Below are 57,671 nucleotides of genomic sequence, written 5' to 3'. Positions count from 1 at the left end.
TAAATTTGAAACAGTTTTTGTATTGTTTAAAGATTTTATATTATTTAAAATTTTTAATTGCAGTAGTTAAGTTAGGTACTAATTGTTTCTTTCTAGATACAACACCTGGAGCAAATGTTCCTTGAACTCCTTCAATACCAAATGCATCAGCAATTAATCTATCTTCTGCTTTGTAAATTAAATAAGAACCTTCTTTTATTATATCTGTAACTGCAAGAACTAATTTGTCATAATCAGTTGAATTTATATAAGATAAAAATTCATCCTTCTTAGCAAATATAGAGTCTGTGTCTAAAGTAAATACTTGTCCTATACCAACTCTATGTCCACTCATGTTAAACTCTTTAAAGTCCATATTTACTATTTGTTCTATAGTAAACTCATCTAAAGAAGTACCACATTTAAACATATCCATAGCATATTTTTCCATGTCTACTTTTGCTATTTTACTTAATTCTTCACAAGCTTTCTTATCCATATCAGTAGTTGTTGGAGATTTAAATAATAATGTATCAGATAATATAGCAGATAAAAGAAGACCAGCTATTTCATAAGGTATCTCAACATTATTTTCTTTATACATTTGATAAATTATAGTACTATTGCATCCAACAGGCATAACTCTAAAAGACATAGGAACATCAGTAGAAATACCACCAAGTTTATGATGGTCAACTATTTCAACTATATTTGCTTGTTCAATTCCATCAGCACTTTGAGCATATTCATTATGGTCAACTAAAACAACATTCTTTTTAGATGGATTTAATAGATGCCCTTTTGAAATTAATCCTAAAAACTTATTGTCATCATCTAATATAGGATAAGATCTAAAATTTGTTTCTAACATAATTTCTTTTATTTCATCCATATAGTCATCTTCTTTAAATGTAATCAAATTATCTGTGGCTTCTATAGAATCTAAGAAACTACATTGATTTATGACATTAGAAGTTTTGTAGTTGTCACTTTCAACAGAAACAACAGACACTCCATTTATTTTAGCAAGAGCTAGTAAGTCTTTTGAAATTTTTGTATGATTAGTAAGTATTAAAAGCTTAACTTTTGTATCAATTGCGTATTCAATACTATCATATCTATCGCCAACAATAGCTATATCCCCTTCTTTTAAAGTCTCTATCAGGGTTTCCATACCAAATGATAAAGTAACAACTCTACCTTTTACATCTTCACCACAATCTACAAGGATATTACCATTAAGGTTTTTGCAGATATTTGATAGTGATGTGTGTATAGTTGTAAAATGTTGATGAAGAAGGTTTTTAGCTATTTCTTTCATGGTAATAATACCAGCAAAAGTTCCATCCTCATAAGTTACAGGTAATGTTTTAACATTTTTTTCATCCATAAGATTATAGGCTTCTAATATAGAAGAAGTTGGAGTTAAAGGTACTACCTTATCATAATTTAAATCTCTAACTTGTATTCTAACGTTATCTAAGATTTCAGGTGCATCTACCTTAAAGTAATCTAAGGCGTATTTAGCTTCCTTTCTGATGTCTCCTAAAGCATAAGCTGTTGCTTCTATCCCTAATTTGTTTTTTAAATGTGCTAATGAAATTGCAGAACATATTGAATCTGTATCTGGATTTTTATGTCCGAAAACTAATAAACTCATTTTAATACTCCTTTCAAAACCTGAATATAATAACTGATAAAAATATTATATCAAAAGGTAGTAAGTATTTGTTGTAAAAGAAAAAATTTAATGAAAAAATATTATAGGAAATTTTATCTCTTATATAAGTACTACAAATTTAATATAAAATTTTTTATGATATCTACTTTTACCCAATTAAATTAATTTTTATTCACAATTAATTGATTGGATATACCTGAGAAAAAATTAATTAATATGATAATAAACTAAGAATTTATAAATAATTTTGTGCTGTAAAATTTTTTGTATACATATTGTAAGTAAAAAATTAACGAGGTTGATATAAAAATTGTTTATCTACATGAAAAATATTATTTTAAGATATTGACTTAAAAATAACTTATAGAAACTAAAATATTTTTAATTTATATATTTTTAAAAATTACATAGTCATTATCAAAAGAAAAAATGCATATAAATCAAAAATAAGTGTTATTTTATGAAAATATGACAAAAATATTATGTCTTACTTGTAAAAATAACATATAAAATTTAATAAATAAAAAAAGTGAAAGATATAAATTATCATTTTAGTAGTTTATTTAGTCAAAGTAAATTATTCAAATGAAATATATCTTATTTAAATAAAAAAATTTAATAAAAGTAAAAAAAATAATATATTTGTTAAAAAATAAATTGACAAAATATTCAGAAAAAAACTTCTTGACCTAAGGGCATAAAATAAATAAAATCTAAAGTATAGATATGAAATCTATAAAATTATTTTAAGTATAGGTTAAAAATATAATAGATGATGCATTTAAGATTTATAAAAATAGGAGATGCATAATTATTTAGGGAGGTTTTTAGTTATGGAGAAAAAAGAAAAGGTTGTAGAAACAGTAGCTGTTGAAGTATGTAGCCCTGAGATTGTCAATAGTGTTGAGACATTAAGAATGAGGCTAGAGGAAATTAGATTAGCACAAAAAGAATTTGCAACATTTACACAAGAGCAAGTAGATAAAATTTTCTTAGCTGCTTCAACTGCAGCAAATCAACAAAGAATTCCCCTAGCAAAAATGGCAGTTGAAGAGACTGGTATGGGTATTGTTGAAGATAAAGTTATAAAAAACCATTTCGCTTCAGAGTATATCTATAATGCTTATAAAGACACTAAAACTTGTGGTGTTATAGAAAAAGATGAGGCATTTGGATTTACAAAGATTGCTGAACCAGTAGGTGTATTATCAGCAGTTATACCAACAACTAACCCTACATCAACTGCAATATTCAAGTCCCTAATAGCACTAAAAACTAGAAATGGTATAATTTTCTCCCCTCATCCAAGAGCTAAAAACTGTACTATAGAAGCGGCTAGAGTTGTACATGATGCAGCAGTTAAGGCAGGAGCACCAAAAGGTCTTATAGGTTGGGTAGATGTGCCTTCAATTGAATTGACTAATGTTGTTATGGCAGAAGCAGATCTTATATTAGCTACTGGCGGACCTGGAATGGTTAAATCTGCATATTCTTCAGGTAAACCAGCTGTTGGAGTTGGACCTGGAAATGTACCAGCAATAATAGATGAGAGTGCAGATATAAAAATGGCTGTAAGTTCAATATTAGTATCAAAATCATTTGATAATGGTATGATATGTGCTTCTGAGCAAGCAGTAATAGTACCAGAAAAAATATATGAAGAAGTTAAAAAAGAATTTAAATATCGTGGAGCACATTTCTTAAATAAAGAAGAAACAGAAAAGGTAGGTAAAGTAGTAATAATTGATGGAACTTTAAATGCTAAAATAGTTGGACAACCAGCTCATGTAATAGCAAAAATGGCAGATGTAGAAGTGCCAAAAACAGCTAGGATAATAATTGGCGAAGTTGAATCTGTTGAAGTAGAGGAACCTTTTGCACATGAAAAACTTTCTCCTGTCCTTGCAATGTACAAGTCTAAGAGTTTTGAAGATGCAGTTGCTAAGGCTGAAAAATTAGTTGCTGATGGTGGGTATGGTCATACTTCATCATTGTATGCAGACTCTATCAATCAACCAGAGAGAGTAGAGAAGTTTGTAAATGCTATGAAGACTTGTAGAGTATTAGTTAATACTCCATCATCACAAGGTGGTATAGGTGATTTATATAACTTTAAATTAGCTCCATCTCTTACTCTTGGTTGCGGTTCTTGGGGTGGAAACTCAGTATCAGAAAACGTAGGAGTTAAGCATTTACTTAATATCAAGACAGTAGCTGAAAGGAGAGAGAATATGCTTTGGTTTAGAGCCCCACAAAAAGTTTATTTCAAAAAAGGATGTTTAGGTGTAGCAGCAAGAGAATTTAAAGATGTCATGAATAAAAAGAAAGCTTTTATAGTAACAGACTCTTTCCTTTACAATAATGGTTATACTAAAAAACTAACTGATTTATTGGATGAAATGGGAATTAAGCATACTACATTCTTTGATGTTGCTCCAGACCCAACACTAGCTTGTGCAAGAGAAGGGGCTAAGGCTATGTCCGATTTCCAACCAGACTTAATAATATCTGTAGGTGGAGGTAGTGCAATGGATGCTGGTAAGATAATGTGGGTAATGTATGAGCATCCAGAAGTAGATTTCCAAGATTTAGCAATGAGATTTATGGATATAAGAAAAAGAGTATATGCATTCCCTAAGATGGGTGAAAAAGCATACTTTGCAGCTATTCCTACTTCAGCAGGAACTGGTTCAGAAGTAACTCCATTTGCAGTTATAACTGACCAAGATTCAGGTGTAAAATATCCATTAGCAGATTATGAATTAATGCCAAATATGGCTATAATTGATGCAGATATGATGATGGAAATGCCACCAAGATTAACAGCAGCGTCAGGTGTTGATGCATTAACACATGCACTAGAGGCATATGTATCTATGTTAAGAACTGAACCAGCTGATGGACTAGCACTTCAAGCAGGCAAAATAATATTTGAATATTTACCTCGTGCATATAAAAATGGAAAGACTGATAAAGTAGCAAGAGAAAAAATGGCAATGGCATCTACTATGGCTGGTATGGCTTTTGCAAATGCTTTCTTAGGAATTTGCCACTCTATGGCACATAAACTTGGTGCATTCCACCATGTTCAACACGGTGTTGCAAATGCATTGTTAATAAATGAAGTAATTAAGTTCAATTGTGCAGAGGCTCCAAATAAGATGGGCGCATTTTCACAATACAGACACCCTGATTGTATACAAAGATATGCTGAATTTGCTTCTTTCGCAGGAATTAAAGGAAATACAGACCAAGAAAAAGTGGATAATCTTATAAAAGCAATAGATGAATTAAAGGCAAGAGTGGGTCTTCCTAAGACTATAAAAGAGGCAGGAGTAGATGAAGCTAAATTCTTAGAGGGATTGGATGCTATGGTTGAACAAGCATTTGATGACCAATGTACAGGTGCAAATCCTAGATATCCATTGATGAGTGAATTAAAAGAGATATATTTAAAAGTTTATTATGGTAAATAATATTTCTTTTAGAATATTAATTCTATTAGACTTGAATATAAGTTATTAGACTTGAATATAAGTTATTAGACTTGTATATAAATTATTAGATTTGCATATAAATAGAGTTTTATTAGAGCTATATATAAATATTTGTTAATGATAGATTATAACTTAAAACCTAAATAAAAATGATAAAAGATAAGAAAATTTATATTGATTTTGAATATGTATATTTAATCAATTAACTTTAAAATTAGTCACAAAATTTTTTTATTACATATAATTTTAAAGTATAATATATAAAAAACTTTATGAAAAAATTATAAAAATATTCAGAAAATTCTATTGACTAATCTATTTATCATGATATAATAGGTATAGAAAACAAAAAAACTGGGGCCTATTAAGGCCCCCTTATTACTTTTTGATAGATTTATTTAGAATAACTTTCTCATTTTGATTTTTTATATTTATGACAGAGTCGTTGTAATCTACCTCGAAGTTAGCAAAGGCAGAAAATAAATCTATATCTCTTAACAAATGAATTGTCATACATTGCTTGTTCTTATTTAATCTTAGAATTAATGCTCTTACAAATGGAAATTGGATTCTAGAATTAAATAAGTTAGAACCATCAGTATCTATATCTAAGCTACGATAATTAATATCTATAAATACATCTACATCATCGTTTTCTTCTCTTATTATTCTATAGTCAAAATCCAAGTCTAAATTTAAATTACCTAAAACCAATAACATTTAAATCCTCTTTTCTATAAGTAGTTTTAGAGTATTAGTTTAACTAAGCTCTCCATCTATTATAGATATAATTCTATCTGCTTTTCTAGCAATATTTTCATTATGTGTTATTATTATAAGAGTTTGGTTATATTTTTTTATAGAACTTTTTAGTAAATCCATGACTTCTTCCGTAGTTTTACTATCCAAATTTCCTGTTGGTTCATCTGCTAGGATTATACTTGGTTTTGCAGATAAAGCGCGTGCAATAGCAACCCTTTGTTGTTGACCACCAGATAATTGATTTGGAAGATGATTTTTCCTCTCACTAAGACCCAATAAATTTATAATGTCTTCGATATATTCTTCATCGACTTTTTTATTGTCTAACTTTAGTGGTAATTCTATATTTTCTTTTACATTTAATACTGGAATTAGGTTATACTGTTGAAAGACAAATCCTACTTTTTGTCTTCTATATTTTGCTAATCTTTTATCTGAAAGGCAACATATATCTTTACCATCGACTTTTATAGTTCCACTACTTGGTCTCTCAAGACCGCCTACTAAATGTAGAAATGTGCTTTTTCCACTTCCACTTGGACCAATTATCGCAACAAATTCACCCTTATTTATTTTTAAATTTGCATCCTTTAGTGCATGTACAGCTGTTTCCTTTTTTCCATAAATCTTACCTAAGTTAAGAATCTCTAATATAGGCATAATTAATCCTCCTATTCTGTAATGTTTATAGCTTCAACTATACTAATTTTATTTATTTTCCTTAATGGAATATATGTAGCTAGAATACCTACAATTATGTTTGCTAAAACAACTAGGATATATATTTTGTAATCTATTGAAAATCCCAAGCCATACGATACAAAATTACAAGTGTAATACATTCTAAATTGTATTATAAGACTTACCACAATAGTAATTACACTTGAGAGTGCTCCATATAATATTCCTTCATAGAGTATCATATTTTTAAATCCTCTCTCAGAGATACCAATAGCTCTTAACATTCCAAATTCGCTAGTTCTTGAAGTTAAGTTATAACTTATATTATTTATTATGTTAAGTACACTAATTATAAACATTACTGCTACTATTCCATAAGCATAAATCAGAGCTCTAGCTGTCATCTTATCAGAGTTTTCTTTTTCCACTGACATATTTACTACTGTAGTTCCAGGAGATTCACTTCCTATTTTACCTAAGAGTGTATCTATTTTTTTTATGTTTGCATTTTCATTAATATCTACATAAACTGTATTATATTTATCTACTCCAGTTAATTTTTTTAGATATTCGCTACTTGTTATTACATCTACACCAAAATCTCCAGAATACATATTATTATCACAAAAGGATAACTTACAATAGCTCCAACTTTAAACTCATATTCTAGATATTCATAATTATCTTTTTGTCCTTCATAAAGTTCTGTATCTATTTCACCTTTTGGATATTTGATTTTTATAGTATCTCCTACTTTTGTATTTACAACAGGCGTTCCTGTGCCAGGAATATAATTATGATTGAATTTATTTGTTTTAGAAATTTGTGGGACATATAATATAGCTAGATTTTCCTTTTTCATTTTATCCAGATTTATGCTTCCATGCACTAGATATTTTTCTAATGAATTTATCATCTCGTCGTTGTAACCTCTTAACCTTTGTCTCATCGTATATTTGCCAGTAGTATTATCTTTTATTAATAGGGGATAGTCCTTATAATAAGGAGTTGAATTCACCATTTTGTAGTGATCTAATCTATTTATTTTATACAAGTCTATTCTTGTATTTAAAATGCTGGCAGTTTTGACTTTGTCAATTCCATCTATGTTTTTAATTTTGTCTATCTGATTATCATTAAGACCTTTTATATCCTTGAAAGAATTAGCTTTATAGTTTCCATTTAGCTTGAATAAATAATTTGTTAGAATAAAATCTGCATTCATATATGTTCTTTCTTGACCATCTTTATTTTGTATATCTGAAAAAGAATATTTATAATTTTCCTTTATGACCATTATACCTCCTAGAGTCATAGATAATATAATTATAATGAATCCTTTTTTATTCCTAAAGATATTCTTAGCAGATATAGATTTTGTTACTGATATATTTAAAGTTAATTTTGATATCAAAGAATTGACCTTATTTATATTTTTATCAGTTCCAAAAGTTTTTCTTATAGCGTCAATAGGAGAAATTCTTCTTATCTTTAAATATGTAAAGAAACTTATAATGAGTATTGTCAGTATTATACATCCAATTGATAAAAGGATTATTTTATCTGGGATAACAAAAGGAGTAACTGTTACATTTCCTTCAAATTGAATATTTCCTGCAGTCCTATTAAATATTTGTGCACCACCAATACCTACACATATACCTATAGGTATTGCTATTAAGGCAAGTATGAAAAGTTCATAAAACATAAGCTTGAAAATCTTAAAGTTAGTGGCGCCAATAGCTCTTAAGATACCATATTCCTGTATTCTTTGGTATATTGATATAACATAGATACTATATATTACAATACCAGAAAATAGGCTCATAGCAATTGCAGTGTATTTATTTGAGTTATCTAAAGTGCCATTTTCCATAGTAGCTTCTATAAGCATTTTGTTTTTTCCAACACTATTCTTATCCAACATAGTAGCTTTTACTATATTATCTATATTTGTATTTATATCACTACCCTCATTAAATTCAATATATGTGTAAGAAAACTTATCCAACTTTGATTCATTGAGATTCAAAAAAATTTCGCACATACCTTGTTTTTTCTGAATAGGTCTATCTTCAAGTATTCCGACAACTTTAAATGTCTCTGGTTTTTCTTTTTGATATAATTTAAACGTAAGGTTTTGATTTATTTCTGGTTTTAGACCCATACTATTTAAAACCCATTTTTCTACTACCACCTCATTGTTAGCTTTTGGAAGGTGACCTTTTATAAGTTTAGATTGATTAGTTAAGTAATTTTTATTTGCATATTCTAAGTTTATAGGTAATTTTTCATTAGGATCTGTATAGCCATAGTGAGATGTTATACCTAAATTTTTAATATCTTTGCTAGACTTTATGTATTCTAATTGATTTTTATTTATATCCTTAAAGTATACATGGTCAGTTCCAAGGTCTTTTTTAAAGCTATCTACATCTGCTTGCTGAGAACTTCTTGAGAGGGTACCAATACCGACAATGAGTGATGTGGCAAGAATTATACTCACAGCAATTGCTAAAGACCTAGCTTTATAACTTTTTATATACCTTAGTACTATTTTCAAATTATCTTTCATGTTTACCACCTTCCTTTCTTAACTAAATCAATTATATATTTATCTAAAATATATAGCAAAGTAAGTATTTTCAAATTTTAATCAGTTAATTGTACAAATTTATATGTGTTTTTACAAGTTTAGTTAATCTATATGTAAATTTTGACTTTTTACATAATTTTTTTAAAGTGATATAATTTTCATATAAATTGTAGATGGGAGGGAAATTATGGAGAATAACTTTATATTTCCTATAGTAATACTAACCTTATTTATATTTAGTAACCTTATAATGAATAAGTATAGGTTTTACAAAGAATTAGACATATTAAAAAGAGGACTACTAACATTTTTTTTATCATGTTTTGTATGGATTTTATTCATGGAGAGTATTCAATATATACAATTAAGTTTAGGATATAATTCTTTACTTGAAGGAGTATTAAACATTATATTTTTTCTAATTTTAATTATTTTAAGCTTTTATATAGGATTTAAATTTATAAGATTACTAGACAATAACAATAAACAAGAGTATAAGCTACAAAAATTAGACAGTAAAATAAATCATAAGGACAATATAATCGTAAAATTAAGAAGTCAAAAACATGACTATTTAAAACATTTACAAGTAGTATATTCTCTATTAAATACTGGCTTAGCTGAAGATGCCAAAGAATATATAACGAATATATCAAATAGCTTTAAATCAAAAAATTCAAGATATGGGAAAGTATCTTATTTAGATGCTATAGCTTCCTTAAAATATGAGGAATGTCTTGAAAAGAACATATCTTTTGATGTATATATCCAAGATTTTATGGATAATTTAGAGATTGAACCTAATGATATGAGTTCAGTGCTATTAAACATAATAGACAATGCAATAGAATCTTTGTCTGCTATACAAAAGGAAAAGAAGTATATAAGATTACATGCATATGAAGATGAATTTCAGTATATTATAGCCATAAAAAATAATGGTCCTAAAATACATAATGTCGAAAGTATATTTTTGGATGGATTTAGCACTAAAGAAGGGCAAGACAGAGGTTTTGGGTTATATCTAGTTAAAAATATACTAGATAAGTATGATTATAGTATACTTGTAAATAGTGACGATTTTTTAACTGAATTTGTAATTTTAATACCAAAATATTATTAGTTAGGAGGAGAGAAGTCTATGATAAAAGTTTTGATTTGTGATGATGATAAAATTGTAAGAGATGATATAGCAAATATAGTTAAAGAGTCTGGATATGTAGATTATGTTAAGAAAGTCAAGGATGGTATAGAAGCAATTGAATTTATAAAAAGTGAGAAAATAGACTTATTGATTATTGACATTGATATGCCATATAAAAATGGGATTGATTCTGCCAAAGAAATTCTTTCTATAGATAAAGATATACATATAGTTTTTGTAACAGGTTTTGCTGACTATAGTCTTGAGAGCTTTAAAGTACATCCTATAGATTTTATAGTTAAGCCGTTTAAAAAAGAAAAAATAATTGATTCAATTAATATAGCAATAGACCACATTAACTCTCATAAAATTGCAAAAAATAATTTTATAGAAGATACTCTTTTTGTATATAAAATAAGGAAACAGATACATATGATTAATTTTGATGATATAGTCATGTTTGAGAAAAATTCAAGAGCTATTAATTTATATACTAGAGATGAAGATACGATAAAATTTTATGAGAACTTTGATGATTTAAAAAAACGCCTACCTCCTAATTTCTTTATGACTCATAGACAATACATAGTAAATTTAAGACTTATACATAAGGTTATACCTATAAATAAGTCTTCTTTAGAGATAAAATTTATAAATTTTCAAGAAAGTGCTACTTTAAATAAATCTTTAGAAAAAGATTTTCTATACAGATTTTATAGGGTTAAAAGGTTCTAATGAAGAAAAAAATTTTCAGTGATATACAATATGTACGATGAAGATATCATATAAATTTGCTATAGTTATAAATTAATTCATATAAAATATAATATAAAAACATATTGGACTTTCATGGAAAATTAGAAAGCCCAATATGTTTTAGAGATAAATCTTATATTTATAAGTTGCTTAAAATACTAGGGTCTTTAATCTTATTATCTTCAGCAAGTAATAAGATTTTAGACATAATCTCAGCAGTCTTAGGGTCTTCATCAGCAAAAGGAAGGAATATCTTTCCTCTACTTTGAGAATGTACAGGAAGTATATTTAAAGCACCCATTCCTTTTTTATGTACAATACCAGAACCCATATGTACAGAATACTCACCTAAATTGCCTGCTATAAGAGCATGAGACCCTTCAAAATTGACATTTTTAATCTTTAACAATAATAGCAATTCTTTAGCAATTGCTATACGCATCTCTACAGTAGAATTGCTTGTTTCAGGGTCAACACCACCAGCATGAGCGACACTTACAACGAGGTCTATATCACGCATAACTTCTGAAAATAAAATTGGAGGTATTGAAGCCAATTCTAAGCTTTTATAAGTTTTTCTATCAAAGAATTCTACTGTTTCAATAGTAGGTGGCTCAATGTCTGCTGGCGAAAACCAATCAGCAAGTGCAAACATTTTTGCTACTATATTTTCTTTATAAAACACTTTTTGTAAACCTTCTTCATAATCAACAGTCCAAAGCTGATTTCTAAGAAGTGCTACAGTTTTCTTTGGCTGGATTTGGTGTCCAGCATATCTACGAGATATAGTTTTTTCAGATAATTCATCACTATTTATTCTATAATACTCGCGAAATACTTGCTTAAATGGCTGAACAATTTGCTTATTAAATAAGTCATGTTGGAATTCACTCCATTTACCAGATTCAAAAAGATGAACCGGATGTGCAAGTTTTAATTTATTTTTTGCTGTTAATTTAGAAGTCTCGCCCTCTATATTGCAAATAAAGAACTTAGACTTATCATTATAAACATATCCAATATTATCATCGCACACCCACACTAGATTCTTAATCAAAGGACAAATAACTGGGTTTTTATAAATATTGGAGATTTCCTTAACTGTAAATACTGTTTCATTTTTCATAGCTTGCTCTAAACTTTGTTTTGCACGAGAATACTGACTTTTTAAATCTCTTTGTACTGATTTAAGTTCAAGTACATATGGATGTTTTGCAAGAGCTTTTGGTACACTTTTTAAAGTCTTATCACCTTTTTGGACTTTTATAGATGTTTTTCCTTTTTCATCAACATCTATCCAAAGTGAAGTTCCATCAATATTCTTTGGTTTAAATATATGAGCAACCTCATTTAGTTTTTCCGTTTCAAGAGCCCACATCATACGATTGATATCTTCAAAACCAGCACTTCTAGCTAAGTTTTCCATTGCTATAGCACAAGCCTTTGATTCACTTTCACGACGTTGTGCACCAAATTGTTTACTTTCTTTAGCAAACTTTTGAATAAATTCATAACGGAAAGTTGCTTCTTTAAGGTCTCCTTTTTTCATAGGAAGTAAAGAGAAACTTCTCAATTTATCTTGATTTCTATTTGTTTCAATTTCTTTCATCAGCATATCTTTATCAAGTTTTCCAAGTGTAGCATCAGCATAAAGTTGTGCACGTCTGTGAGAGTTTCCACCACTAGTTATGTATTTAGCTGATTTGTAAAGGAGATTGAATCTTTCTTCTCCAATAGTTTTATATGAATCTAAAAACCAATCCACATCAAATGCTCCATCCATGAAACTCTGTGGTGATATAGGAGAGAATAGAGCAACTTCTGATTCTTTTTGAGCAGAGAAGCCTTCATTTATATGTGCATGGAAATACCAAATTGTACTCTTTAAACCTTTCCAGTTTAAACATTTTTCAATTATATTTACCCATTGAGGAGCATACATAGCAGCTTCTATTAATCTTAATTCAGTAATATCAGTAGTTTTAAGTAATTTTTTTAATTCTTTAGAATTATCTTCTTTAGTAGGATAACAATTTTTAAGTAGAGAACTCAAAACATCTTTTTTTGAATAATTACTACCATATGAATATCCTCTTTGGAAAGTTTCTTTACCAAGAGCAACTAAGATATTTACGAAATAATTCATACCCTCAAAATGTTGTATATTATCAGCTAGATGAGAAACTTCTGTTGGCATATCACCCCTACGTGATTCGATTTCTATAATTCTACTTGTAACTGTTTTTATATTGTTTTCAAGCCATGGATATTTTTCTAATGTATCACCACCCCATCTAGGATTTGTCAAAATTCGTATTATATTTGTTGCATTGTATCCAGTTACAATTTCTCGATTGATTTGTTCCTCAGTCATTAATCCCAATTCATATGCACGAGCAAATATATCTATATTAGTATAAAATGGGAATTTATATTCTAAAAGTTGATAATTTGCAAATGTAGTATAGAAGAACTTAGTAAAAGAAATATCATCATAAATAAATGAATGTGCTTTTCCAAGCCAATAGTTTAAAATTGGTGCATCTAAAGCAGGGCAGTATTCATTTTGTCTATAGTAGTTTTTAGTAAACTCAACTCTTTGCTTTTTACATTGTTCAGTAGTTAATAGGTTTCTAAGTTTGTAGTATGTATCTAAACAGTATTCAAACATTTCTTTCTGGTCAAATTCATTTAGTAATACTGCAAGTATTTTTCTTGTAAGAACATCAAATTTTAATTTATCTAATTTTGTATATAATTTTTTTTGTTTTTTTTCATCAAGGACATTTGAGTATATAGATGAAAACCAACTTTTTTCTATTTCATGATAAGAGCATGAGCGTATGCTATAAAATAAAATATCAAGGATTATTTTATAATCTAAATTAAGTTTCTTACTAGTTTCTCTCCAAAGTTCAGCTAATGGATAATTATCAATAGTATCCTTATTATTTCCAGTTATATGTTTAATAGGAGTTAGATTATATGTAGAGTAACCTAAAAGTATTTTATCCATATTACCTGACCATCTCTCAACCTCATACTCATAATCTGCATTTTCAATAATAAGTTCATCAAATTTTTCATATACTTTTAATATTTTATTTATATCTACATCGAGAATCTTCTTAGCTTCTTTTTTAGTTGATATAGAAACAGAATCCTCATTAGAAGATAAGCTTAAATTGGAAATAATCTTATTAAGTTTTGATGGAGTAGAGGAATCGTATTTAAAATCAAATTGTTTAGGAATTTGAACCTTATTTTCAGGATTGTATATCCCAAATCCATTTTCTTTACAATAATCATTTTTTGCTTTACCTAATAAATTATCAATTAATATCTGAACTTGAGATGTATTCTTTTTAGACTTATCAACACTTTCCACTAATGAAATAAGTTTATTGTATAGTTCTTGTCTATCAGTATTGTCTTTTAATAAGTTTACAATTTCAAGTCCTCCAAGACATTTTTGCGAATTTGAAGATTTTATTAGAGAAGAAGCAATATTTTCTAGTTTTAAATCATCTTGTTCAAGTAAAATCTTTATTACTGTTTGTCTGATAGAGCTTGTTTTTAAAGTAAGTAAGTTGTTTATTCTGTCTAACTCTACATCTGATAAGTCAAGTTCTTTAAGTAAACTTAATACAATTTCTCTATTAGAAACACTCTTATCGCTCAAACATTCTAATAAGAAACTACGTTGTTTATCTGTTTTTGGCTCATTTATAAAATTAGCTATAAATGAAGCTCTTAAATCAGAACTCATAAGAAGATAGTTGTCCATTAGAACATCCATAAATTGAGTATTCATATCATATGCTGTTAATGTCATCATGCATCTAAGGATACTGTAAGAAGAAATTTCGACCCAAGACCATGGAAATACACTGCCAGAAAATTCCTTAGTTTTTGAATTTAAAAGTTCTAAAGTATGTTTTAGATTTTCAAATTGTTCCTTTCTAGCATCAAAGTCCTCATCAATAGGAGAATTTGATAAGTCAAAATCAACTTTTTGGTTTTGCCAATTATAGTAGTAACCAACAGAACTTTCTACATAGAAATTTCTAACTACCCATGCAAGTATCTCTAAATCGTCGCCTTTAATATTTTTAGATGCAACAGAGTGTTTAAAATATGTACTTTCTGTATTTGATAAGAAGTAAAGAGCTACAAGTTTTTTGTACTTTTCATCATATGAAAGCAATTTTTCAATAAGAGTGTATGAATCATAGATATTGTAAGTTGCAGCTGCCCATAAACTAAAATAAATTTCAAGGTTATCCTTACTGTTAATTGACTCTATACAAAACTCTTTATCAGTCAATGATTTATATGAAAGTTCTAAGCACTTACGAATTATTCCAGGTTTTTGGTCTGAAAAACCAAGCCCTGTCCATGTATCTAAAGCTCTTATAACAGAACTAAATCTTTCTAAATTGTTGTCTAGGATAGTTTTTAACATATAGACAGAAGCAGGAATTGTACCTTCGTCTAGGCTTTCTACAATTTGTTGTCTAAGACCTTCTTGTTGCTTAGCAGCCAAAAGAAGTTTAGAAAGCATTTCATAGCATTTTTCACTATGACTTTTCATAATACCAATTATCATTTGTCTAGTAAGTAGGGCAGTTTGATTTTCTCCAAAAATTACTTCTTCTAAAGCATTGATTACATCATCATTTCCATTATCTATTTCTAATGCGATTTTATCACTCATTATATAATCATATTGAAGAACTTTATCTGGAAGTGTAAGATAATCTAATACAGAAAAATCGTAATATATCAAACTCACATAATGTGAAATAAGCCTAATTATACTTCTAAAATAATCTTTAAGTTTATTTGAGCGATACCCTTTACGATAGTATCCTCCTGAATATGTATAATTCATTTTTCTTTTAATTAATTGGCAAAGTTCTTCTACTTGCTCAGAAGTAAACATTAATTCTAAAGCATTTTTTAAAGGGCCAGAAAGTAATGTGTCTACACTTTCAATTTCATAGTAATAACAATTATAGTATTTTTTTATCATATCTAAGAATTTATTTTCATCTTTTACATCATAATAGTATGATTCGTCTTTTACACAATCCCAAAGAGCTTCAGTTAAATCGTAATATGGTTTTGAAGAAGATTTAGTAAGATTGTTTTTAAAATCTTCAATTATTTTAGGATTTTTTTCTACTCTAGTACGTTCTGACATTTATGTACCTCCAATTTATTTATTTTAAAACATCCTTCCAGCAAGTAGAGTGAGTCTTATAAAAGTGAATATATCACTATCTTTTAAATTTATAGGAGAATTGAGTTCTTCAATAACATCTTCGTTTATAAGAACTTTATAGATTCCATCTTCAAATGCTTGTAGTGCAACTTCTATAGCTTTTTCTATAGATTGTTTGTTTTCATTGTAGATAGAGCCGAATCCAACTTTTCCAATGGTAGCTTGAGACTCAATATCTTCACTAGTTAAAAAGTTTATTATTGATTTTTCTGGGGTCTTTTCATTATATTCAAGAACATTTTTAGATACAATTTCAGAGATAGCCTCTTTTAGGCAATTGATGTTGTCAGATAAATCAAAGGGGGTAAGTTCTAGCATAGGTCTACGTTTGCCAACAGCTTTAACTCTAAAATAAATTTGCATAAAATCACCTCGCAAAATATTAAGTATTAAGAAACTTAAAAAATTTATCTATTTGTTATATTATATCATTTTGTGAAATATTAGTGTGTATTATGGAATTATTTTACAAAAAAATAGAAAAAAAGCTATCTTAAAGTCTAAAAAAGAGATAAAAGATAACTTTTAATTATGAAAGCATATAATAATAACTTGTAGTTATTAAAATTTAATTTAGATGTTTAGTTTTAATAACTATCTTTTTTTATTTATAAATTTTACTCCTAAGTATTTTTTGATATCTTCTTCAGGAGAAAAATCGTCAATAAGGATTTCTTTGCCAGTATCTTCAAATACTACTAGAACTTCACAGTCACCTTGTAAGAAAAATTTTCTGACAGTATCCTCTTTAACTTCTCTAACTTTTATTACATTCTTTTTTTCTTTTTCAAAGTCTTTTGTATAGTAACTTCCCATCATATTAATGATTTTTGTATATCTATTCATAAAACGCCTCCTCATGCGATTAAATTTAAAAAATATGTTATAATAATTGTTTGTATTAACTTAATAATTATAACAAGGAGTAATAATAATGACTAGTATAAAAAATAAAGATATTTTAAATTGTATAGATTATTCCACTAAAAATAAGCTCTTTAATAAATTAAATGATGTATATGAATCTTTACCAACTGGAAATTGTTCTGGTTGTGGTAATTGTTGTATGGAATCGGTAGGTATAAATTTAATTGAGTTTTTGAATATATTTTGTTATCTTGAAGATAGAGCGGATTTAAGAAGAAGATGTATAATTAAAATAGTAGACTATTATTTTGAAGAGTATTCTAAAAAAAATTCATGTCCATTCAAAGATGATAATAATAGGTGTTTAATATATGAAGTCAGACCACTAAATTGTAGATTATTTGGACATTGGAAGAAAGAGGACTATAACAAAAATCTAGATAATGTGACTAAGAAAAATAATGCTTATAAAGACTTGATGAAGAGACAACATGGATTTGAAATAAATGATGAAGTGGTAAATTATAGAATAGATTATTGTGAAAGCTTTATTCCAAGTAAAGATTATTTGAGTAAATCTGAGAGATTAAGCTTTTTTGATGAACTTATGATACTAGATTCAAAACTATATTCTAATAGCATTATAGATATAGATTTTAAGGATAGAGGCATAGTTGAATATCTTATAGAATCGCTATTTTACAGAGATTTAGCATATAATGTAAAAATAAGGATATCTAAAGAACCGAAAATAAAAAAAAGAACTATTAATAGAATAAAAAGACTTATTCTACTAGAGTCTTATATTAAATAAATAATAACTTGTAGTATAAATATTGTCAAAATGAGGTGAAGATGGTGAATCTAACAAAAGTAAAAGGAAATACTTTTTTTATAAAAGGTGGTACAAATACAGGAATATATGTGTTTGAGGATAATACAGCACTTATGATAGACCCAGGATTATGTGGTTCGAGGCCAAGAAGAGTAACCAAAGTATTAGATGAAAATAAAATACAAGTTAGATATATTATAAACACTCATGGTCATGATGACCACTATGGGGCATGTAATCAATTTAAAGAATACTATAAAGATGTGTGCGTAATGTCATCAAAATACGATAAGTTATATATAGAAAACCCAGAATTATTTTCAAAGTATATTGTTGGGGGGAAAAGCAATATATTTATGGATAGTATTTTAAAAAGTAAAATGTTAGATGATATAGAAATAGATAAAACTATAGATGCAGGTAGGCTGGAACTAAATAATGAAATGTTTGATATAATTGAATTTCAGGGACATACACCTGGAAGTATAGCTGTTTTAACTAAAGATAAGGTGATTTTTGTGGGAGACCTTTTGATAGGAGATGAAATTCTATCAAAATTCGATTTCTTATTTTTATATGATATACAAGAGCAAATGAACTCGTTAGAAAAGTTAAAAGGTATAGATTTTGAGTATTTGGTTTTGGGACATGGAAAACAAGTGATATCAAAAGAAGATGCTTATAAATTAATAGAAAAGCATTTGAATGCTTTAGAGAAATATTTATACCAAATAAGACAATTACTTGAAAAACCAAAATCTTTAGAAATTTTACTAAAAAATATTATAAATAACAATAATTTAAGCAATAATTATAAAGAGTATCATTTTTTTAAATCTTCATTGATATCTGTTATAAGTTACCTAATTGATTTAGACGAAATAGGGTATATCTTAGAAGATGGAGAATTGCTTTACTATACAAAAACAAAATAAATTATGATAAAATAAAGAAGGTCATAAAAAACAAATAAAGGGTGAGCAATATGGAATACGAAAAATGGAATGAAATACTAGCACCTTATGAACATGCAGTAGAAGAATTGAAAATAAAATTTAAAAATATAAGAAAAGAATACTTAGCAAAAGGCGAGTATTCTCCCATAGAATTTGTCACAGGAAGGACAAAAAAAATATCTTCCATAATATCTAAGTTAAAAAGGCTAAATGCGAAAGATATAGAAACTGAAATTGATGATATTGCTGGTATAAGAATAATGTGCCAGTTTGTTGAAGATATATATTATATAGTTGATTTGATAAAAGTAAGAAATGATATGACTATAATAGGAGAAAAAGATTATATTACAAACTACAAAGATAGTGGTTATAGAAGCTATCATGTTATAATAAAATATCCTATAAACTCAATTGCGGGCTCAAAAGAAATTATATGTGAAATACAAATAAGAACTCTTGCAATGAATTTCTGGGCTACAATAGAACATTCATTAAAATATAAATATGACCATTACATACCTGAGACTCTAGCAGAAAGACTTAGAAGAGCATCTGATGCTGCGTTTCTCTTAGACCAAGAAATGAGTGAAATAAGAGAGGATATAATGAAAGCTCAGGCTATGTATCAAATGAAGTCTATAGCAATTAGAGACACTCTAAATAGAATACAAGAGTTATATGACTTAGGTGATACACATAAAGCTATGCAGTATCAAAGAAAGTTGGATAGAACTGAAACAGACAAAAACATAACCGAAATTTTAGAATTAAAACAAGAAATAGATATGTTATTAGAGCAATATAAGGATAACAAGGTAGATGATAGAGTGGTTCAATAAAGCTACTTATAGAGAAAATTTACTAAATATTAATGGGGCTGCCTCTTAATGGAAAATAATTTCTAAGAAGAGACAGCCTATTTAGTTTAATCAAGGAAGGAATGATGTTATGAGTTTATATGCAATAGGTGATTTACATTTTTCAACATCAGTAAATAAGCCAATGAATATCTTTGGCAGTAATTGGGATTGTCATGAAAAAAAGATTATAGATAATTGGAAAGAAGTTGTTACAGAAGAAGATGTAGTATTAGTATTAGGAGATACATCTTGGGGAATTAATTTATCAGAAGCTAAAAAAGACTTAGATATAATAAATGAACTTCCAGGTAAAAAAATACTTATAAAGGGAAATCATGACTATTGGTGGACAACAGTTACAAGTTTGAATAAGCTATATGAAAATATGCGTTTTATTCAAACAAATTTCTATGAATATAGAGAGTATGCAATTTGTGGAGGTAGAGGTTGGATATGTCCCAATGATGTTAAATTTGATGAGACGGATGAAAAAGTTTATAGAAGAGAAGAAAATAGATTAAGGCTGTCATTAGAGTCTGCCCGTAAAAAAGGTTATTCCAAAATAATAGTAATCACTCATTATCCTCCTACAAATGATAGATTAGAGGAGTCTTTATTTACAAAATTATTTGAAGAATATAATGTTGAAAAGGTGATTTATGGTCACTTGCATGGTAAAGAGTCTTTTAAAATGGGTCTAAAAGGAATTAGAAATGGAGTTGAATATATATTAGCATCTTGTGATTATACAGAATTTAATTTAATAAAAGTTCACGATTAAAAAACATAAATTGGTAAATACTATAAGATACATGATTAAAAATAAATATTTGAGGGATTTCGGTTTTGAGAAAGGAGACACGATTTATGAGGTGGATATTAGTTTTTATATTTTTATATCTTATTCCTTTGATAGTAATATTCAGAAATTACAAAAATTTTAAGAGGTCTTGTATCTACAGTAGTATTTATGTAGTATTAGCTACAACAATAATGATAAGTAACATCTATATGAGTGGACTTAATAAGATAAAAGAATCTATGTATTATCATAATTATATTTCTGATGAGACATATGATGAGAAATATGTATCAAATTTTAATGAAAAAGAAGAAGAAGATTTAAAACAAGATAAAAAAAATAGCAAAGAATCAAACAACAAAAAAGTAGATAATAAGCAAGAGAAAAATACACAAAGTACAGAAAATAATAAAGAAGAAAATCAAAAAGATGTAACAAAGAATAATGATTTAGAAAGAAATACTTCAACAAATAGTGAATCAGAAAAACAAGTAAATACTGGAGAAAACAAAGATACTTATACAAGTAAAGAAAATGATAGTGAAGATATAAAAAAAATAGACCTAGAAAGTATAGGAATTTTCAAGAAAGAAATTTATAATATAGAAAGAGTAGCTTTAGTACCAATGAGAGAATGTATACCTTATACTAAGGATATTGCAAAAAATATAACTAAATTATCTAGTATAAAAAAAGATGTTACAAATGCTAGAAATAAGTGTAAAGAAGTTATAGAAGAATATGATAATATGCAAATCCCAGAACTTTCTAAGGATGAATATACAAAGGTATTAAGTAGTGCTAGAGATGATGTAAAAAAGGCGTATGAACTTAGACAAAAGTCCATGGATAGTGCCTTAAAATTAATAAATACTAAAAGTCCTAAATATATAGGCAAGATAACTGAGTATCTTGATTTATCAGATAAGCAGATAGAAAGTTTTAAAAATAGATTGAATGATTTAAATGAAGAAATAGATGGGTCAAATACTATTGATTAAGAGTTAAAGAGATAAGTTAAAAGGGAGATTGGTATGAATAAGCAGAGTATAGGAAAACTAAATATGTTTTTTATGGGGATTACTCAGAGAAACCTTGAAAATGAAGATTTTTTTATTGAATTAGAAGTAGTTTTTAAATCAGGAAGAAAAGAATTTAAAGGAATTGCAATAGAAGAAGAAGGTAAGTACAAATTTAATTTTAAAGGCAAGTCAGAGTTACATACATTTAGTGAATTGTTAAAAAATATATCTAAAGAAGCGGAAAATTATGATGGGCTAGTGTTTAGATATATTGAAAGAGGTACTATTGTCGTAATAGAAGGAGACAATAAAAAAGTAAATGTAAAGTATCTAGATAATAAAGAAGAAGTACCGAAAATAGATGAATTTACAGCATCTCAAATAAAAAACAGAGAGTACTATGTAAAAGTAGGACAAGCAAATGCACTTTTAAAAGAAATTGGAGTACTTACAAAAGATGGTAAAATAAAAAATGATAAAATAAGAAAGTATAATCAAATAGACCACTTTGTGGAGCTTATAGACAATATTTTAAAAGAAATAAAAGACAAAGACTGTATAACAATATTAGATTGTGCTTGTGGTAAATCATATCTAAGTTTTGTACTAAATTTCTATATAAAAGAAGTATTAAAGAAAAACTGTTATTTTATAGGAATAGATTATTCAGATGTAGTTATAGAAGCGTCAAAGAAGATGGCTAAAAACTTAGGCTATAAAAATATGTCATTTATAAAAGAGGATTTAACTAATTATACACCTAATAGAGATGTTGACCTTGTAATAAGCTTACATGCTTGTGATACAGCAACAGATATGGCTATAGGATTAGGAATTAGAGCAAAATCAGAAGCTATAGTAGTAGTACCATGCTGTCATAAGGAGTTATTAGGACAATATAAATATGAAGCTATGGAACCAATATTAAAACATGGAGTATTTAAAGCTAGATTTGCAGACTTAATAACTGATGGTTTAAGAACGTTATTGCTAGAAGGAAATGGATACGATACTTCTGTGGTAGAATACATATCCCCATTAGATACACCAAAAAATTTAATGATAAGAGCAATAAAAACTAAAACAAATAATGAAAAAGCATTAAATGAATATAGAGAACTAAAAACACAATTTGGAGTAGAACCAACTTTAGAAAAACTTATATATTAGTTGAAAATGTAAAATTTACAAAAAGCTTGCTTAAATATGCAAGCTTTTTGGTATTATATAGGTATAGTCATATATATGATTTTGATTTATAATTAAAGCTGTGCTATAATATTTGATTAATAAAATCAATAAATGTTACATGGAGGTAAAAATGAACAAATTAAATATATGTATTGATATAGATGGAACAATAACTAGCCCTTATCATTTTCTTCCATACCTAAATGATATCTTCAATAAAAATATTACAGAGTCAGAGTGTATAACTCACAATTGGGAAGAATTATATGGTTCAGGAATAAGGGATGTATATTCAGAATTTAATGATAAGTATGTACATTCATATGATGAAGCAGAAATTGTAGAAGGAGCTATTGAAGTAATAGAGGAATTATCTAAGGGGCATAATTTATCTTTTGTAACAGCTAGACATGAGTGTTTAACTGATGTAACTAAAAACTGGTTAATTAGACAAGGAATTTTAGATATAGATGTTTACTTATTAGGAAGTGATTATAAAGTTGAAAAGGCAAGAGAACTGAGTTGTGATATATTTATAGAAGATAACCCTTTAAACTCAGTCCAATTGGCTGATGCAGGTGTTAAAGTAATACTTTTAGATACTAACTATAATAAAGATATTGAACATCAAAACATAATTAGAGTTAATAACTGGATAGATATTAAAAAGATTATAGAAGAAAGTAATTAAAAGACTTATAATTTGAAAGGGGGAGCATATGATAGATTTAAAACTAGAAAACAGAAAAGGAAAAATTCATGTAAAGAGTAGTGAGATAAAAGACATTTTAGAATTACGTCCAGACTTTGAATATGTACAAGATATATCAAATACTATAAATCAGGAGAATATATTGGTGTTTGATTGTCAATTGACAGGAAATTCTTTTGATATGGATGATTTAGATATAGAAGAAATATTAGAAGAATTGGGTGAGGAAATAGATGAGTCTTATTTCAATGTCTTATTTGAAGATGTAAGAGCATATTTAAAAGATGCTACTGATGAAATAGAAGCAGATTTGCAAGAAAATTACCTATTTGATAATTTGAGATGCTATTTTGATATATATAATATAAATCAAGAATTCACTGATTTTAAGTTTGTATTTTTAGTTTCTTTTAAGGATATAAAAATATCTTCATTAGCTAATCTAGCTAAGATTGTTTCCAAAAGACAACTGATAGGAGCATCTAAGTTTTATAGTTAAAATACAATTTTATGATAGCAAAAGCTAGTAGTCTTGTAAAAACATAGACTTCTAGCTTTTTTATTTGCTTATTTTTAAAGAAAACTTTAGAATAGTATTTACATTCTTAAAAAAGTATTATATATTAAACATAATGTACAGTATATTGTCTAGAATGTTTTAAAATAAGTTACTGTCTTTAGATAAAATAATTAAATATACTTATGATTATATAAGTATAGTCGAGGTGAATTTATGCAGAATTTAAATGAAATAATTGCTGAAAACTTAAAAAAAATAAGGAAAGAAAAACATCTTAGCTTAGATAAAATTTCTCAACTTAGTGGAGTAAGTAAGAGTATGTTGTCTCAAATTGAAAAATGTGAAGTGAATCCAACTATATCTACTATCAAGAAGATAACGAATGGATTAAAAATATCATTTACATCATTGATGGAAAGACAAGAAAGTGAGATAGAATTGGTTGATAAAAAGGATGTAGACCATTTTATTGAAGATGATGGAAAATATGTAAGTTATCCTATATTTCCATTTGATTCCAAGAGAAGATTTGAAATATTTATGATTGAGATAGAAGAGGGTGGAACGTTGGATTCAAATGCGGAACTTCCAGGAACTCAAGAGTTTATTACAGTTTTTAGTGGTGAAATAACTATTAAAATAAATGGAGAGGATTATATTGTATCTAGTGGGAATTCTATAAGATTTAAAGCTGATGTATCACATGTATATAGAAACTCAGGGAGAGGTGTAGCTAAAATAAGTATGGTAGTATATTATGTATAATAATTGAATGGAGTATATAGTAATATTTAGATGATTTTAAGTAGGAGAGTATATAATATTTAAATAATAGGAGTGTGATTTATAGATGAATAACAAAAAAGCAGTTTTCTTCTTTTGTAATAGTTTAGATAAAGACCCAGTGGCTAAAAATGTAATTAACTGTTGTGAGGAAGTAATGGATTTAAAGCAGACTGATATTATTGTTGATGATAACTTTGTATTAGAATTTATAGATAAAAACAATAACCTATTCCAGTTTGTAAAAACGGAAAATGTAATAAGTCATGATTATAAATATTATCTGCCAATTTTAAATAAGTATTTCAAAGATTTTGATTTTGCAGGAGTTGTGAATTGGCATGAAGGAGAGAATGCTCCAGAAAATATTCTAACAGCTCATACTATTGGAGATGTACCAACAGGCGAGTTTGGAAATTCAAATCCAAAATATTTTAGAAACTTAATTAATGCAATTGAAGATATAAAAAATGAAAACTCCCTTGATGAATTCACTACATTAACAGAAGCAACTCACTGGTCTGGAACTACATATGGTGAAGTAGCTAAATTAATTACAGAATATTCTGTACCTATGTTAGATATTGAGATAGGAAGTAATAGTAATAGTTTTAATAATAAGACAGCAATACAAGTATTATCGAAGTCTCTAATTAGAGTATTTGATAGTGATGAGCCTATAAAAACTTTACTGTGTGTAGGAGGAGTTCACTTTGAAAATTCTTTTTCAGACATTATAAAAAATGGAGAATACAATATATCAATTGGGCATGTATTACCAAATCAATGGATTGTAAGTGGAATGTATGATAATGAAGATGGATTTGAAAAATTAGAAAAGTGTGTAGACAGTATTGATGGTGGAATTGATGGTATAGTTTTTCATGATAAATTAAAGGGGACTTATAAAGAACAATGTCGTAAGTTAGGGGAAAAGCTTAAGGTACCTGTGTTTAAACATAAGATATTGAAAAACCCAAAAGATTTGCCTATATGGTAGATTTGATTTATAATAATGAGATTTAGTAAGTATATTCAGTAATTCAGATTAATTTTTAAGTGAGGTCAAAAATGATAATATCTTATTTTGCACTATTAATTAGAGTAGTGCTGTTAGCCTTTGAAAGAGTAGTTGTAAGATTATTAGGTGATGAAGAAGGCGATATTTATAAAAATATAGCTTCATCATTTTTATTTTTCTTTATAGGAGGAGTATGTTTACTACCATTTAGTATAATGAGTAAGGTTGGAGATTGGTCCTTTTTAATACCATGCTATATAAGTAGCTTAGTTTATTCGATTGGGTCAGTAGCATATGTAACATCTCTAGCAACTGGTGAAGTTTCACTTGTAACTCCAATAAACAGTTTAAACTCACTATTTCTATTGCTTTTATCAGTTGTATTTTTAGGCGAAAGTTTTAGTTTAGCAAAAGTTGCAGGAATTATAATTATGATAGGTGGAGTATTTATATTAAAAAATGTAAGTTCTTTATTAAAAAATGCATCTGCCATTCTAAATAATCTACCATGTAGATTGATGTTTTTGTACATATTTTTTCAATCAGTAGGAAGGGTATTAGATAAGGCATTTTATGTTCAAGTATCTCCTATACTATATTCAACGATACTTTACTTTTTTGTTGGATTAAATCTATTTGTCTTTTTAGCATTTAAAAATAAACAAAGAGTAATCTATGAAATATTTAGTAATAAGAAGGGACTTTCAATTTTAAGTGGTGCTATTAATGGATATTCTTATCTAGCATTATTAATTGCTTTAAATAATTTAGAACTCAGTATAGCAGAACCATTTTCTCAAGTTTCCATGATAATAACCTTAATACTTGCTCACTTTATATTTAAAGAAAATATCAAGGAGAAAATACCTGGTTCAATTCTGATATTAATTGGTGGATGGTTGTTATTGCTTTAATTGATAAATCAGAGAGATGATAAAAGTCTATAAAGGGATAGATAAACAAAAATGTGATGGGGTAAAACATGTTGTAGCTGGTGCAGAGAATTTGCACCAGCTCAGACTTTAGACAAACTATATATTAATATTTTCTGACTTTTCATTGTTTCTATTATTTTGATGCTTCAGACTATAATTTCCATACCATCATAGGCAAAGGAAATATTATTAAGTTTTTTCTCTAATTTACTACTTTATATTTTTTCTCTTTTTTATGTATTTTCTTAAAAAGTTTTCTGGCCTTGTTAGACATAGTCATATTTCTTCTGACTTACATGTGGGTTATAGCAAAGAATGATTCTGTTATCAAGAAAGGTATTAAAAGTAATAAAACATTAACTAAATAGATAATATTTTATTACGTTATTTTAAAGACCCACCTATAGTTAACTATTTTCATATGTCAACTTTGTATTAAGGTTTTAAATACTAATTTATAATTGTTAGTTTTTATGTCTAACTCTAAGTGGTATATCAAGTTCTTTTGCTAATTGTTTAGATTCTTCTATTTCCTCTGGAGATATTTCATCTACTACTGAAAAGGCAACTTCTTTTATATATTCTTTGCAATCTTTTGCAAAATCTAACATGTAGTCAAATGATTTTTCTCCAAACTTTGGTTGAGTAACTCTATTATAAGCTTCTTTATTTGGAGCATTAAGACTTATTGATACTGCATCTATCACATCTTTTAACATAATAGCAGTTTTTTTATTGTGTATTAAATCACTTAGACCATTTGTATTTATTCTTGTTTTGATATTACTTTTCCCTTTTACAAATTTAGCAACTTCTATTAATTCATTTATTCTCATTAGTGGTTCACCATATCCACAAAATACAATTTCATCATATTCATCTAAATTATATTTGTCAAAGGCTTCTTTTACTTCATTAATACTTGGTTCGTGTTCTAACCATAAGCTACCACTATTTGCTACTTCATCTTTTTCATTTCTTATGCAAAACACACAGCTACATGGACATGTATTAGTTATATTTACATAGATACTGTTTTCAATTGTATATAAGATATTCATAATTTTCCCTCCATAAATTTAAGTTTTTAGTTAAAATAACGTCTTTTAAAATCAAGTTTATCAAGTGCTATCCCTAGAAGTACAAACACAATAAAGCTTCCTATTGGCTGTAACAAACCAAGTAAACTCATTACAAAAGCACTTGTAAAGCTTCCAATAATTATTCCCTCAGCAAACATATATAAAACTAGACCTACTATGCCTGCTACAAATGAAGCAATTATATTTCGTTTATTTATTATCTTGTCACTTTTAGAAGTGAAAAATAATACGAGTATTGGCTTTATAATTATAGTTGGTATTACCCATATTGCAGCTCCTGTAGATAAATCAGCTAGACCAGCGCCTATTGCAGAGGCTGCTATAGCATAGTTTGTTGGTAAAATAGTTGCAGCTAGATAAATAAAGGCATCTCCTATATGAACATATCCATTGTTTCCACCAACTGGAATATGTAATATATAAGCTATTGTCAAACATATTATAGACGCAAATAGCGCTGAAGTGACGATACAGGTCGTCTTTTTAGAAGTAGCTTTATTCATTTTTTCCAATATAATCCCTCCTCAAAAATCCCAAACTAGTATTCTTGTAATGTTTTCTTATAAATATATTAATATTAATCATACAATTTTCATAGTTTGTTTGGTATTTTTCTGGTAAAAAGTGAATTGTACCCATTCAAAGTCTTTTGATGGAAAAGTAGATTGTAATTAGGATAATTTAATAGGATAATTAGAAAGGTTGTTGTAAATTTGATATAAAATATAACAAATAGTAGGTGTATACAAATAATATAAAATAAGAAAAATAATATAAGAGAGTCATACTCAATGTATATTGAATAGACTCTCTTATATTTGGGAAATTAAAGGCTATTTTGTTAGATAATAGCTAATTAATGAAAAAATATATTTATAAAATACTAATTTACTCTATTAGCAGCAGTTCCTGTGCTTATAACATCTACAGCACTACTTAAACTAGAATAAACTATATTTTCTATCGCTGTACTAGTGAAGAATCCAAGGTGATGAGTAAATATAACTTGCTCCATAGAAAGAAGTTTGTTGATTTCTGGGTCAGTTAATTCACCTGGGTTCATTTTTTTATTTAAGAATAATCCTTCAGTTTCAAATGTATCAAGGGCAGCAGCTCTTATTTTTCCAGCTTCTAGTGCTTCTATTAAGTCCCCTGTCTTAATTAAACCACCACGACCAGTATTTACTATGTAAGCGCCATCCTTCATTATAGCTAAAGTATCTTTATTTATCATATGTTTTGTTCCTTCAAGTAAAGGAGTATGTAATGTTATAAGGTCAGCTTCTTTAAGAAGGTCTTCTAAAGAATCTTTATAAGTTAATATATCATTTAAATCTTTATTTGGATATTGGTCAAATGCAATTACATTAGCTCCTAAGCCTTTGAATAATTTGGCAGAAGTAGCACCTATTTTTCCTGTACCTATAACACCAACTGTAATAGATCTAACTTCTGTTCCAAGAAGTTCAGCTATCCAACGATAGTCACCTTCACAGACTTTTTTCTTTACTAAAGGAGTCTTTCTCAAAAGGTTCATAGCTTGAGTAACAGCTAATTCAGCTATTGCATTAGGTGAATAAGAAGGAACATTTGTAACAATAAGTCCATTTTCATTAACTAAACCAAAATGTATCATGTCCATCCCTGCAGTTCTTGAAGCTATAACTTTAACCCCAGCATCTTTTAAAGTTTCATAAATATAAGGGTTATCTATATAGTTAGTTTGTTGTATAGATATACCATCATATCCTTTAGCTTTTACTACATTTTCTTCAGTCATGTTTTCAGGATAAATATCCACTTGAACATCCTTATGTTCTTCAGACCATTGTTTTATTACTGGTTCTTCATAATCGCGTGCTCCAAATACTAGTATTTTCATATCAATACCCTCCTGTAATTATTAAATTATATGGTAATTTTTCATTTAGAAATAATATGTAGCAATATAAGGTTATATTTTTATACAAAATTTTTAAGGTTAAAAATTTAGTTTTGAAATTGTTTTCCCTGTGTTATTTTGATATTTAGTTATTTTTTATTTAAGATAATAATTGCTCTAAACATTTATCAAAGAAATTGTTATTTTTTAGATTAAATATTATTAAAAAATTATCTAAGTTTTAAATTAGTTAACTAATCAATTGATTAATTACAATGATAGCATGTGTTTTTGAGTTTAGCAATGAAAATTTTTTTTGAAAAGTCAAGCTTTTTCATAAAAAAATATATAAAAAAAACTTTTAAAGGCATAAAAAAAATGGCAAAATGCTATGGAGAGTTGCATGATGCCACGATATGAAATTAATAATGCAATTGTATATTGTTAAAAAACATTCAAATCAAGCGATATTTTGCTTAAATATAAAGTTGGCACGATAAATGCTTAACAATATAGGTGTAAGACAATAAAAAATATAAAAAATAATCATTTATAACTTTTAATAATTTTATAAGTTATCTCAATAAGATTAGGAACTTTGACATCAAATAGTTAATATCAGAAAAAAGTACTTTATATGTGATTTAATTGAATTTTTATAATTGATACTATTAAGGAGGAAAACGTTATGCTTTTAGAAGGAGTTAAGGTAGTAGAACTTTCAAGTTTCATCGCAGCACCATGTTGTGCAAAAATGTTAGGTGACTGGGGTGCAGATGTTATTAAAGTTGAGCCTATAGAAGGTGATGGAATAAGAGTTATGGGTGGAACATTTAAATCTCCAGCATCAGATGATGAAAACCCTATGTTTGAATTAGAAAATGGAAATAAGAAGGGTGTAAGTATTAATATAAAATCAAAAGAAGGAATAGAAATATTACATAAATTAATATCAGAAGCAGACATATTTGTAACTAATGTTAGAGTTCAAGCATTAGAAAAAATGGGTATAGCTTATGACCAAATAAAAGATAAGTATCCAGGACTAATATTTGCTCAAATATTAGGATATGGTGAAAAAGGACCTTTAAAAGATAAACCAGGATTTGACTATACTGCATACTTTGCAAGAGGAGGAGTTAGCCAATCTGTAATGGAAAAAGGGACATCTCCAGCAAATACAGCAGCAGGATTTGGTGACCACTATGCAGGTTTAGCATTAGCAGCAGGAAGTTTAGCAGCATTACATAAAAAAGGAAAAACTGGTGTAGGTGAAAGAGTAACAGTAAGTCTTTTCCATACAGCTATATATGGAATGGGAACAATGATAACAACAGCACAATATGGAAATGAAATGCCTTTATCAAGAGAAAATCCAAACAGCCCATTAATGACTACATATAAATGTAAAGATGGAAGATGGATTCAATTAGCTTTAATACAATACAATAAGTGGTTAGGCAAATTCTGTAAGGTTATAAATAGAGAATATATATTAGAAGATGATAGATACAACAACATAGATTCAATGGTTAATCACATTGAAGATTTAGTTAAGATAGTTGGAGAAGCTATGTTAGAAAAAACATTAGATGAGTGGTCAGTTTTATTAGAAGAAGCAGACTTACCATTTGAAAAAATCCAAAGCTGTGAAGATTTACTAGATGATGAACAAGCTTGGGCAAATGACTTCTTATTTAAGAAGACATATGATAGTGGAAATACAGGTGTTTTAGTTAATACTCCAGTTATGTTTAGAAATGAAGGAATAAAAGATTATACACCAGCACCAAAAGTAGGGGAACATACTATAGAAGTATTAAAAACTTTAGGATATGACGAATCAAAAATAAATAACTTAAAAGAAGATAAAGTTGTAAGATACTAATTAGTATTTCTAGATTTTGGGAAAGGAGAATACTAAAGATGTATACAATGGGATTAGATATAGGTTCAACTGCATCAAAGGGAGTAATTTTAAAAGATGGAGAGGATATTGTGGTTTCAGCTACGATATCTTCTGGTACTGGGACTACTGGACCATCAAGAGTTTTGGAAAAATTATACAGTGAGTCAGGTCTTGGAAGAGAAGACATTGAAAAAATAGTAGTTACAGGATATGGGAGAATGAAATATTCTGATGCTGACAAACAGATAAGTGAGTTAAGTTGTCATGCTAGAGGAGTAAACTTCATAATTCCAGAAACAAGAACCATTATTGATATAGGTGGTCAAGATGCTAAAGTACTAAAGCTAGATAAGAATGGAAGATTACTAAACTTTCTTATGAATGACAAATGTGCTGCAGGTACAGGAAGATTTTTAGATGTAATGGCAAAAATAATAGAGGTTGATGTATCTGAACTCGGAAGTATATCTATGAATTCTCAAAATGAAGTATCAATAAGTAGTACATGCACAGTGTTTGCAGAATCTGAAGTTATATCACACTTATCAGAAAATGCAAAAATTGAAGATATAGTAGCAGGTATTCACACTTCAGTAGCAAAGAGAGTTTCTAGCCTAGCAAAAAGAATAGGAGTACAAAGAAACGTAGTAATGGTTGGTGGAGTTGCCAGAAATAGTGGAATTGTAAGAGCTATGGCAAGAGAAATCAATACAGAAATTATTGTACCTGATATACCTCAATTAACTGGTGCTTTAGGAGCAGCATTATATGCTTTTGATGAAGCAAAAGAATCACAAAAAGAAGTGAAAAATATATAAAAAGAGGGATGACAATGTCTGAAAAAAAAGAAGCTAGAGTAGTAATAAACGATTTATTAGCTGAACAATATGCAAATGCATTTAAAGCTAAAGAAGAAGGAAGACCTGTAGGTTGGTCAACATCAGTATTTCCTCAAGAGTTAGCAGAAGTATTTGACTTAAATGTATTATATCCAGAAAATCAAGCAGCTGGGGTAGCGGCTAAAAAAGGTTCTTTAGAATTATGTGAAATGGCTGAATCTAAAGGATATTCTATCGACCTATGTGCATATGCAAGAACAAACTTTGGTCTTTTAGAAAATGGTGGATGTGAAGCTTTAGATATGCCAGCTCCAGATTTCCTACTTTGCTGTAATAATATATGTAATCAAGTTATAAAATGGTATGAAAATATTTCAAGAGAATTAGATATACCTTTAATAATGATTGATACAACTTTCAATAATGAAGATGAAGTAACTCAATCTAGAATAGACTATATAAAAGCTCAATTTGAAGAGGCTATAAAACAGTTAGAAATTATATCAGGAAAGAAATTTGACCCTAAGAAATTTGAAGAAGTAATGAAAGTATCAGCTGAGAACGGAAGACTATGGAAATATTCTATGAGTTTACCAGCAGATTCTTCTCCTTCACCAATGAATGGATTTGATTTATTTACTTATATGGCTGTAATAGTTTGTGCTAGAGGTAAAAAAGAAACTACAGAAGCATTTAAATTACTTATAGAAGAGTTAGAAGATAATATGAAAACTGGAAAATCTTCTTTCAGAGGAGAAGAAAAGTACAGAATAATGATGGAAGGTATACCTTGCTGGCCATATATTGGATATAAAATGAAAACATTAGCTAAATTTGGAGTTAATATGACAGGTAGTGTTTATCCACATGCTTGGGCATTACAATATGAAGTTAATGATTTAGATGGAATGGCAGTAGCATACAGTACTATGTTTAACAATGTAAACTTAGACCGTATGACAAAATATAGAGTTGATTCTTTAGTAGAGGGTAAATGTGATGGAGCATTCTATCATATGAACAGAAGCTGTAAACTTATGAGTTTAATACAATATGAAATGCAAAGAAGAGCAGCTGAAGAAACTGGATTACCATATGCTGGATTTGATGGTGACCAAGCTGACCCTAGAGCCTTTACTAATGCTCAATTTGAAACAAGAATTCAAGGTTTAGTTGAAGTAATGGAAGAAAGAAAAAAACTTAATAGAGGTGAGATATAATGGAAGCTATTTTATCTAAAATGAAAGAAGTAGTTGAAAATCCAAATAAGGCTGTAAAAGAATATAAAAATGCAACTGGTAAAAAAGCTATAGGTTGTTTCCCAGTTTATTGCCCAGAAGAAATTATACATGCAGCTGGAATGCTTCCAGTTGGTATATGGGGAGGACAAACAGAATTAGATTTAGCTAAACAATATTTCCCTGCATTTGCATGTTCAATAATGCAATCATGTCTAGAGTATGGATTAAAAGGTGCATATGATGAATTATCTGGAGTTATCATACCAGGTATGTGTGACACATTAATTTGTTTAGGACAAAACTGGAAATCAGCAGTACCTCACATAAAATATATATCATTAGTACACCCACAAAACAGAAAACTTGAAGCTGGTGTAAAATACCTAATCAGTGAATACAAAGGTGTAAAAAGAGAACTTGAAGAAATATGTGGTTATGAAATAGAAGAAGCAAAAATTCATGAAAGTATAGAAATTTACAATGAACATAGAAAAACTATGAGAGACTTTGTTGAAGTAGCTTATAAACATTCTAATACTATAAAACCATCAATAAGAAGCTTAGTAATTAAAAGTGGATTCTTTATGAGAAAAGAAGAACACACTAAATTAGTAAAAGATTTAATAGCAAAATTAAACACAATGCCAGAAGAAGTCTGTTCTGGAAAGAAAGTTTTATTGACAGGTATATTAGCAGATTCTAAAGATATATTAGATATTTTAGAAGACAATAATATAGCAGTAGTAGCTGATGATTTAGCTCAAGAAACAAGACAATTCAGAACAGATGTGCCTGCAGGTGATGATGCATTAGAAAGATTAGCAAGACAATGGTCAAACATAGAAGGTTGTTCATTAGCTTATGACCCTAAGAAAAAACGTGGGTCACTTATAGTAGATGAAGTTAAAAAGAAAGATGTAGATGGTGTTATCTTCTGTATGATGAAATTCTGTGACCCAGAAGAATACGATTATCCTTTAGTTAAGAAAGATATAGAAGATAGTGGAATACCTACTTTATATGTTGAAATCGACCAACAAACTCAGAATAATGAACAAGCAAGAACTCGTATTCAAACTTTTGCTGAGATGATGAGTTTAGCTTAAGTTCATTAAAATAAATTTACTATAAAATATGAAAATTGGAGGAAGCTATGTTATATAACAAAGAGCAAGAACTTTTAAGAAAAGCAGTAAGAGATTTTGTTAGTAAAGAATTAGATACTTTACCAGCAGAAATGGATAAAACAGGTGTAATGCCTAAGGAATTAATCAAAAAATTAGCTGAAACAAAATTTATAAGCAGTAATATCCCAGAAGAATATGGTGGTGGGGGAGCAGGATATGTTTCTTACGCTATCATAATGGAAGAAATAGCTAGAAGATGTGCTTCAACAGCTACTTTCGTTACAGCTGGTTCTTCTCTTGCTACATTACCAATACTTTACAATGGTACTGAAGAGCAAAAACAAAAATACTTAAGAGGTTTAGCAACAGGTGAGTTAATAGGAGCATTTGGTTTAACTGAGCCAGGAGCTGGTTCTGATGCTGGTGGACAACAAACTACAGCAGAATTAGTAGGAGACCACTACATATTAAATGGTAGAAAAACTTTCATAACTAATGGACCATTCTGCGATATAGCTATAGTAATAGCAGTTACAGATAGATCTAAAGGTCTTAGAGGAACATCAGCATTTATAGTAGAAAGCAAATGGGATGGTTTCTCAACAGGAGCTCATGAAGATAAGATGGGTATAAGAGGAACTGAAACTTCTGACTTAATATTTGAAAATGTTAAAGTTCCAAAAGAAAACCTTATAGGAAAAGAAGGTAATGGATTTAAAATAGCAATGGGTACTTTAGAAGTAGGTAGAATAGGTGTTGCTGCCTTAGCTCTAGGAATTGCTCAAGGTGCTTTAGATGAAGCTGTTAAATATACAAAACAAAGAGTTCAATTTGGTAAGCCTATAGCTAAATTCCAAAATACTCAATTTACTATAGCTGATATGGAAACAAAAGTTTGTGCAGCTAGAGGATTAGTTTATGATGCAGCACAAAAGAGAGATGCAGGAATGAGAGTTGCTCAAGAATCTGCAATGGCTAAATACTATGCAGCAGAAGTTGCAAATGAAGTTGCTTATAAAGCATTACAACTTCACGGTGGATATGGATTCATAAAAGATTATGAAATCGAAAGAATGTACAGAGATGCTAGAATCGTATCAATATACGAAGGAACATCAGAAGTTCAAAAAATGGTAATTTCATCAAACGTATTAAAATAATAAATAATCTAATGAAATTGGAGGTATAGACTTTGAAAATATTAGTTTGCGTAAAACAAGTTCCAGATACTAACGAAGTAAGAATAAATAAAGAAACAGGTACTCTTATAAGAGATGGAGTTCCAAGTATATTAAACCCAGATGATGCAAATGCATTAGAAGAAGCATTAAAAATTAAAGATGAGCATGATGATGTAACTATAACAGTTATAACAATGGGACCTCCTCAAGCAGATTTTATGCTAAGAGAGTGTTTAGCTATGGGGGCTGATGATGCAATATTATTAAGTGATAGAGCATTTGGAGGAGCTGATACTTGGGCTACATCAAATACTATCGCAGCAGGAATATCTAAAATAGGCGACTATGATATAATATTTGCAGGAAGACAAGCAATAGATGGAGATACTGCACAAGTTGGACCACAAATTGCAGAAAAATTAAACATTCCTCAAGTTACATATGTACAAGACTTCAAAATAGAAGGAAAAGACATAATAGTTCAAAGACAATTAGAAGATGGATATGAATTAATTAAAGTAAGTACACCTGTACTTTTAACAGCAGTAAAAGAATTAAATGCACCTAGATATATGTCTGTTGATAAAATAGTTAAAGCATATAAACATGATGTAAAAGTTTGGACAATTGATGATTTAGACGTAAATAAAGAAGAAGTTGGCTTAAAAGCATCACCAACTAAAGTATTTAGATCATTTACTCCTGAGCCAAGAGGAAAAGGAGAAATCTTAGAAGGTAAAGCTGACGAAATAGCTAACAAAATAATAATAGGTCTAAAACAAAAGCACATTATATAAGTTGGAGGAGTACAAACTATGAATGATATAAAAGATTTAAGTTCTTATAAAAACGTATGGATATTTGCAGAGCAAAGAGATGGAAAAATAACTCCAGTAGTTATCGAATTATTAGGAGAAGGAAGAAAATTAGCTAAAGAAGTAGATGCAGAACTTTGTGCAGTATTATTAGGAAAAGATGTTGATGGATTAGCTAAAGAATTAATTTCTTATGGAGCTGATAAAGTTTATGTTGCAGACGATGCTCTTTTAGAAAAATATACAACTGATGCATATACAAAAGTAATAAAAGATGCAATAGATGAAATAAAACCAGAAATAATGCTTTTCGGAGCAACTCATATAGGTAGAGACTTAGCACCTAGAATAGCTTCAAGAGTAGGAACTGGATTAACAGCAGACTGTACTAAACTAGAAATAGACCCAGAAGATAAGAAAATAAAACAAACTCGTCCAGCATTTGGTGGAAACATAATGGCTACAATCATTTGTCCAAACCATAGACCTCAAATGTCTACAGTTAGACCTGGAGTTATGGATAAAGCTGAAAAAGACGAAACAAGAACTGGTGAAGTTATAGCATTAGATTACAAAATAACTCAAGATGATATAAGAACTACTGTTTTAGAAACAGTTAAGAGTAAAAAAGATTTAGTATCTCTTACAGATGCAAATGTTATAGTATCAGGTGGTCTAGGATTAGGTGGACCTGAAGGATTTGAAATGCTTAAACAATTAGCTGACAAATTAGGTGGAGTAGTTGGTTCTTCTCGTGCAGCTGTAGATGCTGGATGGATAGACCATTCTCACCAAGTAGGTCAAACAGGAACTACTGTTAAACCAAACCTATACATAGCTTGTGGTATATCAGGAGCAATACAACATTTAGCAGGTATGCAATCATCAGATTTCATAATTGCTATAAACAAAAACCCAGCAGCTCCAATATTAGAAATTGCTGATTATGGAGTAGTTGGTGACTTACATGAAATAGTTCCAATGCTTATAGATAAATTAGATAGCGTTGATGATTTATTAGAAGCTATAAAAGCTTAATAGGTAACAAGTACCTAAATATTACTGATGAAATAAGCCTTATTAGTTAGTAACATAAATATTATTACATAATATGGTTATTACTAAATTGTATTTGTCAGTTATTAAAGAGTCTGTTTGAATAAAATTTTATAATACAAGATATCTAGATAATCCTTATATGTATATTACTTACAAAATGTGAGTCATATTCTATAAGGATTATCTTTATTTTCAAAAATAAGCACTAATTTTAATTAAATTGTGTTAAACAGACAAATAATTACCGAATATGTGATAAAATACAATTAAAAGCAAAATGAAATTTTTAACAAACTATGACCATTAAAATTATCTGTAAGTTGTATTTTAATGAAGCAAGATATTAAAAAAAGACAAATAAGGAGTTGGTTGTATGTGCTAATAGTATTTATTGTAAGCAAACAATAAATTTTGTATGTAGTTCAATAAATTACTTAATGAAAGGTGCGAATATTGATGGATAATAATTTGATAGGGCTTATAGAACATGTAGAAAATCCAGTTATTTTATGCAAAGAGTCAGGCGAAATAATATACTGTAATCATCTAATAGATAATATTTTTAGCTTTCTCGATATAAAAAGACCTAAAAATATAAATGAATTAGATTCAAATTTTGACAAAAAAGATATACTGGTGAATAATAAAAAGAAAATAGCTTTTAGAGAATTAAGAATGACTGCACATATTTATAATATGAAAGATAATGATAATGAAAATAACATAGTTTATTTATTTGAGAAGTCTGTAATATCTGACAAAATAGTTGAGGATATAATAGAACATATAGATGAAGTTGTCGTTGTATTTAACAAAGATGGAGTAATTGAAAAGATGAATACTGTCAGTGATGAGATTTTACCTTTTAAAAGAACTGAAGTACTTGGTAGAAATATAACAGATCTTGTCAGACAGGGGTTAGTTGAAGAACCAATAATATTAAATATGCTTAAGGTAAAGAAAAAGATTTATAGAAATATTGTTTATCCTGATGGAAAGCTTATCGCTTATACAGCCGTTCCAATATGGGACTCAAAAGGAAAACTTACAGGAGGAGTACTTACAGGAAGAGATATATCAAGGGTTATTAAACTTGAATCTCAGATAAGATATAGTGATGTATCAGAAGATACAGAGTATATAAGCCAAAGTAAGACTATGGACAATATAAAAAAAGTTGTCAAAAGAGCTGCAGCATCAGATTCTTCTATATTTATAAATGGAGAATCAGGCGTAGGAAAAGAAATTATAGCTAGGACAATATATAAGTATAGTTCAAGAAGGGAAAAGCCTTTTATAGCTATAAACTGTGGGGCTATACCAAATGAATTATTAGAATCAGAGTTTTTTGGATATGAAGAAGGTTCTTTTACTGGAGCTAAGAAAAAGGGTAAAAAAGGACTTTTTGAAGAAGCAAATGGTGGAACTATATTCTTGGATGAAATAGGTGAATTGCCAATGCAAATGCAAAAAAAATTACTTAGAGTTATACAAGAAAACACAATTACTAGAATTGGTGGGAGTAAACCTATAAAGATAGATGTTAGATATATAAGTGCCACTAATATTTCTCATGAGGACCTTAGAAACAACCTTAAATTTAGACAAGATTTATACTATAGATTGAGTGTTATTCCAGTAAAGATACCACCACTTAGAGAGAGAAAAGAAGATATAGTTCCATTAGTGGACTACTTCCTAAAACTTTATAATGATAAGTACAATAGAGAAGTAGAAGTTTCACCTAAGGTTATTGAATTATTGGAAGAATACTCTTGGCCAGGAAATATAAGAGAGTTAAAAAATATTATTGAAAGATTTGTAGTATTATCAGCCAAAAACGTAATTGGAGAAGATGAATTTAATATGCTTATAAATCTGGATATGATTGATAACGAATCAAATGATTTATCACCAATAGTGGTAAATGGAATTATGAATCTGAATGATGCATATAAAATGGTAGACCAAATAATGATAAGTAAGGCTATAAATAAATATGGTTCAATAACAAAGGCAGCCGAAGTGATAGGCATATATCCTTCTACAATACATAGAAAGATAAAAAGCGGATATATTCGTGTTTAGTAGATAATTATATGCTATATTAATTAATTTTATAAAAAAATATATTTTTAAATACATAACCTATATACAACTTAAAAGAGATGGCTTAGAAATAAATTTAATTACTCTAAGTCATCTCTTTTCTTTTATAAATATTTAAAAGTTATATTAGTTTATAGAGTTAGCAGAACCTAAAACATCATCTATTTTACTTTCAACTACAGCTTGTATAGCATCTCTACCAGCACCAATGTATTTTCTTGGGTCAAATTCTTTTGGATTTTCAGCTAAGAATTTTCTAACAGCAGCAGTCATAGCTAGTCTTAAGTCAGTATCCATGTTTATTTTACAAACAGCCATAGAAGATGCTTTTCTTAACATGTCTACAGGTACACCTTTAGCTCCAGCTATATTTCCACCAAATTCATTACATGTAGCAACAGCGTTTTGGTCAACAGCAGATGCACCATGAAGAACTATTGGGAAACCTGGTAATTTGCTTTGGATTTCTTCTAGTATATCGAATCTTAATTTAGCTTCTCCTTTGAATTTGAAAGCACCATGAGAAGTTCCTATAGCTATTGCTAATGAATCAACTCCTGTTCTTTCAACAAATTCAACTGCTTCAGCAGGTTGAGTATATTTATGAACATCAGAAGTAACATCATCTTCTGTTCCAGCTAAAACACCAAGTTCTGCTTCAACAACAACACCTTTAGAGTGTGCATATTCAACAGCTTCTTTAGTTATTTTAACATTTTCTTCAAAGTCAAAATGAGATCCATCTATCATAACTGAAGAGAAACCAGCATCAATACAAGTTTTAATAGCATCCATATTTGGACCATGATCTAAGTGAAGAGCTACATCTACACCTATTTCATCAGAAGCAGCTTTAACCATCTCAACTAAAGTATGAGGTCCAGCATATTTAACAGCTGACATAGAAGCTTGTATCATAACATAAGAATTTTTAGCTTTAGCAGCTTTTAAAACACCTTGTAATTGTTCTAAGTCACTTATGTTAAATGCACCTATAGCAAATCCACCTTCGTAAGCTTTTTTAAACATTTCTTTTGTATTAATTAATGCCATTTTAAACTCCTCCTATTAACTTTTAAAATTTACCCATCACTTATATTATAACGTTAAATCAAAAAAAGTACATAGTAAATTGTAATAACTATAAATTACAAGTATAATGTTAAATAGAAGATAATAGGATTAGGCAGAATAATAAAGAATAGCAACAATTTAGGAAGAATTAAAATAAAGAAGGGTTAAATAAAGGAGTCAATATGCCACAGATAAAGATAAGAGGAATTCATGAAAATGATATATGTAAAATAAGTGAAAAAATGATAGATGCTTTAGTTGAAGCTGTAAAATGTCCAAGAGATTACTTTGAGATAGAATGTATAAAATCAGTTGCAATAAGAGATGGTAAAATAGCAGAAGTGTATCCTTTTGTTGAGATAGCATGGTTTGATAGAGGACAAGAAGTACAAGATACAGTAGCAAGAATAATAACTGATAGTATAAGAAATAATTTAGATGTTGAAAGTATGGATTTAGCATTTACATTATTTGAAAAAGAAAAATATTATGAGAATGGAGAACATTTTTAATGGCTAAGAAGCAACGTATAGATAAAATTCTTTCAAACTTAGGTTATGGAAGTAGAAGTGAGATAAAGAAATATTGTAAGCAAGGTTCTGTAGTAGTAAATGGAAGTGAAGTTTCAAACCCAGGGACTCAAGTGGATACTGAAAACGATGAAATATTATTCAATGGAGAAGAAGTTTTCTATAGAGAATATATATATTTAATGATGAATAAACCAGATGGATATATATCAGCAACTACAGATAAATACGACCCAACAGTTTTAGATTTGATTGATGTATCATACTTAGCATTTGAGCCATTCCCTGTTGGAAGATTAGACAAAGACACAGAGGGATTGTTAGTTCTAACTAATGATGGGAAGCTTTCTCACAGAGTTTTATCGCCTAAGAAGCATGTGCCTAAGACTTATTATGCAAAAATTGATGGGATAGTGACTGAAAAAGATGTAGAAGCTTTTGCAGAAGGAGTAGTACTTGATGATGGGTACAAAACTATGGCATCTCAGTTAAAAATATTAAAGAGTGATGAGGAATCAGAGATAGAACTTACAATACATGAAGGTAAATTTCACCAAGTTAAAAGAATGTTTGAAAGCGTAGATAAAAAAGTAGTATACTTAAAAAGATTGTCTATGGGTAATTTAAAGTTGGATGAAAGCTTAGAGTTAGGCGAATATAGAGAGTTAACAGATGAAGAAGTAAAATTGATTGAAGAAAGATAATAAAGATACTATAGTAAATTGGAGGAGAATTTGTGAAGAAAAAGGATATTATAGAATTTGAAGTAGATAAAATGGAGTTTGGAGGCACATCCTTAAGCCAAGTTGGAGATAGAGTTATCCATATGAAGGGCGGAATAAGTGGTCAAAAGGTAAAAGCTGCTGTTAAAAAAGTTAGAAGCAAAAAAGCAGAAGTTAAGATGATGGAGTTACTTGAATATTCACCTCTTGAAACCGAAACACCTTGTAAGCACTTTAGAGAATGTGGAGGATGTACATTACTATCAGTGCCATATGAAAAGCAATTAGAAATAAAAGAAAAACAAGTTATGGATTTATTTTTAAAGCAAGACTTATTTGGGTTTCAGTTTTTGGGAATAGAAGGAAGTCCTGAAAACAAGTACTATAGAAATAAAATGGAATATACTTTTGGAGATGAAGTAAAAAATGGACCTTTAACATTAGGACTTCATAAAAAAGGAAAGCATATAGATATACAAACTGTTGAAGAATGTATGTTAGTTGATGAAGACTTCTCAAAAGTATTAGTATCTAGTGTAGAATTTTTCAATGAAAAAAATCTTCCTTATTATAGAACAATGAATCACAAGGGATATTTAAGACATCTTGTAGTTAGAAAAGGGATTTATACTAATGAGATTATGGTTAATATAGTTACTTCTTCTCAGGAAGATTTTAATATGAATGAATTTAAGGACATGCTTTTAGAACTTAATTTAAAAGCTGAGTTGGTAGGTGTACTTCACACTATTAATGATGGTCTAGCAGATGCTGTTCAATGTGATGAGTTAAGAGTTTTATATGGAAGAGATTATATACAAGAGGAAATTTTAGGGCTTAAATTTAAGATTTCTCCATTTTCATTTTTCCAAACCAATACTAAAGGAGCAGAGGTTCTTTATAGTATTGCCAGAGATTTTATTGGAAATTACAATGATAAGGTTGTATTTGATTTATATAGTGGGACTGGCTCTATTGGACAGGTTATGGCTGGTGCAGCTAAGAAGGTGTATGGCATTGAAATAGTTGAGGAAGCTGTTGCTGCGGCTAATGAGAATGCCAAGTTAAATGGACTTACTAATTGTGAGTTTATTGCTGGAGATGTTGCTAAGGTTGTTAAAGATTTAAAGGATAAGCCTGATTTAATTATTGTTGACCCTCCTAGACCAGGGATTCATAAGGATGCTATTAGAGATATTTGTGGATTTGGTGCGGAGGAGATTGTTTATATTTCTTGTAATCCTAAGTCTTTGGTTGTTGATTTGGTTGATTTTAAGAGTTATGGTTATGAGATTAAATTGGTCAAGTGTATGGATATGTTCCCAAATACACCTCATTGCGAGACTGTAGTTAAACTTATTAGAGAATAACAGGGTTCTAGCTGTTTATATGATGTTATAAAGGTGGATTTGCCACCGATTTGCCACCGTAATTATTTTTCGGTGGCAAATTTACTCTACAATGCTTTCAAAAATATTTACTGTTTGGTTTCTCATGTTGTTAGTTACATGTGAATATGTGTCCATAGTTGTTGATATTTTAGCATGTCCTAATCTATGTTGTATATCTTTTATATTAGCACCATTTTCTAATAACATAGTAGCATGTGTATGTCTTAAACTATGAAAATTAAAATCTATACCAAGCTCATAATTAACAATTCTACTTAAATATTTTAAACTATTCGTTGTTACATGTTCACCCATTTCTTTTGTACATACAAAGTTAGAGTTTATATACCATTCACCAAATTTTAATTTCATTTCTTTTTGTAACTTCTTATGTTCCCTCAAAACTTTTGTTAATGTATCACCGATATTTATTTTTCTGTAAGAGCTTTCTGTCTTAGGTGTACCTAATTCAAAACCTTCTTTTCCTTTACTTATCAAAGTATGTCTAACATGTATAATTTTGTTTTCTAAGTCTATATCATCCCATTGTAAAGCAGTTACTTCACCGCTCTGTAATACTAGACTAGATTTTTATGATTATTTTGTTAAACAATAACATGAGATGTATTTAAATGAAGGATTTATTACTAAATGTTTGCCTCAATTGGAAGTTAAACAATAACATGAGATGTATTTATATTTAATAAGTATACTATTATTAAATCCTTCAGTTTAAACTATGAATATTTATACAAAAACACTTGCTTATGGTAGGTGTTTTTTATTGAAAGGATGTAATTATAATGTAAAAAGTAATATATAGGTAAAATATGTAAGAATTATATGATATAATAATTGTAGCAAGAAGATGCAATCTACAATTTATAGAGTGGAGTTCATACAAAAGATTATCCTCCCAACGTATAGAAGGGAGGTGTGTATGTATGGATAATTTTTTACAAGGGGTACTAGCAAGTTTAGTTGCCAGTTTAATAGTTTACTTAACTAGTAAGTTATTTAAAAAAGTAAAAAGCCACTCAAACACGACTAAGAGTGACTTTGACTTTAAACTTACAATCAAGTTTAAAAGAAATAAACATTAATTTTTAGAACTTCACTCTAGTTTCAAATAGATTGTAGTTCTTCTTGCTTTTATTATACCACAAATTAGCAAAAATATTGCCTATAATATTTTTTATAGTCAATAAAAAGATGAAATTTTTTATACACAATGATGATAAATCTAACTGGATGAATAAATTTAATTATAAAAAGGTGAATATAGTAAGCACTTACTCAAAAGGTAGGTGTTTTTTTATACAAAAAATCAAAGGAAGTGAGTTTATGGTAAGAAAACTGCGGTGTAGTATTTAAAAATACTTTAGAAAGGAAGTGATAGCTTGGTAATAGACATATACCTAAAAAATGAAAAAGAAAAAATAGATTTCCATTTTCCAGTAAACCCACAAGATTCTTTATCTATAAAAAAAGAAAAAAGATTTGAAACTGTTGATATAGTAAATCTAGGTGAATTTGACATTAAAAAAGAAGGGGAGAAGATAAGAGAAATATCATTCAAGACATTCTTACCCAATTTATATGATGCTTCTTATTGCAGATACAGCGAGTTAAAAAATCCAATTGAAATAGTTGCAATGCTTGAAAAATGGGTAGACCAAGCCGAACCTCTAAGACTTATTATAACTGGTTTTGGCTACAATGGATTAGTTACAATATCTAGTTTTAGCAATACTCAAACAGCAGGAAGAGAAGAAGATAGAGACATTGAGATAACATTTAGAACTTACAGAGAACTGAAGATAGAGACATTAAAAAAAGAGGCTAAGAGCAATACTAAAACAGATTTAAAAGATAATAGACCTAATACTCAAACTAAATCTAAAATATATACTGTTAAAGCAAGTGATACATTATATAAGATAGCTAAAAATCTTTTAGGTAAGGGTTCAAGGTGGAAAGAGATTTATAATATACCCGAAAATAAAAAAGTTATTGGTAAAAATCCAAATATTATTAAAAAAGGACAAAAGTTGGTGATACCTAGCAAATGAAAATAATATTAAATGGAAAATATGATATTGCAAATTTTAATGAAGGAATAACATTAAGTGAAGCTATAGACGGAGTTGCATATAAAATGGATGTATCATTAGTAGAACCTAAGCAACTTCAAGATATAGGAATTAAAAAAGGTGATAAAATAGTTCTAATTGACATTGCATATGAGAGTAAAAAAGAAGAAACAATCTTTGATGGAGTCATATGGGAAACTAGAAGAAGTGAAAAGAGTAAGAAACTAACATTGTCTTGCAGAGAAAGAACAGTCTATATGGAAGAATCAGAAGAACAATATAGTTTTAAAGAAAATACAGCAACACAGAGAATTGAATATTACTGTAAGCAGGAATATACCTTACTACAATCTAGCCAACACAGAGAAGAAGCTTGCTAAAGTAATACATAAGACAAATATACTAGATATGATAAAAAAAGACTTAAAAGAAACAGCTAGTAAGGGTGGAGATTTATTTAGAGTAAGAATGGATAATAAATTGAAATTATTTAAGCTTGGAACTAATGCAAATGTATATAAATTAGATAGTATATTAGAAGATGCAAACTTTACAAGTAGTTTTAATGATGTAGTAACAAGTGTAAAAGTGTTAGGTAAGAGTAAAGATGAAAATACAAAAGCACCTATCATTGGCACATATAAGAAAGACTCAGATAAGTATGGAACACTACAAAAGATTAAACAAGATGAAAAGATAACTAATGCAAAAGAAGCTAAGAAAGCAGCAGAAGCAATGTTTAATAGTGGAGAAGAAACAATAAGTGTTGATTGCGTAGTAGATATAAATAGAATAAGAGCAGGTGACAAGGTATCTCTAAAAGGAAGAGAATACTATGTTATAGATGTTACTCATACACTAGATTCTATACCGAAAATGAAGCTGAATATAGGGACTTTAGAATATATAAGGAGGAAGTTTTATACAAATGACTGATGCTAGATTTAATGGGGTTGCTAGAATATTAAAAGAAAAAATGAATAAGAGTGTTAATGATGGAGTCTTTGGAATGGGTTGTGAACTTGCAGAAATAACAACAAATGGTCTTAAAGTAAATGGTTATAAAGATGAAATACAGGACTATTTAGTGCTAGAGACTTTAACCTTGAAAGAGGATTATTTTACTCTTTCAGATGAAATGTTAGGTGCAGAATATAGACATAAACATAAAATAGAAACTCCAAAAGAATTAAAACCCTTGGCTATAGGAGATAATGTTTTAGTAGCTATTATGGGAGCTGAATTTGTAGTAATTGGGAGGGTTGTAAATGCCAAACCTATTTCCAGTTAATGAAAATTTTGAAACTATAGAATTAAAAAATAATAATGAAAATGAACTGGACCTAAAAGGTTCTTTTTTATTTGATTTTATAAAAGGTGAATTTGTCAAAAATGCAGATGGAACATTAAAAAAATGTGATAAAGTTCAAGCATATAAACAATGGTGTCAAAAGGCTATATTAACACCTAGATACAAAAAAGCAGCTTATACAAACGTTTATGGAAGTGAAATAAAAGACTTAATTGCTAGTAACTTATCTCAAAATGCAAAAGAGCTTGAAATAACTAGATTAATAAAAGAAACTATTTTAGTTCATCCATATACAAAAGAAGTTAGTAATTTTATATTTGTTTGGCTTGAAAATAGTAGACTTGTTAATTATGAATTTGATGTGTTAACAAGAGATGATGAAAATATAACCATAGATGGGAACATAAAAGGTAGGTGATTATTACATGGAAAGAGAACTACCTATACCATTATTTTTAACAGAAGATTAAGAAACTGTTCATCAAAGGATGTTAAGTAACTTTCAAGATGTTTCTACATTAGAAGGTGACTTCGTCTATGATACAACAAGACCTACAGCGGAGCAGATAGCTGAATTAAAACAGTTAGGATTACAAAATAATTTAAAGATAGCATTCCCTCAAACCAGTTATGGAACCTATTTAGAGTGGTTGGGAGAATGTAAAGGAGTATTTAAAAATCAACCAACTAAATCGGTTGGTATGATTACATTTACAGGTGTGCAAGGAACTATCATTACAAAAGGAACTATTGTTGCAACTATAGCTACAGATGAAAAACAGAGCATAGAATTTGAGCTTCTTGAAACTAAAACTATAGGAGAAAATGAAACAGTAGATATTAAAGCAGAATGTAGGATTGTAGGAACTATAGGGAATGTATCTCAAAATACTGTAACTGTTTTATTAGGTTCTATTAGTGGTGTTAAATCAGTTACTAATAAAGAAGATTTCAAAGGCGGAACAGATATTGAAGATGAAGAACATTTTAGAGAAAGAGTTCTTGTAGCAGAACAAGAAGACAAACTTAGTGGAGCTAGTTCAGATTATATAAGATGGGCTAAAGAAGTAGATGGAGTTGGATATGCTTATGTAGTTCCCGAATGGAATGGAGAGGGGACAGTAAAAGTATTAATACTAGACAAAAATAGAAAAGCAGCAACACAAGAGTTGATAAATAAAGTTCAAGATTATATATATCCATTAAATATATCAGAAGGAGAAAATAGGGATGGGAAAGCTCCTATCGGGGCTTTAGTAACAGTTGTAACACCCGAAACATTACTTATTAATGTAAAAGCTAGTTTTATATTTAGTAACAGTTTTAGTGAAGAAACAGTATTAAACAATCTAAAAACTAAGATAGACAAATATTTAGATAAGATTGATTTAGGTGGAACAGTCTCATACAATGCGATACAAGCAATAGTAGGTTCTATGATGTTGACAGACGAAGGTATACAGGACTTTTCTAATCTTACTATAAATGATGTAAAAGAAAATATAAAATTGCAGGACCAAGTTGTCGGAGTAGGGGAAATAGTTAACGAGGTGGTTGGATGATAGCTTCTAAAAAAGGTAGAGAAATGCTTCTTACATTGTCACCAATATATGAACAATCTATCATAATGCAAAGCTTATATGAAGCTATAGGAAGCGAATTTGATAATTTAGAGTTATTAAATAAAGAAATAGAATTACAATTATTTCCTCAAATTGCAACATGGGGTTTAAGTTTTTGGGAAAATAGAGTAGGTTTAGCTACTAATCTAGATGAAGCCATAGAAACTAGAAGAAGAAAAGTCATTGCTAAGCTCCAAAGCAAATATATTATGACACCTAAAAGAATGTCTATGATACTTCAATCTTATACAGGTGCAAATATAAAAATAAATGAAAACATATCTCCATATACTTTTGGTGTTGAATTAACCAGTACTCAAGGTTTTCCTAGAGATTTAGAAGATTTATATAAGAGAGTAAATGTTATAAAACCTTCTCATTTATCTGTAAGTTATAAGTTAGTATCTTTATTAAAAAGTAAAACTTATTTTGCACAAACAACAATTATGAGTGAAGAAATAACAGTATATCCTTATTCAAGTAAAGAAGTAAAAGCTAATGTCAAAGCTAAGTTTGCATTAGCCCATAACATGAGTTCAGAAATATTAACAGTATATCCAAAAGGAGGTGGTATAAATGGCTGATGAACAATTTTACACTATACTTACAAATATAGGTAAGGCTAAGATTGCTAACGCAGGAATGCTAGGTAAATCAGTAGTACTAGAGAAGATTCAAGCAGGTGATGGAGGAGGAAGCTATTACAATCCAACAGAAGACCAAACAGCATTAAAAAATAAAGTTTGGGAAGGTAATATAAATGCTTTTGACAAGGATGAAAATAATCCTAATTGGATTATTGCAACAGCATGTGTACCTGGTTCAATAGGTGGATTTACAGTTAGAGAAATGGCTCTCATAGATAATGAAGGAGATATGATTGCAGTTTGTAAAAGCCCCGAAACGTATAAACCAAAGGTTGGTAATGGAGCTATGAAAGATTTGTATTTAAAATTTATCATAGAGGTATCTAATGTAGAGAAAGTGACCTTAGTTGTTGACCCAACTGCGATATTTTTAACTAAAAAAGATGAAGAAAAAATAAAAACAAGTATAACTAATTTAGATAAAAAGATAACTGAAAATAATACAACAACAAATAAGAAAATAGATGATGCTAAAAAGGATTTAGGGGATAAAATAGGAGATACAACACTACTTAAAACAACAGACAAAACAAATATAGTTAGTGCATTAAATGAGGTAAAAACTAGTGTAGATAGTATAGAAACAACAGCAGAGAAAACAAGTTATAACAATGCAACAAGCAATCTTAATGCTACGAATGTGCAAGGGGCAATAGATGAAGTGGTTGCAAAGATAGAGACTTTTAATGAAATCAATATAAATACAATAAATAATATATTACCTATATAGAAAGGAGAGTGTTAAAATGGATAAAGTTTATGAATTTGAGCGTGCATATAGTGAGCAAACTGTTACTTTACCACGTGGTAAGTATTTGCTCGAATGCTGGGGAGCTGCAGGTGGAGGAGGTTGTTCTATAGCTGACCCTAATTTGCGTTCCAAGGGAGGATATTCAAAAGGGGAATTAATGTTAAAAAAAGAAACTACTTTACATGTATATGTTGGTTGTAGTGGTAGAGATAGCTGGGGACCTCCTCCATTTAATGGTGGCGGGAAAGCACTAATACATGAAAGTGATGCCAATAAAGACCTTGTTTATTGCAATGGTGGAAGTGCTGTTGATATAAGACTCATTGGAGGTTATTGGGATGATGAGCAAGGGCTATTATCACGCATAATTGTTGCTGGTGGAGGTGGTAGAAATAGCTTTGGAAATAAAGGTGGAGATGGAGGAGGTGCTATTGGTGGTGATGCTCTTGGTAAGGGAGCAACGGAAATTAAAGGAGGAAAAGGGACGAGCGGGACTGATGGTTTTTTTGGAAAAGGTGGTAGTGGAATCAAAGATAGTAAATATGAAGATAATGGAGGTGGAGGCGGAGGTTGGTATGGAGGAGGAAGTGGCTATGTTTTAACAGAAAATAGTTATAAACCAGCTGGATATATACCAACTAAAGATTATTGGCTAGAAAATGCTGTTACAACAACAGGTGATGGCATTGCAGGAGGGCATGGAAAAGCTAAAATAACGCCAATTCAAGGATTACCTTTTCTGGTTATTAATTCTTATACATCGCAACAAGCTATTTTTACAGCAGAACATACAGAAGAAAATAAACTATCTAAGATAGAATGGTTTATAGATGATGTGTTAAAAGAAACTTTTACTACAGATTTATACTTAGAAAAAACCATTAACTACACACTTGAGTATAATGCACTTCATATGCTTAAAATAATTGTATAATATGACTTGCGAGCAAGTTGTTACTATAAGTAAGAGTATAATGCCACTTCCGGCAGATGCTAATTTACAAGATATATCTTCTAAGTTAGTAGAGATTGGAGAAGGATTTAGAAACGGAAAAACAAGTATTATAAATACTTTAGCATTAAAGAATATAGAAGCAAGTTTAAATAATACACTTATGGAATTGTCAGAGAAAATTAAAACGAGTTTTGATAGTTCAGATGCTAGTGTGCAGGAGTTGCAAAATCAAATAACACAAAAAAACAATACTATAACTCAATTAAATACACAATTGGGACAAAGGAAAAGATGGGCAAAAGGAACATTCGACCAAACTAAAATTACAAACGGGAGTACAACTATTCCAATGAATTTATTTTTTACTCCAACAATAATTTTTGTTACTTGTGGAATTGAATTTAATTTTGCTTATGCTTCAGCTTTGAGATGTAGTCTAAAATTTTTTACAAATCTTGTTAACACAAATCCTACTATATTAAAAGGCAATAACGAAAATTTTAGTGGTGTTGTTCTTGCGAGCGTTGAAGGGATTAGTAGAAGTAGTTTTGTTTTGTCTCTTAAAAATCTTTCAGGAAATGGTTCAACTGCAGAAATAAATGCTATTTCTGGAACAACATTTAATTGGACAGCTATAGAATAAAAAAAGGAGAATTGATATGAATAGAGGAAATAGAATAATTTATAATCAAGATGGAAAAATAATATTTCAAACAGGAGAAGCAACAGGAGATATATTAGAACATGATACAATAACAGAATTACATTTCTTAGATGTCGAACACGGAAGTATAGACTATAGTAAACAATATATAGAGTATATAAATCCAATCACAAAAGAACCTGTTTTAAAAGATATAGAGATAGTCTTGACTGATGAACAAAAGAGATTACAAGCATTAGAAAAAGAATTAAGTATATTAAAAAAAGAAAATAAGAATAGAGATAGTGAGATAGTAAACACAGCCTTTGAAGTATAAAATATAAAATTAAATAACAATTTATAGGAAGAATTAATATGTACAATTTATTAAAATTAATGATAAAACAAAAGAACTATATTACTAAAGAGGATTTACAACATAAGATGGATGTATTTTATGCAGTAAACAGGATTACAGAGGAACAATATTTAGAGTTAACAGGTTTATTAAATAAAGAAGAAACACCAGTAGAACCAACAGTATAGAAGGTTCTTTTTTATTTCTAAAAATATATAAATTCATTTACATTTTGCCTACACTTCATCTACACTTTGCAGACGTTTATGGTTTTAAAATTAGGTACAATAAAATCATAAATTAAGAAAGAGGTGGATTAAATGGCAACAGTTTATGAATTTAATTATACAGGAAGTGAACAAAGTGTAACATTAAAACCAGGAAAGTATCAGATTGAATGTTGGGGTGCTAATGGTGGCTCTAATGCTAATTTGTCACCTGAAAAATATAAAAATGCTTGTGGGGGCTATACTACTGGCATTTTTGCATTTAACGAAAATAAAAATGTTTATATTTATGTTGGTAAAGATGGAACTACTGTTTATGATGATATAGCTGATCCAAGCCGTAGAGGTTTTAATGGTGCTGGATTAACATATGAATATGTATTGAGTTCTAGTAACCTCGCTTTTGATGGTGGGGGTGCTACAGATGTTAGAACTATTGGTGGAGCTTGGGATAACCCACAAGGTTTACTATCAAGGTTTATAGTTGCTGGTGGCGGTGGTGGTTGGACTAATGATAAATATACTGGCGGTACTGGTAAAGGTGGTGGATTTACTTCTAATGATTTAGAGTTTTGTATTGGTGCTTCACAAACTGCTGGTGGCATTGTTAATGATAAAACTTTTCCTACATTTATGAATGGCAGTTTTGGCAAAGGTGGAGGAAAGACAGGCTATGCAGTTAATAGTAATCGTGTCAAATACGGTGGTGGTGGCGGTTGGTTTGGTGGTGCATGTGGTATTACTACATCGGGCTCGGGTGGTTCGGGTTATTTACTTAGTGTAAATTCTTATAAACCTAGTGGCTATTTAGTTGATTCTAGTTTTTATGCTTTAGATGGTAGTACAAATAGTTTGACACCAGAAACTTATAACAGTCCTATTTTTCCATCATGTCATGGTTTTTGCAGAATAACATTACTACAAGGGTTTATGTCTGTTAATGTAAATTCATATACATCTACACAAGCAAAATTTACAGTATCTCATACAGAAGAAGGAGCACTGAAAAAAATTGACTGGTATTTAGATGGAGTATTAAAAGAAACTTTTATGACAGATTTATATACAGAGAAAATAATTAATTATGAACTTATAGACAATGCAATACACACTTTAAAAATAATTGCTACAGATAATACTGTTACATCAGAAAAAGTATTAAGTATAAGCAAAAGTATAATGCCATTAGAGGATGACGCAAGTCTACAAGATATAGCAAGTAAAGTTAGTGAAATAAAAGAAGGATTAATAAATGGTAAAACTTCTATTATAAATGTATTAGCACTAAAGAATATTGAATCAAGTTTAAATAATACATTAGTTGAGTTATCAGATAAGGTTAAAACGTCTTTTGATAGTACAGATGCTAGTGTACAAGAGTTACAAAATCAATTAACTGAAAAAAATAATAACATAACACAATTAAATAGGACTATAAGTAGTTTGCAGCAAGAAATTAATAGTCGTGTACAATTTTATAAAAAAACTTATCTTATTAATACATTTGGTACTGGAATTGAAGAAGGGGGGTATAAATCAAGTAGGTATGGTGACAATTACTTCTTACTTCCATTTAAACCACGTTATATAGCTATTACTTCAACTGCTCCTAGTGATGTATACCCAGATAAAACTTTTTTAGTTCATTATATCTATAGTTTTGATGTTGATGGTTCTTTTAGTCCGACTAACTCAGAAATTGGCTTTCTTAATGTAACTAATTCTAAGGTTATTGATGAGTGTTGTTATCCTTTTATTAGTAATAATCCTGAAAGTTTAGGCAAAACCATGATTAGACTTAATTGTTATGGATCAGGAAATGGTTATGTTAGTAATATTACTATTTATGCTTTCAGTTAAATTTATGAAATATAACAAATTTATACAACAATAAATAAAAAAGTAAGAGTAATATTATAACTACTAAAGTTAATACTATAAAATTTTTTATAAGACTTAGATAACCTCTAAGTCTTATTTTAATACAAATAAGGAGGTTTTCATGAAGGAAGAACTTTTCAAAGATAATTTGAAACGACATGAAGTAACAATAAATAAACATAATGATGAAATAGATGAATTAAAAGTAGCAAATATAGAATCTAAAGCAGAATTAAAAGCACTATGTGAGAATTTAAACTCACTTACAAGCATGTTAAAGTGGTTGATTGGAACAATGATTACAACACTTGTAGGGTTCTTTATATTTGCAATACAGAGAGGAATATTTTAATTAGGAGGAAAATAAATGGATAATTTAATAAGTTTCATACCAAAGCAGTTGCTAATTTTAGTTGCTGCTCTTTATGTTATAGGAGCAGGTTGTAAGAAGTATAAACAGTTAGATAATAAGTATATTCCAGTAGTGTTATTGATACTTGGGATAGGTTTCTCAGTATGGATGTTAGGATTAAATGCTGATGCAGTCTTACAAGGCGTGATTTGTTGGGGTATATCAATAGGTATAAATCAAACTTACAAACAACTAAAGGATGGTGATAAACAATGAAAATAGCAATAATACCAGGGCATACGCTAACAGGTAAAGGAACAGGAGCAGTTGGCTATATAGATGAAGGAAAAGAAAATAGAATATTAACTGATTTAATCGTTAAATGGTTGAAACAAGGTGGAGCAACTGTATATACTGGTAAGATAGATAAATCGAATAATTATCTATCTGAACAATGTCAAATAGCAAATAAACAGGACATAGACTTGGCAGTACAAATCCATTTCAACGCAAATAATACAACCTTAAACCCTATGGGAACAGAGACATTATATAAAACAAATAATGGGAAAATATATGCTGAAAGAGTCAATTCAAAGTTATCAACTATATTTAAAAATAGAGGAGCTAAAATAGATGTAAGGGATCTTTATTGGCTTAAACATACCAAGACACCAGCAATATTAATTGAAGTATGTTTTGTAGACAGTAAAGCAGATACAGATTACTATATTAAAAATAAAAATACAGTTGCAAAGTTAATAGCTGAGGGTATATTAAATAAGAAAATAGATAATATTGAGGTGAAACAAATGTATAAGCATACAGTAGTTTTCGAGGGAGAAGTTGACAAGGTATTAGCACAAATAATTAGCTGGAACTACAAAGAAAATGAATGTAGAGTCTGTGATATAAAAGACTATACGCCAGGTCAAACGGAGAATTTATATGTTGTAGGTGGAGGAGCATGTAATAAGAGAGATTCTATAACCAAAGAAAAGTATACTGCAATAAAAGGCAATGATAGATTTGATACACTTTACAAAGCGTTAGATTTTATTAATAGATAGATTGAAAGGTAGCAACTAGGGTTAGTTGTTACCTTCTTTTTTATATTTTTTGGCACAGTATCTTTTATATATAATAAATATTTATTATATATAACTACTGAAAATTTTTAACCTTCAACAATAAATAAATATTGTTTATTATAAAAAAAATATTGAAAAACAATATTATATGATGTCTGATAAATTTATAAAAAGTCTATTGAGTGGTATATTACAAATTTTATTTTTTCTTTTAGGATTAACTCTCGCAGTGGGAGGAGTTAGAGGTTTTACTTATATTTGTTTTAGTGGTGAAGCGACTCTGCAAGGTTCTATATTCGGTATATTAATATTTACTTTAGGCATATCCTATTTTATTATTATAAAGTCATTAATAGAAGTGTTAAGTAGTACTGAATATAGCTTATTTGTAAATGAAAATGTAAAAAGATTTAGAGTTATTGGTTACTTTTTACTTTTAAATTCTATCATTGAATTTATTTCAACATTTGGTACTACTGGAGAGGGTATAAGATTCTTAGATTTAGGATTCGGATTTTACTTTACAGTGCCAACCTTTGTATATTTTGTAGCTGCTCTCTTGAGTTTTGTAATTGCAGATGTATTTATAAAAGCAATAAAAATAAAAGAAGATAATGATTTAACTATTTAGGAGGTATACTATGTCAATTATAGTTAATTTAGACGTAATGATGGCTAAAAGAAAAATATCTCTTAAAGATTTAGCGGAAAAAATAGACATTACAAATGCTAATTTATCAATTTTAAAAACTGGTAAAGCAAAAGCTATTAGATTCACCACTCTAAATGAAATTTGTAAAGCTTTAGACTGCCAACCAGGAGATATACTTGAATATGTAGAAGATGAAGAAATTAAAAAAGGTGACTAACTAGTAATCTTAATTAGTTTTATTTAGTTGATGGTTAAAGTATGAAAACTATAGTAGAAGTTGTAACAATAAAACGAACGAAAATTATCATACTAAAACATAAGACATGTTATGATTGTATTAGATATATACATTAACATACACCAAAGCACTCTTTTTATAGGAGTGCTTATTTTTTTTGAAATATATTAATAAAAACTATCAAGAACATTACTCAACACACCTTAAAATTGATTTAAATAGCTCTTTTTCATACACAAAATTATATGATATAATAAAAAAATAGAAGTGTACTACCAATACACTTCTATATCTGTAACTAAGCATTCTCTTGAGGGGGAGTGCTTTTTTCATTTCTCCAAACAATCTTGTTTCTTTCATCAATAATTATCTTATATACTAGCAATAAAAAAAGACCCTAAAAGAGTCTTTCCCGAAAAATCTATATATTATAATATAGTTATATTTTCTGCTTGAGGACCTCTAGCACCTTTAACTATATCAAAGCTTACTTGTTGACCTTCTTCTAATGATTTAAATCCTGAAGTTTGTATAGCTGAGAAATGAGCAAATACATCATCTCCACCTTCTATTGATATAAAACCAAATCCTTTTTCATTATTAAACCATTTCACTATTCCATTATTCATTAAAAATACTCCTATTAACCTATATCAAGATATACTTGATTTAATTGTGTATTAACACAAATACTATTGTATCATAGATTAATAGAAATGTCTACTTAATTATATTTTTTAGTTAACATTTTTGGTTATTCTTAATATTAAAAATATATTTGAGCGTTTTATATTGGTATATATTAATAGAAATGTAGATAAAACTAAAAAGGGTTCTCTAGAAAACAAAATCTATCTAATTATACTTACTTACCAATACCATTACTTGATGCAAACAAGATTCTACTACATTTTCTCCGTACTCTAGTATAAAATCATCTAACTGTGTATCTATAAAATCACAATAATCATATGAAC

At 28.8% G+C, this 57,671-nt stretch carries 53 protein-coding genes and 3 pseudogenes; 43 read left to right on the top strand and 13 right to left on the bottom strand.

The window, feature by feature from the left end; genetic code table 11:
* Nucleotides 1-40: 40 nt before the first annotated feature.
* The gene (locus IC219_RS18005; protein WP_227435512.1) at nucleotides 41-1,639 is read right to left on the bottom strand and encodes a putative manganese-dependent inorganic diphosphatase; all 1,599 of its coding nucleotides are present in this window, start codon (nucleotides 1,637-1,639) and stop codon (nucleotides 41-43) included.
* An 854-nt stretch (nucleotides 1,640-2,493) separates the two neighbouring features.
* On the opposite strand from IC219_RS18005, the gene adhE reads away from it, so the two are divergent.
* Nucleotides 2,494-5,136: a bifunctional acetaldehyde-CoA/alcohol dehydrogenase gene (adhE, locus tag IC219_RS18000; RefSeq protein WP_227831699.1), complete on the top strand. Its 2,643-nt coding sequence runs from the start codon at nucleotides 2,494-2,496 to the stop codon at nucleotides 5,134-5,136.
* A gap of 399 nt (nucleotides 5,137-5,535) precedes the next feature.
* Here the strand turns inward: adhE and IC219_RS17995 are convergent, their stop codons facing one another.
* The 3 genes and pseudogenes from IC219_RS17995 to IC219_RS17980 form a co-directional block, all read right to left on the bottom strand.
* A complete protein-coding gene (locus tag IC219_RS17995; protein ID WP_227435502.1) occupies nucleotides 5,536-5,877 on the bottom strand; it encodes a hypothetical protein in 342 nt (113 codons plus the stop codon).
* A 39-nt stretch (nucleotides 5,878-5,916) separates the two neighbouring features.
* Nucleotides 5,917-6,579: an ABC transporter ATP-binding protein gene (locus tag IC219_RS17990; RefSeq protein ID WP_227435499.1), complete on the bottom strand. Its 663-nt coding sequence runs from the start codon at nucleotides 6,577-6,579 to the stop codon at nucleotides 5,917-5,919.
* Between the two features lie 11 nt (nucleotides 6,580-6,590).
* Nucleotides 6,591-9,175: pseudogene (locus IC219_RS17980) on the bottom strand (ABC transporter permease).
* 208 nt (nucleotides 9,176-9,383) lie between these two features.
* On the opposite strand from IC219_RS17980, the gene IC219_RS17975 reads away from it, so the two are divergent.
* Complete coding sequence (locus tag IC219_RS17975; protein WP_227831696.1) at nucleotides 9,384-10,319, top strand: GHKL domain-containing protein; 936 nt, start codon at nucleotides 9,384-9,386, stop codon at nucleotides 10,317-10,319.
* A gap of 18 nt (nucleotides 10,320-10,337) precedes the next feature.
* Nucleotides 10,338-11,075 (top strand): LytR/AlgR family response regulator transcription factor, encoded by a 738-nt coding sequence (locus IC219_RS17970; protein WP_169468229.1) that lies wholly within the window; start codon nucleotides 10,338-10,340, stop codon nucleotides 11,073-11,075.
* 160 nt (nucleotides 11,076-11,235) lie between these two features.
* On the opposite strand, the gene IC219_RS17965 is transcribed toward IC219_RS17970, so the two are convergent.
* The 3 genes from IC219_RS17965 to IC219_RS17955 all read right to left on the bottom strand — a co-directional run bounded on the left by IC219_RS17965 (nucleotide 11,236) and on the right by IC219_RS17955 (nucleotide 17,229).
* A complete protein-coding gene (locus tag IC219_RS17965) occupies nucleotides 11,236-16,302 on the bottom strand; it encodes a DUF4132 domain-containing protein (RefSeq protein ID WP_227831695.1) in 5,067 nt (1,688 codons plus the stop codon).
* 24 nt (nucleotides 16,303-16,326) lie between these two features.
* Entirely contained in the window at nucleotides 16,327-16,746 is a 420-nt protein-coding gene (locus IC219_RS17960) for a hypothetical protein (protein WP_227831694.1), read from the bottom strand.
* Nucleotides 16,747-16,977: 231 nt separating this feature from the next.
* Nucleotides 16,978-17,229, bottom strand: a complete 252-nt coding sequence (locus IC219_RS17955) for a hypothetical protein (RefSeq protein WP_227435489.1) — start codon at nucleotides 17,227-17,229, stop codon at nucleotides 16,978-16,980.
* An 88-nt stretch (nucleotides 17,230-17,317) separates the two neighbouring features.
* Here IC219_RS17955 and IC219_RS17950 point away from each other — a divergent pair, with 88 nt between their 5' ends.
* The 11 genes from IC219_RS17950 (at nucleotide 17,318) to IC219_RS17900 (ending at nucleotide 26,869) form a co-directional block, all read left to right on the top strand.
* Nucleotides 17,318-18,064 (top strand): YkgJ family cysteine cluster protein, encoded by a 747-nt coding sequence (locus IC219_RS17950; RefSeq protein ID WP_227435487.1) that lies wholly within the window; start codon nucleotides 17,318-17,320, stop codon nucleotides 18,062-18,064.
* 44 nt (nucleotides 18,065-18,108) lie between these two features.
* Nucleotides 18,109-19,020 carry an MBL fold metallo-hydrolase gene (locus tag IC219_RS17945; RefSeq protein WP_413926965.1) on the top strand — a complete coding sequence of 304 codons (912 nt, stop codon included), beginning with the start codon at nucleotides 18,109-18,111 and terminating at the stop codon, nucleotides 19,018-19,020.
* Between the two features lie 50 nt (nucleotides 19,021-19,070).
* Nucleotides 19,071-19,883, top strand: coding sequence for a GTP pyrophosphokinase family protein (locus IC219_RS17940; protein WP_227435483.1), 813 nt, complete (start codon nucleotides 19,071-19,073; stop codon nucleotides 19,881-19,883).
* A 109-nt stretch (nucleotides 19,884-19,992) separates the two neighbouring features.
* The gene (locus IC219_RS17935; protein ID WP_227831692.1) at nucleotides 19,993-20,685 is read left to right on the top strand and encodes a metallophosphoesterase; all 693 of its coding nucleotides are present in this window, start codon (nucleotides 19,993-19,995) and stop codon (nucleotides 20,683-20,685) included.
* A gap of 86 nt (nucleotides 20,686-20,771) precedes the next feature.
* Complete coding sequence (locus tag IC219_RS17930; protein ID WP_227483385.1) at nucleotides 20,772-21,707, top strand: MSCRAMM family adhesin SdrC; 936 nt, start codon at nucleotides 20,772-20,774, stop codon at nucleotides 21,705-21,707.
* A 33-nt stretch (nucleotides 21,708-21,740) separates the two neighbouring features.
* Nucleotides 21,741-22,898, top strand: a complete 1,158-nt coding sequence (locus IC219_RS17925) for a class I SAM-dependent methyltransferase (protein WP_227435477.1) — start codon at nucleotides 21,741-21,743, stop codon at nucleotides 22,896-22,898.
* Nucleotides 22,899-23,049: 151 nt separating this feature from the next.
* Nucleotides 23,050-23,610, top strand: coding sequence for a 5' nucleotidase, NT5C type (locus IC219_RS17920; RefSeq protein ID WP_227831691.1), 561 nt, complete (start codon nucleotides 23,050-23,052; stop codon nucleotides 23,608-23,610).
* A gap of 28 nt (nucleotides 23,611-23,638) precedes the next feature.
* Entirely contained in the window at nucleotides 23,639-24,130 is a 492-nt protein-coding gene (locus tag IC219_RS17915) for a hypothetical protein (RefSeq protein ID WP_054272357.1), read from the top strand.
* Between the two features lie 234 nt (nucleotides 24,131-24,364).
* A complete protein-coding gene (locus IC219_RS17910) occupies nucleotides 24,365-24,916 on the top strand; it encodes a helix-turn-helix domain-containing protein (protein ID WP_227435472.1) in 552 nt (183 codons plus the stop codon).
* An 85-nt stretch (nucleotides 24,917-25,001) separates the two neighbouring features.
* A complete protein-coding gene (locus IC219_RS17905; RefSeq protein WP_227831690.1) occupies nucleotides 25,002-25,934 on the top strand; it encodes a D-aminoacyl-tRNA deacylase in 933 nt (310 codons plus the stop codon).
* A gap of 71 nt (nucleotides 25,935-26,005) precedes the next feature.
* Nucleotides 26,006-26,869 carry an EamA family transporter gene (locus tag IC219_RS17900; protein WP_227831689.1) on the top strand — a complete coding sequence of 288 codons (864 nt, stop codon included), beginning with the start codon at nucleotides 26,006-26,008 and terminating at the stop codon, nucleotides 26,867-26,869.
* Nucleotides 26,870-27,354: 485 nt separating this feature from the next.
* On the opposite strand, the gene IC219_RS17895 is transcribed toward IC219_RS17900, so the two are convergent.
* The 3 genes from IC219_RS17895 to IC219_RS17885 form a co-directional block, all read right to left on the bottom strand.
* Complete coding sequence (locus IC219_RS17895; RefSeq protein WP_227435467.1) at nucleotides 27,355-27,951, bottom strand: TIGR04100 family radical SAM protein; 597 nt, start codon at nucleotides 27,949-27,951, stop codon at nucleotides 27,355-27,357.
* A gap of 26 nt (nucleotides 27,952-27,977) precedes the next feature.
* Nucleotides 27,978-28,505, bottom strand: coding sequence for a TIGR04002 family protein (locus IC219_RS17890; RefSeq protein WP_227435465.1), 528 nt, complete (start codon nucleotides 28,503-28,505; stop codon nucleotides 27,978-27,980).
* Nucleotides 28,506-28,876: 371 nt separating this feature from the next.
* Nucleotides 28,877-29,875: a D-2-hydroxyacid dehydrogenase gene (locus tag IC219_RS17885; RefSeq protein WP_227435461.1), complete on the bottom strand. Its 999-nt coding sequence runs from the start codon at nucleotides 29,873-29,875 to the stop codon at nucleotides 28,877-28,879.
* 688 nt (nucleotides 29,876-30,563) lie between these two features.
* Here IC219_RS17885 and hadA point away from each other — a divergent pair.
* From hadA to IC219_RS17845, 8 genes are all read left to right on the top strand, one after another.
* Nucleotides 30,564-31,763: an isocaprenoyl-CoA:2-hydroxyisocaproate CoA-transferase HadA gene (hadA, locus tag IC219_RS17880; RefSeq protein ID WP_227435459.1), complete on the top strand. Its 1,200-nt coding sequence runs from the start codon at nucleotides 30,564-30,566 to the stop codon at nucleotides 31,761-31,763.
* A gap of 38 nt (nucleotides 31,764-31,801) precedes the next feature.
* Entirely contained in the window at nucleotides 31,802-32,602 is an 801-nt protein-coding gene (gene hadI, locus IC219_RS17875; RefSeq protein ID WP_227831688.1) for a 2-hydroxyisocaproyl-CoA dehydratase activator HadI, read from the top strand.
* 14 nt (nucleotides 32,603-32,616) lie between these two features.
* Nucleotides 32,617-33,843 (top strand): (R)-2-hydroxyisocaproyl-CoA dehydratase subunit HadB, encoded by a 1,227-nt coding sequence (gene hadB / locus IC219_RS17870; protein WP_169468259.1) that lies wholly within the window; start codon nucleotides 32,617-32,619, stop codon nucleotides 33,841-33,843.
* Entirely contained in the window at nucleotides 33,843-34,970 is a 1,128-nt protein-coding gene (hadC, locus tag IC219_RS17865; RefSeq protein WP_227435455.1) for a (R)-2-hydroxyisocaproyl-CoA dehydratase subunit beta, read from the top strand. The genes hadB and hadC overlap by 1 nt, the downstream gene beginning before the upstream one ends.
* A gap of 47 nt (nucleotides 34,971-35,017) precedes the next feature.
* Complete coding sequence (gene acdB / locus IC219_RS17860; RefSeq protein WP_227435447.1) at nucleotides 35,018-36,151, top strand: putative isocaproyl-CoA dehydrogenase AcdB; 1,134 nt, start codon at nucleotides 35,018-35,020, stop codon at nucleotides 36,149-36,151.
* Between the two features lie 32 nt (nucleotides 36,152-36,183).
* Nucleotides 36,184-36,969, top strand: coding sequence for an electron transfer flavoprotein subunit beta (etfB, locus tag IC219_RS17855; RefSeq protein ID WP_227435445.1), 786 nt, complete (start codon nucleotides 36,184-36,186; stop codon nucleotides 36,967-36,969).
* An 18-nt stretch (nucleotides 36,970-36,987) separates the two neighbouring features.
* On the top strand, nucleotides 36,988-38,025 hold the full coding sequence (locus tag IC219_RS17850; RefSeq protein WP_227435443.1) for an electron transfer flavoprotein subunit alpha/FixB family protein: 1,038 nt from the start codon (nucleotides 36,988-36,990) through the stop codon (nucleotides 38,023-38,025).
* Between the two features lie 477 nt (nucleotides 38,026-38,502).
* On the top strand, nucleotides 38,503-40,134 hold the full coding sequence (locus IC219_RS17845) for a sigma-54 interaction domain-containing protein (RefSeq protein ID WP_227435441.1): 1,632 nt from the start codon (nucleotides 38,503-38,505) through the stop codon (nucleotides 40,132-40,134).
* A gap of 147 nt (nucleotides 40,135-40,281) precedes the next feature.
* Here the strand turns inward: IC219_RS17845 and fba are convergent, their stop codons facing one another.
* Nucleotides 40,282-41,208 (bottom strand): class II fructose-1,6-bisphosphate aldolase, encoded by a 927-nt coding sequence (gene fba / locus IC219_RS17840; protein WP_227483382.1) that lies wholly within the window; start codon nucleotides 41,206-41,208, stop codon nucleotides 40,282-40,284.
* 203 nt (nucleotides 41,209-41,411) lie between these two features.
* Here fba and IC219_RS17835 point away from each other — a divergent pair, with 203 nt between their 5' ends.
* From IC219_RS17835 to rlmD, 3 genes are read left to right on the top strand one after another with little or no spacing between them, the layout of a single operon-like run.
* Nucleotides 41,412-41,741, top strand: a complete 330-nt coding sequence (locus tag IC219_RS17835; protein ID WP_227435437.1) for a DUF1904 domain-containing protein — start codon at nucleotides 41,412-41,414, stop codon at nucleotides 41,739-41,741.
* Nucleotides 41,741-42,463, top strand: a complete 723-nt coding sequence (locus IC219_RS17830; RefSeq protein ID WP_227435435.1) for a pseudouridine synthase — start codon at nucleotides 41,741-41,743, stop codon at nucleotides 42,461-42,463. Before IC219_RS17835 ends, IC219_RS17830 begins: the two co-directional genes overlap by 1 nt.
* 32 nt (nucleotides 42,464-42,495) lie before the next feature.
* Nucleotides 42,496-43,851 (top strand): 23S rRNA (uracil(1939)-C(5))-methyltransferase RlmD, encoded by a 1,356-nt coding sequence (rlmD, locus tag IC219_RS17825; protein ID WP_227483381.1) that lies wholly within the window; start codon nucleotides 42,496-42,498, stop codon nucleotides 43,849-43,851.
* Nucleotides 43,852-43,932: 81 nt separating this feature from the next.
* Here the strand turns inward: rlmD and IC219_RS17820 are convergent.
* Nucleotides 43,933-44,427: pseudogene (locus IC219_RS17820) on the bottom strand (site-specific integrase); the annotation flags it as partial.
* A 389-nt stretch (nucleotides 44,428-44,816) separates the two neighbouring features.
* On the opposite strand from IC219_RS17820, the gene IC219_RS17815 reads away from it, so the two are divergent.
* The 18 genes and pseudogenes from IC219_RS17815 to IC219_RS17735 all read left to right on the top strand — a co-directional run bounded on the left by IC219_RS17815 (nucleotide 44,817) and on the right by IC219_RS17735 (nucleotide 56,673).
* Nucleotides 44,817-44,975 (top strand): type I toxin-antitoxin system toxin, encoded by a 159-nt coding sequence (locus IC219_RS17815; protein ID WP_021369367.1) that lies wholly within the window; start codon nucleotides 44,817-44,819, stop codon nucleotides 44,973-44,975.
* A 297-nt stretch (nucleotides 44,976-45,272) separates the two neighbouring features.
* On the top strand, nucleotides 45,273-45,944 hold the full coding sequence (locus IC219_RS17810; RefSeq protein WP_227831687.1) for a LysM peptidoglycan-binding domain-containing protein: 672 nt from the start codon (nucleotides 45,273-45,275) through the stop codon (nucleotides 45,942-45,944).
* Nucleotides 45,941-46,345: a hypothetical protein gene (locus tag IC219_RS22085; protein ID WP_413927530.1), complete on the top strand. Its 405-nt coding sequence runs from the start codon at nucleotides 45,941-45,943 to the stop codon at nucleotides 46,343-46,345. The genes IC219_RS17810 and IC219_RS22085 overlap by 4 nt, the downstream gene beginning before the upstream one ends.
* The gene (locus IC219_RS22080) at nucleotides 46,278-46,901 is read left to right on the top strand and encodes a hypothetical protein (protein ID WP_413926959.1); all 624 of its coding nucleotides are present in this window, start codon (nucleotides 46,278-46,280) and stop codon (nucleotides 46,899-46,901) included. Before IC219_RS22085 ends, IC219_RS22080 begins: the two co-directional genes overlap by 68 nt.
* Nucleotides 46,894-47,256 (top strand): hypothetical protein, encoded by a 363-nt coding sequence (locus tag IC219_RS17800; RefSeq protein WP_227831686.1) that lies wholly within the window; start codon nucleotides 46,894-46,896, stop codon nucleotides 47,254-47,256. The genes IC219_RS22080 and IC219_RS17800 overlap by 8 nt, the downstream gene beginning before the upstream one ends.
* A complete protein-coding gene (locus IC219_RS17795) occupies nucleotides 47,234-47,695 on the top strand; it encodes a DUF2634 domain-containing protein (protein WP_227831685.1) in 462 nt (153 codons plus the stop codon). The genes IC219_RS17800 and IC219_RS17795 overlap by 23 nt, the downstream gene beginning before the upstream one ends.
* 70 nt (nucleotides 47,696-47,765) lie before the next feature.
* Entirely contained in the window at nucleotides 47,766-48,839 is a 1,074-nt protein-coding gene (locus IC219_RS17790) for a baseplate J/gp47 family protein (protein ID WP_227831684.1), read from the top strand.
* Nucleotides 48,836-49,483, top strand: coding sequence for a YmfQ family protein (locus IC219_RS17785; RefSeq protein ID WP_227831683.1), 648 nt, complete (start codon nucleotides 48,836-48,838; stop codon nucleotides 49,481-49,483). The genes IC219_RS17790 and IC219_RS17785 overlap by 4 nt, the downstream gene beginning before the upstream one ends.
* A complete protein-coding gene (locus IC219_RS17780; protein WP_227831682.1) occupies nucleotides 49,476-50,276 on the top strand; it encodes a phage tail protein in 801 nt (266 codons plus the stop codon). The genes IC219_RS17785 and IC219_RS17780 overlap by 8 nt, the downstream gene beginning before the upstream one ends.
* Before the next feature lie 16 nt (nucleotides 50,277-50,292).
* Nucleotides 50,293-51,895: pseudogene (locus IC219_RS17775) on the top strand (glycine-rich protein).
* A gap of 16 nt (nucleotides 51,896-51,911) precedes the next feature.
* On the top strand, nucleotides 51,912-52,232 hold the full coding sequence (locus IC219_RS17770; protein WP_227831681.1) for a hypothetical protein: 321 nt from the start codon (nucleotides 51,912-51,914) through the stop codon (nucleotides 52,230-52,232).
* A 38-nt stretch (nucleotides 52,233-52,270) separates the two neighbouring features.
* Nucleotides 52,271-52,441, top strand: a complete 171-nt coding sequence (locus tag IC219_RS17765) for a hypothetical protein (RefSeq protein ID WP_227831680.1) — start codon at nucleotides 52,271-52,273, stop codon at nucleotides 52,439-52,441.
* A 132-nt stretch (nucleotides 52,442-52,573) separates the two neighbouring features.
* A complete protein-coding gene (locus tag IC219_RS17760; RefSeq protein WP_227831679.1) occupies nucleotides 52,574-54,340 on the top strand; it encodes a glycine rich domain-containing protein in 1,767 nt (588 codons plus the stop codon).
* 142 nt (nucleotides 54,341-54,482) lie between these two features.
* Nucleotides 54,483-54,713: a hemolysin XhlA family protein gene (locus IC219_RS17755; protein WP_227831678.1), complete on the top strand. Its 231-nt coding sequence runs from the start codon at nucleotides 54,483-54,485 to the stop codon at nucleotides 54,711-54,713.
* Between the two features lie 15 nt (nucleotides 54,714-54,728).
* The gene (locus tag IC219_RS17750) at nucleotides 54,729-54,989 is read left to right on the top strand and encodes a phage holin family protein (RefSeq protein ID WP_227831677.1); all 261 of its coding nucleotides are present in this window, start codon (nucleotides 54,729-54,731) and stop codon (nucleotides 54,987-54,989) included.
* Nucleotides 54,986-55,783 (top strand): N-acetylmuramoyl-L-alanine amidase, encoded by a 798-nt coding sequence (locus IC219_RS17745; protein ID WP_227831676.1) that lies wholly within the window; start codon nucleotides 54,986-54,988, stop codon nucleotides 55,781-55,783. Before IC219_RS17750 ends, IC219_RS17745 begins: the two co-directional genes overlap by 4 nt.
* Before the next feature lie 172 nt (nucleotides 55,784-55,955).
* The gene (locus tag IC219_RS17740) at nucleotides 55,956-56,435 is read left to right on the top strand and encodes a DUF2975 domain-containing protein (RefSeq protein WP_413926961.1); all 480 of its coding nucleotides are present in this window, start codon (nucleotides 55,956-55,958) and stop codon (nucleotides 56,433-56,435) included.
* Between the two features lie 10 nt (nucleotides 56,436-56,445).
* Complete coding sequence (locus IC219_RS17735) at nucleotides 56,446-56,673, top strand: helix-turn-helix domain-containing protein (RefSeq protein WP_227831674.1); 228 nt, start codon at nucleotides 56,446-56,448, stop codon at nucleotides 56,671-56,673.
* A 449-nt stretch (nucleotides 56,674-57,122) separates the two neighbouring features.
* Here the strand turns inward: IC219_RS17735 and IC219_RS17730 are convergent, their stop codons facing one another.
* A complete protein-coding gene (locus IC219_RS17730) occupies nucleotides 57,123-57,323 on the bottom strand; it encodes a cold-shock protein (RefSeq protein ID WP_021384215.1) in 201 nt (66 codons plus the stop codon).
* Nucleotides 57,324-57,671: the final 348 nt, after the last annotated feature.

The organism is Clostridioides sp. ES-W-0018-02, from assembly GCF_020658175.1.
In the GTDB taxonomy this organism is placed as follows: domain Bacteria; phylum Bacillota; class Clostridia; order Peptostreptococcales; family Peptostreptococcaceae; genus Clostridioides.
Note: the sequence above shows the minus strand (reverse complement) of the source record. Positions and strands in the feature narration are given on the sequence as shown.

Bases quoted from the DNA above. Each gene is read 5' to 3' on its own strand.
- IC219_RS18005 (WP_227435512.1), bottom strand. From the start codon at position 1,639: ATGAGTTTATTAGTTTTCGGACATAAAAATCCAGATACAGATTCAATA.
- adhE (WP_227831699.1), top strand. From the start codon at position 2,494: ATGGAGAAAAAAGAAAAGGTTGTAGAAACAGTAGCTGTTGAAGTATGT.
- IC219_RS17995 (WP_227435502.1), bottom strand. From the start codon at position 5,877: ATGTTATTGGTTTTAGGTAATTTAAATTTAGACTTGGATTTTGACTAT.
- IC219_RS17990 (WP_227435499.1), bottom strand. From the start codon at position 6,579: ATGCCTATATTAGAGATTCTTAACTTAGGTAAGATTTATGGAAAAAAG.
- IC219_RS17975 (WP_227831696.1), top strand. From the start codon at position 9,384: ATGGAGAATAACTTTATATTTCCTATAGTAATACTAACCTTATTTATA.
- IC219_RS17970 (WP_169468229.1), top strand. From the start codon at position 10,338: ATGATAAAAGTTTTGATTTGTGATGATGATAAAATTGTAAGAGATGAT.
- IC219_RS17965 (WP_227831695.1), bottom strand. From the start codon at position 16,302: ATGTCAGAACGTACTAGAGTAGAAAAAAATCCTAAAATAATTGAAGAT.
- IC219_RS17960 (WP_227831694.1), bottom strand. From the start codon at position 16,746: ATGCAAATTTATTTTAGAGTTAAAGCTGTTGGCAAACGTAGACCTATG.
- IC219_RS17955 (WP_227435489.1), bottom strand. From the start codon at position 17,229: ATGAATAGATATACAAAAATCATTAATATGATGGGAAGTTACTATACA.
- IC219_RS17950 (WP_227435487.1), top strand. From the start codon at position 17,318: ATGACTAGTATAAAAAATAAAGATATTTTAAATTGTATAGATTATTCC.
- IC219_RS17940 (WP_227435483.1), top strand. From the start codon at position 19,071: ATGGAATACGAAAAATGGAATGAAATACTAGCACCTTATGAACATGCA.
- IC219_RS17935 (WP_227831692.1), top strand. From the start codon at position 19,993: ATGAGTTTATATGCAATAGGTGATTTACATTTTTCAACATCAGTAAAT.
- IC219_RS17930 (WP_227483385.1), top strand. From the start codon at position 20,772: ATGAGGTGGATATTAGTTTTTATATTTTTATATCTTATTCCTTTGATA.
- IC219_RS17925 (WP_227435477.1), top strand. From the start codon at position 21,741: ATGAATAAGCAGAGTATAGGAAAACTAAATATGTTTTTTATGGGGATT.
- IC219_RS17920 (WP_227831691.1), top strand. From the start codon at position 23,050: ATGAACAAATTAAATATATGTATTGATATAGATGGAACAATAACTAGC.
- IC219_RS17915 (WP_054272357.1), top strand. From the start codon at position 23,639: ATGATAGATTTAAAACTAGAAAACAGAAAAGGAAAAATTCATGTAAAG.
- IC219_RS17910 (WP_227435472.1), top strand. From the start codon at position 24,365: ATGCAGAATTTAAATGAAATAATTGCTGAAAACTTAAAAAAAATAAGG.
- IC219_RS17905 (WP_227831690.1), top strand. From the start codon at position 25,002: ATGAATAACAAAAAAGCAGTTTTCTTCTTTTGTAATAGTTTAGATAAA.
- IC219_RS17900 (WP_227831689.1), top strand. From the start codon at position 26,006: ATGATAATATCTTATTTTGCACTATTAATTAGAGTAGTGCTGTTAGCC.
- IC219_RS17895 (WP_227435467.1), bottom strand. From the start codon at position 27,951: ATGAATATCTTATATACAATTGAAAACAGTATCTATGTAAATATAACT.
- IC219_RS17885 (WP_227435461.1), bottom strand. From the start codon at position 29,875: ATGAAAATACTAGTATTTGGAGCACGCGATTATGAAGAACCAGTAATA.
- hadA (WP_227435459.1), top strand. From the start codon at position 30,564: ATGCTTTTAGAAGGAGTTAAGGTAGTAGAACTTTCAAGTTTCATCGCA.
- hadI (WP_227831688.1), top strand. From the start codon at position 31,802: ATGTATACAATGGGATTAGATATAGGTTCAACTGCATCAAAGGGAGTA.
- hadB (WP_169468259.1), top strand. From the start codon at position 32,617: ATGTCTGAAAAAAAAGAAGCTAGAGTAGTAATAAACGATTTATTAGCT.
- hadC (WP_227435455.1), top strand. From the start codon at position 33,843: ATGGAAGCTATTTTATCTAAAATGAAAGAAGTAGTTGAAAATCCAAAT.
- acdB (WP_227435447.1), top strand. From the start codon at position 35,018: ATGTTATATAACAAAGAGCAAGAACTTTTAAGAAAAGCAGTAAGAGAT.
- IC219_RS17850 (WP_227435443.1), top strand. From the start codon at position 36,988: ATGAATGATATAAAAGATTTAAGTTCTTATAAAAACGTATGGATATTT.
- IC219_RS17845 (WP_227435441.1), top strand. From the start codon at position 38,503: ATGGATAATAATTTGATAGGGCTTATAGAACATGTAGAAAATCCAGTT.
- fba (WP_227483382.1), bottom strand. From the start codon at position 41,208: ATGGCATTAATTAATACAAAAGAAATGTTTAAAAAAGCTTACGAAGGT.
- IC219_RS17835 (WP_227435437.1), top strand. From the start codon at position 41,412: ATGCCACAGATAAAGATAAGAGGAATTCATGAAAATGATATATGTAAA.
- IC219_RS17830 (WP_227435435.1), top strand. From the start codon at position 41,741: ATGGCTAAGAAGCAACGTATAGATAAAATTCTTTCAAACTTAGGTTAT.
- IC219_RS17815 (WP_021369367.1), top strand. From the start codon at position 44,817: ATGGATAATTTTTTACAAGGGGTACTAGCAAGTTTAGTTGCCAGTTTA.
- IC219_RS22085 (WP_413927530.1), top strand. From the start codon at position 45,941: ATGAAAATAATATTAAATGGAAAATATGATATTGCAAATTTTAATGAA.
- IC219_RS17800 (WP_227831686.1), top strand. From the start codon at position 46,894: ATGACTGATGCTAGATTTAATGGGGTTGCTAGAATATTAAAAGAAAAA.
- IC219_RS17795 (WP_227831685.1), top strand. From the start codon at position 47,234: ATGCCAAACCTATTTCCAGTTAATGAAAATTTTGAAACTATAGAATTA.
- IC219_RS17790 (WP_227831684.1), top strand. From the start codon at position 47,766: ATGTTAAGTAACTTTCAAGATGTTTCTACATTAGAAGGTGACTTCGTC.
- IC219_RS17785 (WP_227831683.1), top strand. From the start codon at position 48,836: ATGATAGCTTCTAAAAAAGGTAGAGAAATGCTTCTTACATTGTCACCA.
- IC219_RS17780 (WP_227831682.1), top strand. From the start codon at position 49,476: ATGGCTGATGAACAATTTTACACTATACTTACAAATATAGGTAAGGCT.
- IC219_RS17770 (WP_227831681.1), top strand. From the start codon at position 51,912: ATGAATAGAGGAAATAGAATAATTTATAATCAAGATGGAAAAATAATA.
- IC219_RS17765 (WP_227831680.1), top strand. From the start codon at position 52,271: ATGTACAATTTATTAAAATTAATGATAAAACAAAAGAACTATATTACT.
- IC219_RS17760 (WP_227831679.1), top strand. From the start codon at position 52,574: ATGGCAACAGTTTATGAATTTAATTATACAGGAAGTGAACAAAGTGTA.
- IC219_RS17755 (WP_227831678.1), top strand. From the start codon at position 54,483: ATGAAGGAAGAACTTTTCAAAGATAATTTGAAACGACATGAAGTAACA.
- IC219_RS17750 (WP_227831677.1), top strand. From the start codon at position 54,729: ATGGATAATTTAATAAGTTTCATACCAAAGCAGTTGCTAATTTTAGTT.
- IC219_RS17745 (WP_227831676.1), top strand. From the start codon at position 54,986: ATGAAAATAGCAATAATACCAGGGCATACGCTAACAGGTAAAGGAACA.
- IC219_RS17740 (WP_413926961.1), top strand. From the start codon at position 55,956: ATGTCTGATAAATTTATAAAAAGTCTATTGAGTGGTATATTACAAATT.
- IC219_RS17735 (WP_227831674.1), top strand. From the start codon at position 56,446: ATGTCAATTATAGTTAATTTAGACGTAATGATGGCTAAAAGAAAAATA.
- IC219_RS17730 (WP_021384215.1), bottom strand. From the start codon at position 57,323: ATGAATAATGGAATAGTGAAATGGTTTAATAATGAAAAAGGATTTGGT.